This window comes from Flavobacterium sp. MR2016-29 (genome assembly GCF_015350695.1).
Lineage (GTDB): Bacteria > Bacteroidota > Bacteroidia > Flavobacteriales > Flavobacteriaceae > Flavobacterium.
On the sequence record NZ_JADKPU010000002.1, the window covers coordinates 288,357 to 346,027 of the forward strand.

Below are 57,671 nucleotides of genomic sequence, written 5' to 3' on the forward strand. Positions count from 1 at the left end.
CTCGTTTATCATAAGGATAAATTTTTACTTGTTTTACCAATGTTTCAGTTGCTTTTGGATCTGGATCTAGTGCTCTAAATCCGAAAAACATATTTACTGTTGTACAAGGAACTATAAAATATCCTGCTGGCTTGAAATCTTTCATTGTTGGCGGCACTAAAATATATTTTCCTCCTTTTCCTTTATCGGGCCCCATTTCTCCAATTACTGCCTGCTCACGTTGCCAGAAATCGCCAAGACCGCCTGCAGTATGTCCAGCTGGCATTTCAATAACCGTTGGTCCGTTTGCAGCAAGATCAATAAATGACATGATATAAGGCGTTGTAGCATTTCCTGTTAGAATTCCTAAACGGTCATTGTAAGTATTATAAAAAACAAGGTCATTACTGGTTGCATTAAATGTTTTGTAATGAATCTGCTGCCATTCGGCGAAAGCCACAATCGGAAGCCCCCATAAATAACATTGCGTTGCCTGTTGAAAATCCATTTCATCAAATAATGCCGGAATTGATTCTTTTGAAGGCAATTCACCATCCATCTTTATTGAAGTTCCAAACTCAGACGCTACAACTGTTGTAGTATCTGATGGAGATTTTTCATTTATGATAGTTTTTTTTTCACATCCGCTTATTACAATCAAGCACCAGGATGCCAAAATAATGAGAAAATTATTTTTCATAGTTTTTGTATTTGGATTAACTGGATAATACAATGACTCTTATTCGATAATAAATGTCAGGAAAACTTTTAAGAGCCTGGAAATACAAAAGCGACTACAGCTCTTAATCCCCAATCGGGTTTAATTTCATGAGGTCCAACAATTGGTATCAGGGGCATAACAGCAAACTGAACGACTTGATCTCCTAATTTGGTAACGGCTCCAATGGATGGATTTAAGGAAATTAAGGTTGTATTGGCTTCCCAGTTTTGAGTAATTTCGGCATTTACGCCTAAACTCGCCCCACTTTTGTAACTGTGCGAAAGAAAGATTTGTGTATAAAAACTATTAAAATCGGCACGGTCTTCATTGCCCGCAACTGACCAAATTTGATTGGCTATAAAACCAACAGAAAGTCCTTTACCCTGATGCATAACTAACATACTGGGTCCAACTCCAAATTTTTCTGTCCCTAAAAAATCATCTGTAGCTGTCGGAATCAAAAATGCAGGTCCGAACCCGAAAATAAGTCCTTTTGTTTTGGGTGCAAAAAATGCCGTTACAGTCGCGTCACTTAATCCAAATTGATGCGTATTTTCTCCTGTAATATCTCTTTGGTCTACAACCGGAAGAATATAACGTGTAATTAAATTAAGATTATCACTTAATTTAAAAGGAATTACGGGCTGTATATTTATCGTATATTTTGATCCGTTAAATGGTCCAATACCATAACTAAGATTGTTTTGTAATGGAACACTAATTAAACTTGCAACGGGATTTGCTAATTTATCTGCCAATTCTTGAGCACTTGCTCCGCCTTTTGGTTCATCCTGGGCAAAAGTGGCAAAATATGGCAAAAGAAAAATGGTGGTGCATAACAATTTTTTGAAAATATGAGATCTTATGCCTTTCATAATAATTCATTTAAAGATTCTTAATCATTTAAAACCAAAACGAAACAACTAAATGTAAAAAGTCGTTTCATTTTGATTTCTAACTAAATTCAAATTATTTATCTGCAAAAACTTTTTTCCAATCATCCTTAATACTGATTACATGATATTTGTATTTTGCAGCAGTATTTAATGACAGGTTGTCTTTTTCTTGGTAATTGTATTCTCTTATAGAATCATTATGATTTACAATTAATTGAAAAGAAGGATATTTACTTCCTTGAGAATATCTAAGCATTGCAAGGTCGCCTGCTCCGCCTTCGTTGCCACAGGCAAAAACAGGTCGTTGACCAATATGCAATTGAATGCCTATAGGTTTTCCTTCTTTATCATTAAATTGATCTAAAGCAGGCTCTCTTTTTATGGTATTTGCAACATCATCAAATTTGTATTTGAAGGAAGTTCCTACCACTTGCTCTTTTGGAATTCCGTAGAAATCTGCAGCTATTGCACGAACCAATTCAATAGTTCCGCCAGTAACAATAAAAGTTTTAAATCCGTTTGCACGCAGGTAATGCAGCAGTTCTAATTGTGGCTGATACCTTATTTGTTTCAGAGAAACGTTTTTGCCTGGATATTTCGCTCCAGCAAAAAACTCTTTGGCAGAAGCTTCAAACTGGTCTTCGGTCATGCCGGTATGAGTTGCTGCAACAAGTTCAATTAGTGCTTTGTCTCCGCCTTTTTCAAAAAATGCTTTATCTTTTTCAACAACTGCTTTAAAAGGCTGTTTTTTAGCCAAATCCGGATTTGCTTCTACCATTTTTTTTACTCTGTAAAAAGCAAATAGTTCCTGGACATATGGTTTTTCAGCCCATAATGTTCCGTCATTATCAAAAGTGGCAATTCTGTTTTCGATCGGAATAAAATCAGCACTTCCTTTTGTAGTTACTTTTTTTACATAAGAAAGAATATCACTTTTTAATGTTCCGTCGTTCCAGCTTGGCAGCGGATCATCACTATTTGCAACAACTGCTGTACTGTCTTTTGGGTTTACGGTTACAGCATTATCAGACTTTTTACATGAAGTAAGTAAAAATAAAAATAGGGACACTATATATATTTTTCTATACATGATGTTGATTTTTTTAAATAATAGAGCTTGAACTATAGGAACTCAAGCTCTATTTTGATATCTATTTTTTCTTTGAAGCTGACTGATTTATTGCTTTTTCCAATTTAATTTGATCAAGAGTTTCTTCCATAATAGTTACAGGAGAAAAACTTGGCGGTATTGAGCGAGGAGGATATTCTTTAAAAGTTGATGCAAATTTCATTACTTCTACATTCATTCCATATACACTACCTATATGGTTAATTATCCAATCCCAATAGGTATTAGAAGTAAAGTCTGCTCTTTCATAAGGATCAAGATATAAATTAAATATTTTTTGCAAACGCAGTTTTGTAAAAGGTTCTGCCCACAATCCCATAGTTCCCTGCATACGCTGCTCTGCAAAAACATATTTATAATCTCCTAAGCGCATGCCTACAAGTAACCCATCATCATCAGAATAAAAGAAACGGTCCCTTGCACTTGTTGGTGTTTTTCCCTCTAAAAATGCAGATTGATCATATCCGTCTAAATGTACTTTGTATGTGTTTCCATTGGCTTTATAACCTTTCAACATTTTATTTACAATATCAGGTTCTCCTGCTATAGACACTAAAGTTGGAAACCAATCATTGTGACTCATCATTTCAGTAGTTACCTGACCTGGCTTGATAACGCCTGGCCAACGTACCATACAAGGAACTCTAAATGCGCCTTCCCAGTTGGTGTTTTTTTCAGAACGGAAAGAAGTATAACCACCATCAGGCCATGTATTCATATGAGGACCGTTATCTGTAGAATACACTACTAATGTATTGTCTGCAATTCCTAAATCATCTAAAACTTTTAAAAGTTCTCCAACAGTTAAATCATGCTCGATCATACCATCCATATATTCACTGTCTCCGTGTGTGAATCTTCCACGATGTTCTGCTCGTACGTGTGTACGCAAGTGCATACGTGTACCATTCCACCAAACGAAGAAAGGTTTTCCAGCAGCATTTTGTCTTTTAATAAAATCAATAGCGGCGGCAACAGTTTCATCGTCTATAGTTTCCATTCTCTTTTTAGTAAGAGCTCCGGTATCTTCAATTTTTTGCTTCCCAATTTTTCCAAAACGTGGATCCGTAATTGTCGGATCATCAACATTTGTGGCGGTACATTTTAGTACACCTCTAGGTCCATATTGTTTTAAATATGCTGGATCTTTAGGATAATCTGGTAATTCTGGTTCTTCTTCTGCATTTAAGTGATACAGATTTCCAAAGAATTCATCAAAACCATTAACAGTTGGAAGACTCTCGTTACGATCTCCTAAGTGGTTTTTTCCAAATTGTCCTGTAGCATATCCTAACTGCTTAAGTACGCCTGCAATTGTTGGGTCTAATTGACTCATTCCCATTGGTGCTCCTGGGAAACCAACTTTAGTCAATCCGGTACGTATACCATGCTGTCCTGTTATTAAAGCGGCACGACCTGCTGTACAGCTTTGTTCTGCATAATAATCTAAAAACCGTATTCCTTCATTACCTACGCGATCAATATTAGGAGTCATATATCCCATTAATCCATCACTGTAGGCACTAACATTTGTAGTTCCAATGTCATCACCCCAAATTATCAAAATATTGGGTTTCTTTGTATTTTGAGCTTCCATTTGAAAACCTGTGAAGCACACTAATGCAAAAAGTAATATCGCATTTTTTAATCCACTTGTAAGTCTACTTTGTTTCATGGTAATAAAATTTGTTAATAATTCTTTGTATAAATGGCATTTATAAAATCGAATAGGAAAACTGATGTTTCAAATTTTACTGTATAAGTTGAGTATTTTTGAAACAGGAAAATTCTTAACATTTTTTTAAGTCTCTCAAAATTAGTTAATAAAAAATCTAACAACTGCATTTATAAGGCTTGACATTGTTTCATTTTATAAAATGAAACATCAAAAATGTTTTATTTTGCTCCATGATGTTGCATTTTATAAAATGCAACACTTAAAAATCATTTAATTAGGGATTTAGATATTTTTACCTGAATGGCAAAAAATATAAAGCGCAGAAAAACTCTTAAACTAAAATGTGGTTTTTTTAACCAATTTTGTAAAAAGCAGTTCTTTATTTTGCTAAAAGTTTATTTTTTGACTGTCGTGAATACTATTTTTGAAGAAGAAATTTATCTTTTACCTTAAATTATAAAGGAATTTAATGATTTAAAAAGGTACTTAAATGACTATATTTTTTAAAATAAGTCCAAAAAAAAAAGCCATTCGACGCATATCGAATGGCTTTTAAAATATCTCTAAAAGAATTATTCTATTTCAGAAACTCTCATGGTATTAACCATTCCTTTATCTTTAATTGGCATAGCTGCAAGGTTAATTAAGTAATCTCCTTTAACAGCATATCCTTTTTGAACTGCAATTTCATTAACATCAGTTACAGTATCATCTGTACTTTCATCTTTATCATAGAAGTATGATCTTACTCCCCATAATAAATTTAATTGTGTCAAGATTCTTCTGTTTGATGTAAATACTAAAATATGTGCTGCCGGTCTCCAAGCTGAAATTTGAAAAGCTGTATAACCGCTGTTTGTTAAAGTACAAATTGCTTTAGCTTTGATTTCATTTGCCAATAAAGCCGCTTGGTGACAAACCGTTTTAGTAACAAAACGTTTTGTTTTGATTTGAGGTGTATTTTGCGGTACTTGAATAAGTGGTGAATCTTCAACAGCTTCGCAAATTTGTGTCATTTTTTGAATAACTTGAACTGGATAATTTCCTGTAGCAGTTTCTCCAGACAACATTACTGCATCTGCTCCATCCATTACTGAGTTAGCAACGTCATTAACTTCTGCTCTTGTTGGAGTTAAACTTGTAATCATTGTTTCCATCATTTGAGTAGCAACGATAACCGGAATTCTAGCTGTTTTTGCTCTGCGGATCAAATCTTTTTGAACCAATGGTACTTCGTGTGCAGGAAGTTCAACTCCTAAATCTCCACGAGCAACCATTAAAGCGTCGCAATATGCTACAATTTTATCCATGTTCTCAAGAGCTTCTGGCATTTCAATTTTAGCAACAATCGGAATTTTATATTCTGAATGCTTCGCGATTAATTCTTGAAGATCTTGTAAATCGCGTGGTGTTTTCACGAATGAAAGAGCGATCCAGTCTACTTTTTGCTCAATAGCAAAAATAGCATCTGCAATATCTTTTTCAGTTAAAGCTGGCAAAGAAATTTTAGTGTTTGGAAGATTAACTCCTTTTTTAGATTTTAATTCTCCACCTTGAATAACTACCGCAGTAACTTCTGTCTTTTTATCAGTTGTAAGGATTTCAAAGATTAATTTACCATCGTCAAGCAAAATACGCTCACCTGGATTAACATCATTTGGAAAGTTTTGATATTTCATGAACACTTTTTGAGCTGTTCCAATAATATCTTCAGCAGTTGTAAAAGTAATAACATCACCATCATTTACTACTGTTCCTTCTTCCATTACCCCAACTCTAAGTTTTGGTCCCTGCAAATCACCCAGGATCGCAGTTGTGTAACCAAACTCTTCGTTAAGGCCTCTAATAATACTAATTTTATCTTTTACTCCTTCGTAATCAGCATGCGAAAAATTGATTCTAAACACGTTAACCCCTGCCTCGATCATATCTTTGATAATCTCTCTCGTACTACATGCAGGCCCAAGTGTAGCAACAATTTTGGTTTTTTTGTTTGTTTTTATCATTTCTTTTAAAAAATTAGATTGTTTTTTGATTTTATTTTATCAGTATCTACAGCATATATAGCCGCAATACTTTCTATAGTCTTTAATTGTTTTTGGATTTCTGAAAAATCTAAAGCCTCTTCGCTATTTTCTATTTTCAGGAAAAAATCTACTTTTTTGAATTCAGGAAGTAAATGAATTGTTGTTGAAACCTCACTTGTTTCATTAGAAAACAAATTCTGAAAATCATTTGTACTCACTGAAATGATCTCATTTTTATTCTGAATCAAATTCCATGAAACTGCTTTTTCGGAATCATAATAATAGAATCTTGAAAAATTTGCCTCTCCTTCCTTAGTTTGAGCATGGATCTCGTTTTTGCTCTTACTTAAGTTTATAGGAAGAATTTTATTGATAAAATAGGCCAGTCTATAATCTTCTAGTGAAGTATGAATTGCCATTAAATAATAATCAATCTCGTCAAATTCGTCTAAATCCAATCTATGAATAGCCATGTCATGAAAAATCAAGGTGTAAATATACTATTTCTAACGGAGCATCAATAGTTATGATGTGCTTGTTTTTGTTAATTTATAAACGAAAACGTTATAGCTTTAAGATAGTTACAGCTATTTTGTAGCTATTTCTTGTCTATTTTCTCCTGAAATGCAAAATAAGCTCTTTGTGATGCTTTTTCTTCTGCCTTCTTTTTTGAAGTTGCTCGCGCTCTTGCGATTACTTTATCGTCTATACTTAATTTAACACCAAATAAACGCTGACCGTCTATACCGTTATCTTCAAAAATATCGTAGTGAAAGATTCTCTTTTCTTTCTGACACCATTCGATAACCAAACTTTTATAGCTAATTACTTTTCCTTCTAATCGAGCAATATCGACATAAGGCGTAATAACTCTTTTTTGAATAAATCGCTCACAAGACGAATATCCTCTGTCTAAATAAATCGCTCCAATAAGTGATTCGAAAATATTACCATGAATATTTTCTCCAAAATGCTGAATTGGCACTTTGCTTTCTACAAAGCGAACTAAATTTAAATCTTTCCCCAATTCATTCAAATGCTCTCGACTGACAATTTTTGAGCGCATCTTGGTTAGATAACCTTCATCTCCGTTAGGTGCCTTATTAAATAGGTGTGCTGCAATTACAGCACTTAACATGGCATCTCCCAGAAATTCTAATCGTTCATAATTAATTGGATGTCCTGACTGATCTAATTTATTAGAAGATCTATGCGTAAAAGCTTTCTTATAAAAATCGATATTAACAGGCTGAAAACCAAGTATTTTCTGAATAGTGTCAAAAAAAATCCCGTCTTCTAGAGAACGGGATTTTGAAAATATTTTTTTGATAATATTCATATACAGAAATTAATCAACTAATTTTTTAAACAATACACATGCATTGTGTCCACCAAAACCAAACGTGTTACTCATGGCAACATTTACTACTCTCTCTTGAGGTTTGTTTAAAGTAAGGTTTAATGCTGGATCAATATTTTCATCTACAACCTTGTGATTAATCGTTGGAGGAACAATACTGTGCTGCATTGCCAATATAGAAGCAATTGCTTCGATAGCTCCAGCTGCACCAAGTAAATGCCCTGTCATTGATTTAGTAGAATTGATATTGATATTTTTTGCATGATCACCAAATACAGCGCTTATTGCTTTTAATTCGGCAACGTCTCCTAATGGAGTAGAAGTTCCGTGTGTGTTGATATGATCAACATCTTCCGGATTCATTCCAGCATCTCTTAATGTATTTTTCATTACAGCAATAACTCCAATTCCTTCTGGGTGTGGTGCTGTTAAGTGGTAAGCATCAGATGACATTCCGCCTCCGCCAATTTCGCAATAAATTTTTGCGCCTCTGGCTTTAGCATGTTCATAATCTTCTAGAACTAGAGCTCCTGCTCCTTCTCCTAATACGAAACCATCTCTGGTTGCATCAAAAGGTCTTGAAGCTGTTTCTGGACTTTCGTTTCTTGTAGACAAAGCGTGCATAGAGTTAAAACCTCCCATACCTGCAATCGTAATTGCAGCTTCTGAACCACCTGAAATAATAACATCACACATTCCTAAACGAATGTAGTTGAAAGCGTCAATTAATGCATTTGCAGATGATGCACATGCAGAAACAGTCGTATAATTTGGACCCATATACCCATTACGCATCGAAATGTGCGCAGGAGCAATATCGGCAATCATTTTAGGAATAAAAAACGGATTGAATTTTGGAGTTCCGTCACCTTTAGCGTAATAAATTACTTCTTCTTGAAACGTTTCTAAACCTCCAATTCCAGCTCCCCAGATAACACCAACTCTTGTTTTATCGATATTATCATTTGTAAGTCCAGCATCTTTGATAGCTTCATCACTGGCTGCAATTGCATATTGAGCAAATTTATCTAATCTTCGAGATTCCTTGCGATCCATGTAATCTTCAATATTGAAGTTTTTTACTTCGCAGGCAAATTTCGTTTTATGCTTCTCTGTATCATAATATGTTATAGGAGCCGCTCCGCTAACCCCATTCACAAGTGCATTCCAATAATCCTGGATATTATTCCCGATAGGAGTAAGTGCACCTAATCCTGTTACAACAACTCGCCTTAATGCCATAAATATGTTTTTTGTGCTTTAAACAAATAAAACCCACGCTTTCTTAACTGTATTGTTACTTAAGAGCCATGGGCATTACAATATAAATATATCTTTTTGATTGAAAATCAATCGAAATTTAAATTTTAAAAAAATAATAACACCCGACCTTTAAAAATTTCATTTTTTTAAAAAACAAACTCCAATTTTGGAATTTGGTCCCGAAACTTCGGGATTAAAATTTGGAATTTTTAAAATTCGGGTGCGGTATTATTATTTTTTAGCTTCCTCGATATAAGAAATAGCTTGACCTACAGTAGCAATGTTTTCTGCTTGATCGTCTGGAATTTGAATATCAAATTCTTTTTCGAATTCCATAATAAGCTCAACAGTGTCTAATGAGTCAGCTCCTAAATCATTAGTGAAGCTTGCTTCTGTTACAACTTCGTTTTCGTCAACACCTAATTTGTCTACGATAATCGCTTTTACTCTTGATGCAATGTCTGACATAATCTTTAATTTTAGAATTTAATTTGTTGGCAAAAATAAAAAACTTTATTTTAAAACCACGATTTAGTTTATAAATGTAACACTAATTTATAAAATTAATTTCAAGAAAGCCCTTTTAATACTATTTATTTTCGATTTTTATTCCGTTTTTTGCATTCTCAAAATAAATTCGATTATGAAAAAAATTATTGTTTTTGCCTCAGGATCAGGGACTAATGCTGAAAACATCATAAAATATTTTGCAAAAACTGAAAACGCGAAAGTTGTTTCTGTTTTTACGAATAATCCTTCTGCAAAAGTCATCGAAAGAGCAAAAAATCATCAAATTCCTGTCGAAATCTTCTCAAAAACCGAACTTTTAGAACGAAATGTATTACAAAAAATACAAGAAATCGACCCAGATCTGATAGTTCTTGCAGGTTTTTTATTGAAGTTTCCAGAAAATATAATCGAGAAATATCCTAACAAAATAATCAATATCCATCCGGCACTTTTGCCTAATTATGGAGGCAAGGGAATGTATGGAATGCACATACACAGAGCTATAGTTAATAATAAGGAGAAAGAAACCGGAATATCTATTCATTATGTAAATGAAAATTATGACGAAGGCGGGATTATTTTTCAGAAAAATATAGCCCTGACAGATGAGGATACGCCTGAAACGGTAGCCGAAAAGATTCACGAACTGGAGCAAAAGTATTTTCCAGAAATAATTCAGACTATCTTAGAACAATAAATTGTTTATATCGTTAGACTTCTTAGACATCTCATTAGAAAAATCTAAAAGTCTAAAAATCCAAATGATCTAAGAAGTCTAACAATCTAATAATCTAAGAAGTCTAAAAAAAATGACTCACGAAGTACATATATATACTGATGGCGCGGCAAAAGGAAATCCTGGAAACGGCGGTTACGGCGTCGTAATGGAATTGGTTGGAACACCACACAAAAAAGAATTCTATGAAGGTTTTCGCCTTACTACAAATAACAGAATGGAACTTTTAGCTGTGATTGTTGGTTTAGAGAAATTAAAAAACCCGAACATGAAAGTCCTTGTAATTTCTGATTCTAAATATGTCGTTGATTCCGTGGAAAAAAAATGGGTTTTGGGCTGGGAAAAAAAGAAATTTGCAGGAAGAAAAAATCCAGATTTATGGAAACGTTTTTTAATTGTCTACCGCAAACATCAAGTCGATTTTAAATGGATTAAAGGGCACAACAATCATCCGCAAAACGAACGCTGCGATCAGCTTGCCGTTATGGCTTCAATGCAGCCCAAACTTTCTGTTGATGAATATTACGAAACCATCGGCTCAAAAATGGATTAAAAAAATAACGTATCAAGCATATTCTCGATACGTTATTAAAATAATACTTTTAAAAAAATCTTATTCTTCTTTATCTAAATCTTTAGCGGTTCTAAATCCTGCTAATAAACCTACTCCAGCCATGATTAAAATAATTGACGGATAAACAGCACCGTCTTCTAAAGATGTATAAGTTGTAATCAGCAAGGCCAGAAAAATTCCAACACCGCTTCCTATTAATAAGAAAGCCAGATTGACTACAAACACTTTCCAGACCGAAACACCCTTTGTTGTTCCTTTTAAAAAGATACTGGCATCAACACCTTTTTCTATAAGTGCTAAACGTTCTCTGTTTCTAGTTGAATAAATAAGATAGACAATCCCGAAGATCATCAAAAAAAGACTAAGTGGTACTAAAATTTCTGGTCCCATAATTTTTGTGTTTTTATAATTGATTGATACTCCATATGACGACACCTTTTAAATTGAGGTTACAAGAAATTCGAAATAAATTCGAAATTTTAAATACCAAATCGCAAAAACTACTGATTATCAGTTAATTTTAAACTCTAAAATTCTTTTAGAAAATAGATCCTAAAATATTAGTCCCGTTTTTGTCATCTCGACGAAGGAGAGACCAAACTATCCCGAAGCTTCGGGACGCAAAGTAAACAGTTAATCGTTATCGAGTTTCGAGTGTGATCTCTCCTTCGTCGAGATGACAATAGTGTGGTAAAGCCTGCTTTACAAAGTTGGGATTTGAATTTTAAAAATTGAAATTTATTTTCAATTCATTGTAACCTAAACAAACAACCTGTCGTCCTATATAATATGAGTACAATAAGTGATCAACATTATATCGATAAAATCCTGCTGGGCGAAACCAATGCGTTTGCCGTGCTGGTAGATCGTTATAAGGATATGATTTTTACATTGGCACTCAAAATGATTAAAAACAGAGAAGAAGCTGAAGAAGTTGCACAAGACACTTTTATTAAAACATATAATTCTCTAAGCAAATTTAAAGGCGATTCTAAATTTTCGACTTGGATTTATAAGGTTGCCTATAATACCTGTTTAGACAGGTTGAAGAAAAACAAAAAGGAAGAAAATAATATTTCGATAGATGAGTTTTCGTCTCATCTAATTAAAACAATGGACAATGCATTAAGTGCATTAGAAGATAAAGAACGAAAACAGACGATTCAGAATTGTTTAAATTTATTGCCAAGTGATGAGAATTTCTTGCTGACTTTGTTTTATTTCGAAGATCAGAGTTTAGAAGAAATCGGTAAAATCATGAATATTAATGCTAATAATGTCAAGGTAAAATTATTTAGAAGCCGACAAAAATTAGCCGTAATTTTGAAAAAGCAATTAGAACCAGAAATAGTAGCGTGTTATGAAAGAGAGCGATAAAAATATAGAAAATCTTATTGATAAAATGATGGCAGAAAATACTTTGGAGTCGCCATCTTTTGACTTTACTTCAAAAGTAATGACTCAGGTTTTAGCCGCTGAAAAAAGTAAAATTAAAACATATAAACCTTTGATTTCTAAAACAACTTGGGTTCTGCTTTTTGGCGGTCTGATCGCTCTTGCTATCTATGCATCTCTTTTTTCTGGAAGCAATAATATGGAAATCGGAAAATTATATTCTAACAAATTCTCAGCCTTATTTTCAGGAATTCATTTTTCTAAAAATATAATGTACGCTATTTTGATTGTTCCTTTTATGATTTTAGTTCAGGTTGGAGTATTGAAGAATTATTTTGATAAGAAATTCGACTTTTAAATTCTGGTTTAGTATAACTATTCAATCCAAAACATTCATAGCATTTTTCAAAAATAATTATTGCTTTTTAAATACAAAAACCCTATTTTAATCCTTCAAAAGATTCAAATATAATTCTCTCATTTACAACAGTTTTAGTCCCGCAAACGATATTGTTTTTTTATGAAAATTTTGAGAACTTAAACCGTTGCAATATTGCAACTTATGAAGTATCTTTGCACCCTAATTCGAAATTCATAAAATGAATAAATTATTGATTGTTGGAACGGTTGCTTTCGACGCGATTGAAACTCCTTTCGGAAAAACAGATAAAATTTTAGGTGGTGCTGCAACGTACATTGGTTTATCAGCATCCTTTTTTAACTTGCAATCGGCCATCGTTTCTGTAGTTGGCGACGATTTTCCACAAGAACATTTAGATCTTTTAACTTCAAAAAATATTGATATTTCTGGTATCGAAATTGTAAAAGGAGGAAAAACCTTTTTCTGGAGCGGTTTATACCACAACGATTTAAATTCAAGAGATACTCTTGTAACGGAACTAAACGTTTTGGCAGATTTTCAGCCAAAAGTTCCTCAAAACTTCAAAGATGCTGATGTTGTGATGTTAGGAAACTTACATCCGTTAGTACAAAGCAGTGTTTTAGATCAAATGGAGAAAAAACCAAAATTAGTTGTTTTAGATACAATGAACTTTTGGATGGACTGCGCTCTTCCTGAATTATTAGACGTTATTAAACGTGTAGATGTTATTACAATCAATGACGAAGAAGCAAGACAACTTTCTGGTGAATATTCATTAGTTAAAGCAGCAAACAAAATTCAAGAAATGGGACCAAAATACGTGGTGATCAAAAAAGGAGAACACGGCGCACTTTTATTCCACAACAGAGAAGTATTTTTTGCACCAGCTTTACCATTAGAAGAGGTTTTTGACCCAACTGGAGCTGGAGATACATTTGCAGGCGGATTTTCAGGATTTATTGCGCAAAGCGAAAACATTTCGTTTGGCAATATGAAAAATGCAATAATTTACGGTTCGAACTTAGCTTCATTTTGTGTGGAGAAATTTGGAACTGAAAGGATGGAAACATTAAGCAAAGCAGAAGTAGCGATTCGATTACAGCAATTTAAGTCGTTAACTCAGTTTGACATAGAAATATAATGCCCAAAAGCCTCGATAAAACGGGGCTTTTTTATTACGTTAATACACACAACTTACAACAACACAAAATACAAAAACAATGAGCGACGCTTTAAAACACGAATGTGGTATAGCCTTAGTTAGACTTCTTAAACCGCTTGAATATTACAAAGAAAAATACGGAACTGCATTTTACGGGATACAAAAAATGTATCTTATGATGGAAAAACAGCACAACCGCGGTCAAGATGGCGCCGGATTTGCAAGCATCAAACTAGATGTTGAGCCAGGACAACGCTACATCAGTAGAGTTCGTTCGAATCACGCACAGCCAATTCAGGATGTTTTTAAACAAATCAATGATCGTATCAATGAAGAGTTGACTTCAAAGCCAGAAATTGCTGATGATGTAAATAAAATAAAATCAGAAATTCCATATGTTGGCGAATTGTTTTTAGGACACGTTCGTTACGGAACTTTTGGAAAAAACAGCATCGAAAGTGTACATCCATTTTTACGTCAAAGCAACTGGATGCATCGTAATTTGATTTTAGCTGGAAACTTTAACATGACAAATGTTAAAGAGCTTTTCGAAAATTTAGTTGAATTAGGACAGCATCCAAAAGAAATGGCTGACACTGTTACGGTAATGGAAAAAATTGGCCATTTCTTAGACAAAGAAGTAATGCAATTATACCAAGATTGCAAGACAGAAGGTTACTCAAAAAGAGAAGCTTCTCCTGTAATTGCAGACCGATTGGATATTGCGAAAATATTAGCACGTTCTGCCAAAAATTTAGATGGAGGTTACGCAATGGCCGGATTGTTAGGTCATGGTGATGCTTTCGTTTTTAGAGATCCTGCAGGAATTCGTCCGGCTTACTTCTACCAAGATGACGAAGTAGTTGTTGTGGCTTCAGAAAGACCTGTTATTCAAACTGTATTTAACGTACCTTTTGAAAGCGTGCAGGAAATCGAACCAGGAAATGCGTTGATCATTAAGAAAAGTGGTAAGGTTTCGATGGAACAAATATTGGAGCCAACTGTGAAGAAAGCTTGTTCTTTTGAAAGAATTTATTTCTCAAGAGGAAGTGATGCTGAAATTTATCAAGAACGTAAAAATTTAGGGAAATTAATTTTGCCTGCCGTTCTTGAATCAATTGACAGTGATACAGACAACACTGTTTTTTCTTATATCCCGAACACGGCTGAAACTTCATTTTATGGTTTAGTCGAAGCAGCCCAGGATTTTCTAAATCAAAGAAAAAACAATTATATCCTAGAAAACAGAAGCACACTTACTGCTGAAACGTTGCAAGAATTATTGGCGGTAAAAATCCGCACAGAGAAAGTTGCTATTAAAGATGCTAAACTTAGAACGTTTATTACGGAAGACAGCAGCCGTGATGATCTAGTGGCTCACGTTTATGATGTAACGTACGGAGTTATTAAACCAACCGATAATTTAGTTATTATTGACGATAGTATTGTTCGTGGTACTACTCTAAAAATGAGTATCATTAAGATGATGGATCGTTTAAAACCAAAACGCATCGTAATTGTTTCTTCGGCACCGCAAATTCGCTATCCTGATTGTTACGGAATTGACATGGCGAAATTAGAAGGTCTTGTTGCTTTTAGAGCAGCATTGGCTTTATTAAAAGAAAGAAACTTATACCATATAGTAGACGAAGTTTACGCAAAATGCAAAGCACAGGAAAATTATGTAGACAGCGATGTCGTAAATTATGTTACAGCAATTTATGATCAGTTTACGCCTGAGGAGATTTCAGATAAAATTGCTGAAATGTTAAGCTCTCCAGAAATCAATGCCGAAGTAAAAATCATTTTCCAAAAGGTAGAAGATTTACATATTGCATGTCCTAAAAATTTAGGTGACTGGTACTTTACAGGAGACTATCCAACTCCGGGTGGAAATCGAGTTGTAAACAGAGCATTTATGAATTTTTATGAAGGAAAAGACGCTCGAGCGTATTAATAAAATACTAACAAAAGGTTAATTTGTGCATTTCATCGGTTTTTTTTGCCGTTCATCCTGTTTGTTTGGTAAAAATGAAAAGCTATAATACTTTTGGGAAACCATAACATTAGTAGGTTAAGTTTATGGTAGATTTGGGGCAAAAAGGGTGGAAGAAATTCCACCTTTTTTATTGGAATAAACTCAAGTATTTCAATTCTAAATCATTATCCTCATTTTGTCGGATTTATTTGCCATTCATCTAAAAAGTTTTTTTCATAAAAATAGCTGCCATACATTTACTGAACCATAACATTAGTAGGTTAAGTTTATGGTAGATTTGGGGCAAAAAGGGTGGAAGAAATTCCACCTTTTTTATTGGAATAAACTCAGCTATTCATTTAAAAGATTACTGATACTTAATCGGATATATTTGCCATTCATCTAAAAAGTTTTTTTCATAGAAATAGCTGTCATACATTTACTGAACCATAACATAGTAGGTTAAGTTTATGGTAGATTTGGGGCAAAAAGGGTGGAAGAAATTCCACCTTTTTTATTTTTTTTAGAAGAGAAAAAAAGATATGAGAATATAGATTACAGAAATAGACTAAAGAGAAATAAAAAAATATAGACAAAAAAAGACGGATAATCTTTCGATCATCCGTCTTTTTTCTATATTCTATTTTCTTTGAATAGACTATTTGTCTAAAGCAAATCTTCTAGCAACTTCTGTCCAATTAATTACATTAAAAAAAGCTTCAATATAATCTGGTCTTCTGTTTTGGTAGTTTAAGTAGTAAGCATGCTCCCAAACATCCATTCCTAAGATTGGAGTTCCACCGTTTCCAGCAACTTCCGGCATTAATGGATTATCTTGATTTGGAGTACCTACAACTTCTAATTTTCCTCCTTTTTGAACTGTTAACCAAGCCCATCCTGAACCAAATTGTGTTGCACCAGCTTTAGCAAATTTTGCTTTAAATTCTTCAAATGACCCAAAAGAAGACTCAATAGCTGCTAATAAATCACCTGTTGGCAATCCACCGCCGTTCGGAGCCATTACAGTCCAAAATAAATTGTGGTTGTAAAATCCTCCACCATTGTTACGAACTGCAGCGTTTGATTTATCTAAGTTGATTAAAATATTTTCAATTGTTTTTCCTTCCAAATCTGTTCCAGCAATAGCTGCATTCAAGTTTGTTGTATAGGCATTATGATGTTTTGAATGGTGAATTTCCATTGTACGAGCATCAATATGTGGTTCTAATGCATCATATGCATAAGGTAATTGTGGTAATTCAAAAGCCATGATATTATGATTTTATGGTTTATAATAATTTATTCCAAATTTAAACATTTAACTTTGGAATAGAAAATAGTATTTCGTTATTATTCAATTTAATTAATTGATAATTTGATTTTTTAAGACTTAAATACTTGTAAATCTTTATTTTCCGTTAAAAGCAGTCATCGTATTTTCTAATCCGGCTGTTCCAAAAGATTTTATAATTTCACATGCAACCTCCAAACGTTCCGGCAATTTTGCTTTTTCTTCTTCATCCCAATCGCCTAAAACATAATCTACTTGCTGTCCTTTTTTAAACTGATCACTGATACCAAACCTAAAACGAGTGTATTCCTGCGTATTTAAAACCAGATTAATATTTTTCAATCCGTTGTGACCACCGTCGCTTCCTTTTGGCCTGATTCTGATCGTTCCAAATGACAAGTTTAAATCATCTGTAATTACTAGAATATTTTCTAAAGGAATATTTTCTTTATCCATCCAATATTTCACTGCCTTTCCGCTCAGGTTCATATAAGTATTTGGCTTTAAAAGAAAAAAGGTCCTTCCTTTAAATTTATATTCAGCTAAAGCACCAAGCTTTGCCGTTTCGAATGAAAGACTTTCTTTTTTAGCTAAAAAATCAAGAACCTTAAAACCTATATTATGTCTTGTATTTACGTATTCAGCGCCAATATTACCTAATCCTACTATCAAATATTTTTTCATATTGTCTATGTTCTCTTCTTTTTGTGTTGATGAAAACAGTTTTGTTATCCATTTTATCATAATGCAAAAATAAACTTAATTCGGAAATTAACTCTTTACGTTAATGATTTTCTCTGCTAAGTTTCTAGAAAAATTGCTAAATACCTAATTGTGTTTTTAAAAGTAAAAACCTACAAAAATACCTTAATCTATAAAAAGAAAAACCTATAGAGGCAAAACACAACAAGACTTAAAAAGAAATTTGCTAATTCAAAAAAGGGGTTAATTAAATATTTGAATCGCCCATAAATAAAGAATATACTATGAAAAATAAATTACTTCCATTACTTTTTGTATTAGCCAGTTACGGAGCTTATTCGCAAGTAGGCATAGGCACACTTAAGCCAAATGCTTCGACACAATTAGAAGTTGTTGCTTTAGATAAAGGAATATTAATTCCAAGAGTTTCTTTAACAGGAAGCACAGATACTACAACAATTACAAATGGAAATGTAAACAGCTTGCTGGTTTTTAATACAGAAACTATTTCAGATATTATTCCTGGCTACTACTATTGGTATGTTGATAAATGGTATAGAATTGCAGTTTCTGGAGAAGGATCAGGTATAGGAACAGCAGAAGGCAACGGAATTCCTGGTGATAAAGGAGAGCCAGGTTACCCAGGCAAAGATATTAACATTTATACGGACAAAACAGCCGAGATTGTTTATGTACAAAATTCAGATGGTACTTGGACACCCATAAATGGTAAGGATGGAAAAGATGGATTGCCAGGAATACAGGGTGCAACTGGAGCTACTGGTGCAACAGGGCCACAAGGAGAAATAGGGTTAACCGGTGAAACTGGAGCACAGGGACCAATTGGACTAACAGGACCACAAGGGCTACAAGGAATTGATGGCCCAATTGGTTTAACTGGACCAGCAGGACCACAAGGACCACAAGGGTTAACTGGAGCTACTGGCTCAACAGGATTACAAGGACCAATTGGACCAACTGGGCCTCAGGGGCCAATAGGTTTAACTGGGCCAGCAGGGCCACAAGGACCGCAAGGGTTAACTGGAGCTACCGGCTCAATAGGATTACAAGGACCAATTGGACCAACTGGGCCTCAGGGGCCAATAGGTTTAACTGGTCCAGCAGGACCACAAGGACCACAAGGATTAACTGGAGCTACTGGTTCAACAGGATTACAAGGGCCGATAGGACCAACTGGGCCGACCGGAGGTCAGGGACCAATTGGACTAACAGGAGCAACAGGACCTCAAGGTTTGACAGGAACGACAGGCGCACCTGGCCCAACAGGACCACAGGGCCCAATAGGGCCAACCGGACCAACGGGTTCACAAGGACCAATTGGATCAACTGGTCCACAAGGACCAGAAGGCCCACAAGGAGTACCTGGTCCCAAAGGTGATTCTACTCCGCAAACCATAATTAAGGGAGATTTAATTGCTGGTAGTCCTTCTATAACAGTAACAGGAAACGGTAAAGTGTTAGATGCAAATATTATTGTTGATGTTGTAAAAAAAGATCTTACTACTACAACACCTGATAATGGCGGAAAAGTATTTAAAATTATCTCAGGAGGAACTGGGGCAACACTTGTAGATACTCAAATAAACATGGTTCCTGCAGTAAACGCACCAGGAATGCTTACTACAAATAAATCTGGAATAATTGAATGGTCAGATATGCCATGGTTATTAGACGGTAATGGTGATCAAGATGGTGTTGACAGAATTAGATCATTTGGTACAAAATCTGCTTTTGATCTTCCGTTTATTACCAACAATACTGAAAAAATGAGGTTGACGACTTATGGTTTTCTTGGTATAAATACAATTAATCCACAAGCACCATTACACATACTAAAAGACGGATCAGATCTTGATAACAGAAGTATTCTGCGTATAACTAGTTATGATGACAAACCAAGTGCTGCTGCTCCTTCTCTTCTATTTGATAGACAAAGAGGTAATGTAGCTGCTGCAGATAATTTAGTAGCTGGTGATTTATTGGGTTCTATAAGTATGAGGGGAAAAACCAGTACAAGTGCCCTGACTTTCTTTTCAGCAATTACTAGTTATTATAAAGGTGACGGAACTACTGCCTTGAGCGATATTAGATTCAGCACATCAGGAATCTCTGATCAAGTAATAATTGATCAAACTGGTAATATTATTCCAAGAACAACTACTCAAAACTTAGGTTCTTTAAGTAAAAGATGGGGAACTGTCTACGCTGTTGATGGTACGATTCAAACATCAGATATTCGTTTGAAGAAGAATATTACACCTCTTAAATATGGTTTAGCTGATGTTCTTAAAATTGATCCTATTTCTTATAACTGGATAGAAGACAATACTGGAAAAGTAAAAATTGGAGTATCTGCACAACAAGTACAAACCATTTTACCTGAAGTAGTCGATGTGGCAAATGATGCCAATAAAACACTGGGCGTTAACTACGCTGAAATGGTTCCGGTTTTAATTAATGCCATTAAAGAACAGCAAACTCAGATAGAGGAGCTAAAAGCTTTGGTAAAACAATTGTCTAGTAAAAAATAATAAGATTATATTCTAAAAAGAAATAATTAAAAATAAAAATCCGATTGCGTCATGTAATCGGATTTTTTTATGAATACACAAGCGCACAAAGATTACGCAAAATTCACTAAAGCATTATGAAGATTATCCATCTTCAGCAATTTTATTCTCTAGCCTCTTTTAAAACCAGAAACTTAGCACCTAAGCAGCTTCAAAAAAAGTAAAGACAAAAAAAAGCACCAGTTTTGCAACTGATGCTTTTTGTATTGAGTTGAAAAAATTATTTTTTCTTTCCTTTTGCAGGAGCTTTTGCAGCTTTTGCAGCTTCTTGAGCAGCTTTCATAGCAGCACGAGAAATTCTTACTTGAGCAACAACAGTGTTGTCTGGGTGCATAACTTTGTATTCTGGAGCACCAACTTTAGTAACATATAATTTGTTACCCATTTCAAGTGGAGTAATATCAGCTTCAACAAAATCAGGAAGATCTTTAGGTAAAGCTTTTACTTTTAATTTACGAGTGTTCAAACGTAAAACACCACCTGCAAGAACACCTTTAGATGTACCAACAACTTTTACAGGAACTTCCATAGTGATTTCTTTGTCATCAAATAATTGAAAGAAGTCAATGTGTAAGATTTTGTCAGATACAGGGTGAACCTGAATATCTTGTAAAATTGCGTTGAATGATTTTCCTTTTCCAAGTTCGATCACAACTGTGTGAGCGTTTGGAGTGTAAACCAAGTTTTTGAATGCCGCAGCGTCCGCTGAGAAATGTACTGCCTGATTTCCTCCGTATAACACGCAAGGAACCGCTCCAGCATTACGTAAGGCTTTAGTTGACACTTTGCCCACGCTTTCTCTTTCTGATCCTTTAATTGTAATCGATTTCATTGTAAAAAAATATAGTTATTAATAAATATTCTTATTGGCTAAGCTTTAAGCAATACGCTTAAGGCTTTTAAAATGAGTAACAAAGCACGGCCTAAAGCCTAAGCATATTGCTTTCTACATTATAAATTTTCCACTAATGGAATTGTTGTGGTGCACCATGTGCATAACTTCAGCAAAAAGAGGTGCACAACTCACTACTCTAATTTTCTTTGATTCTTTCTTTAACGGAATAGAATCGGTAACAATCAACTCACTTAATTTTGAGTTTTCAATTTTTTCGTAAGCGTCACCTGATAAAATCGCATGCGTACAAATTGCTCTAACACTTAATGCTCCTTTTTCGATCATTAGGTCGGCAGCTTTTGCTAATGTACCCCCAGTATCGATCATGTCGTCTACTAATATTACGTTACGCCCTTTTACTTCACCAATTAGCTCCATAGTGTCGATAACGTTTGCTGCTTTTCTTTGTTTGTAACAGATTACTACATCTGATTCTAAAAACTTAGAGTAAGCATATGCTCTTTTTGAACCTCCCATATCCGGAGATGCAATAGTTAAATTGTCTAATTTTAAACTTTCTACGTATGGTAAAAAGATTGTAGAGGCAAATAAATGATCTACTGGTTTTTCGAAAAACCCCTGAATTTGATCTGCATGCAAATCCATTGTCATTACTCTTGTTGCTCCAGCAGCATCTAATAAATTAGCTACTAATTTAGCTCCAATCGGAACTCTTGGTTTGTCTTTTCTATCCTGTCTTGCCCAACCAAAATAAGGCATAACAGCTGTAATATGTCTTGCAGATGCGCGTTTTGCAGCATCGATCATCAGTAACAATTCCATCAAATTATCAGCAGTTGGAAAAGTCGAACACACGATAAAAACGCGTAATCCTCTAATTGACTCTTCGTAAGATGGCTGAAATTCTCCATCACTATACGTTGACATCGTTACTTTTCCTAACGGAATTCCGTATTGCTCTGCAATTTTTTCTGCAAGATAAACACTTTGTGAACAAGCAAAAATTTTAGCTTCTGGTTCTAGGTGCGACATTATAATTTGTTGTTTTGTAGTTAGTTGTGTGTGCTTCGTTTTAACGAGCTGCAAATTTAGAAAATTTATTGGACACTGAAAGGAAAAATTTAAGTATTTTTAGTAGAACATTTAATTTAATTTTTTACATTTGCACCGTGTTAAAGGAATAAGCACAGTTATGGCAACATAATTACTTATTCTATTGCGTTAAAATAATTGATTTATTCACTTATTTTTTCGTCTGCTAAGCCCGGATGGCGGAATTGGTAGACGCGCTGGTCTCAAACACCTGTGGGAAACCGTGCCGGTTCGACTCCGGCTCCGGGTACAAAAACCTCTTCATAACTGAAGAGGTTTTTTTGGTTTTATACTATTCCTGATTTAACCGCAAAGAGCGCAACGAAAAATGCGCAAAGGTTCGCAAAGATTTAAATAAGACTTTGCGAACCTTTGCGTAAAACCTAGCGTTCTTTGCGGTTAAGCTATCTCACAACTCGCCTCATGCAAAACAGGAAAATTGCACGAATTTGCTATAAAGCATAATTGATTTGCTTTTTGATGTAATTCTAAAGCCAATTTAATTTGATCAGAATTTGAGATTTTAACTTTAGGATATAATTTTACCTTAACAAAACGCCCGCTTCCATCTGCAAAAACTTCGAGTGTTGCTTCGGCGCTGTCTGAGTATTCAAGAACTTCTATTCCGTTTTGAGAACATACATATAAATATGACATCATGTGGCACGAGACCAAACTACTCAATAATAAATCTTCAGGATTATATAATGACGGATCGCCTTTGAAAGCTTTTGCTGCTGATACATTTAAAATTGGCTTTCCTTCGATTTTAACTTGATGACTTTTACTGCAAACTTTTAAAGACAGATCTTGTTCTTTTTTATTTGAAGTCCAATTTAATGCCGCCTTAAACAGATGCTTGAATCCCATACTTTATTTCTTTTTGCAATTAATTATTCTATTTCAAATCACTATTGTTATGGTCTTTGTTCTGAATCTATTTTGCCAATAAACCATTTAGCATTTATTTTTTTTAAAGTATACTTATAATTTACTCCAGATATAGGCAGATAAAACCTAACTTCAGAAGTAAAATCATCTTTTTGAGTAATTAGATATTTACTTTCTTCAATATTTGGGAAAACATCTTCAAGAGATTCCTGAGTAAAAAAGAAGCGGTCATAATCAAATCCATATGGCGGGCCATCATTTTCTGGATTTTTCTTAAAATATTCATCTCCATCAACGAATATTTGCTTTTCATTTTTCAGAAAATTATCCGTTAAAAAACCACTCTTTTTCAATTCGGTTATATATTTATCGACTTCGCTGAAATTTACAAAATAGTTTTGCGGCTCTTTATTTTCTTCTACATATGATCCACCTTCAATTGTATTAAACTTATATAATGCATCTAGATTTTTAATATACCATTTCATGAAGTTTTTGACTAGATCTACTTGTTCTTTATCTACAGAATTAGTTTGTAGCTCTTTATGAATGGAGTCAACTTTAATTATTGATTTATTATCTAATGGACTAGTTTCTTTATTTTGACAACTTTGAAGAAATAAAATTGAAAATAAGATGACGCTTATTTTTCTTTTCATATTAAGGTTTTCAGTTTTCTGATTATTTATCAAATGTAACAAAGAAAGAATTATTAAATAAAAAACCTCGAAAGCATGACTTTCGAGGTTTCTTAAAGAATTACTAAACTAATAAACAAATCCTAAAACTATTTCTTTACTGAGAATTTAAAAGTAGTTTTAGTTTTATAATTTTCTCCCGGGTTTAAAACCGTTGTTGGGAAGTTTTTCTGGTTTGGAGAATCCGGATAATGTTCTGTTTCTAAACAAAGTCCGGTTCTGTGTGCAAAAGTTCCTCCTCCGTTTGGCATTGGCAGAGTTCCGTCTAGGAAATTTCCAGAGTAAAACTGAATTCCAGGTTCATCGGTTGTCATTTCTAAAACCCTTCCGCTGGCAGCGTGATACACTTTTGCGATTATTGTTTTTCCTTTTTCAGGATTGTTCAACACCCAGCAGTGATCGTAACCTTTTCCTCTTTCTAATTGTTCGTTTTTAGCTTCGATGTCTTTTCCAATTAATTTTGGTTTTCTGAAATCGAAAGGCGTATTGTCAACATCTTCTAATTTTCCTGTCGGAATTAAAGTTGCATCTACCGGAACTAATTTATCTGCATTCAAAGTCAATTCATGATCTAAGATTGTTTTGGTAAAATCTCCAGATAAATTAAAGTAAGAATGCTGAGTCAGATTCACAACCGTTTTCTTATCAGTCGTTGCTTCGTAAAGAACATCTAACTGATTATCATTTGTCAATGTATACGTTACAAAAACTTTTAGATTTCCAGGATAACCTTCTTCCATATCTTTACTTAAGTATGATAATTTCAAAGAAGCTGTGTTTCCTGATTTCACCTCATCGGCTTTCCAAACCACATTAAAATATCCTTGCGGTCCACCGTGCAAAGCATTTGGTGCGTTATTGATTGCCAATTGATATTCTTTTCCATCTAAAGTAAATTTCCCTTTAGCAATTCGGTTGCCGTATCTTCCAATCAAAGCTCCAAAAAACGGATTTTCTTTTTCATATTGTGCCAAAGAATTAAATCCTATTACCACATTTTCAGAAACGCCGTCTTTATTAGGCACTTTTAAATCTGTAATTCTGCCACCAAAAGTGATGATGTCTACTTCCATCCCATTTTGGTTTTTCAATTTATAACTGTCTACTTTTTCTCCTTTAGCAGTTGTACCATAAGAAGATTTTTCAATCGTAACTGTAGCTTTTTCATCAGAAGAAACTGTTGTAGTATCCATTTTTTTATCGCTTTTACATTGAACTGAAACTGCAGCCAGACTTAACAGGCTTAAACCGAAAACGCAACGTTTTAATACATTCATAATTTGATAATTTTGTGGTTATTGTGAAATGTTAGATATTGAAAATAATCTGTCAGACGTTAAAAAATGCTATATTTTGACGCGGATTAGACAGATTCGTTTCACGAAGACGCGGATTTACACGGATTTTTTAATATTAAAATCCTTTCATCTGCGCTTTTGCGTTAGCAAATCTGTTTTATCAGCGTTTTATTTTCACAAAGTGATTTATTACCCAGCAAGCTAAAAGTAACAAAAACTTAGAACCTTAGCAACTTAGTATCTCAGACTACAATCCATGTTGAAACAAATGGTAATAGGCTTCGTTGGCATTGATTTTATCTTTGAAATCTCTCACCGTAGTTTTTTCGTCAATTACCAATAATTCGATTCCCGCGATATCGGCAAAATCTTCCATGTATTCTGTTGTTAATGACTGGCTGTAAACTGTATGATGCGCACCGCCAGCTAAAATCCAAACTGTTGCAGCGATATCAAGATTTGGTTTACAATCCCATAGAACTCTTGCAACTGGTAATTTTGGTAATTCTGCCATTGGTTTAATTGCTTCTACTTCATTTACAATTAAACGGAAACGAGTTCCCATGTCTACAAGCGAAACGTTGATTGCATCTCCAGCAGGCGAATTAAATACCAAACGAGCCGGATCTTCTTTTCCGCCAATTCCTAAAGGATGCACTTCGCAAGAAGGTTTTCCATCTGCAATAGATGGACAGATTTCCAACATGTGAGAACCTAAAACATACGATTTTTGAGGTGTGAAGTGGTAGGTGTAATCTTCCATGAAAGAAGTTCCGCCTTCCAAACCAATATTCATTACTTTTAAAGCTCTTACCATTGCAGCTGTTTTCCAGTCGCCTTCGCCACCAAAACCATAACCATCGGCCATTAATCTTTGTGTAGCAATTCCTGGTAATTGTTTCCAAGCTCCAAGGTTTTCAAATGTATCTGTAAAAGCACCAAAACCTCCTTCTTCAAGGAAAGCTCTTAATCCTAATTCGATTTTTGCAGCTTCAACAAGTGAACTTCTTTGCGCTCCGCCTTCTTTTAAAGAATCGGTTAAAGTATACGATTGTTCGTAAACAGCCAATAAATCATTTAGTTCTTTTTCTGTTACTTTCTCGATATGTTTGGTAACATCTGAAGAATCGTATCCGTTTACCGAAACTCCAAAACGAATTTGAGCTTCTACTTTATCGCCTTCTGTAACGGCAACTTCACGCATATTATCTCCAATACGAGCTACTTTTAGGTTTTGAAGTTCGTCCCATCCTAAAACGACTCTTGACCAGATTCCTAATTTTTTCTGCACTCTTTCGTCTTCCCAATGTCCTACAACCACTTTACGTTTTTTGCGCATTCTTGACATGATAAAACCAAACTCACGATCTCCGTGAGCAGATTGGTTCAAGTTCATAAAATCCATGTCGATGCTTCCCCACGGAATTTCAGCATTGTATTGTGTATGCAAATGGCATAATGGTTTTTTCAAAATACTCAAACCGCCAATCCACATTTTTGCTGGAGAGAAAGTGTGCATCCAAGCAATAATTCCGATACAGTTTTTAGCTGAATTTGCCGCCAAACATACATCTAAAATCTGCGAAGGCGATTTTACCACATCTTTGTAAACTACTTTTACAGGAATACTAGACGAAGCGTCTAATCCTTTTGCAATGATCTGAGAATGTTCTGCTACTTTTCTAAGTGTTTCTTCACCGTATAATTCTTGGCTTCCTACTACAAACCATACTTCTTTTTGAGAAATGTCTATCATTTTGTTATTTTGTTTCAAGTTTTCCTTGTTTCAGGTTTCAGGTTCTGAAATGCGGAAAATCTTATTGTTATGTTATTATTTTTATTTTGTTGTGTTTGTTTCGCGTTCCAAGTTTCACTTTCCAACAACTTGAAACTTGAAACAAGGAAAACCTGAAACAAAACTATTACTGTCCGTAGTACGAATCTTTTCCGTGTTTGCGGTTGTAATGTTTCTTTATTAAGGAATCTTTTAATCTTGGTGCGTTTGGGTTGATTTGTAAAGTCAGGTACGCCATTTCGGCAACTACTTCCAGAACTTTACTGTTGTAAACCGCTTTTGCTGCATTTTTACCCCATGCAAACGGACCGTGATTTCCAATTAAAATCATTTCTACTTCTTCATAAGAAAGATTTTTTTCTTTGAAACAATCCAAAATCTGAATTCCGGTATTGTGTTCGTAGTTGCCTTCAATAAGCGAATCTGCCATGGGCGGTGCGCACGGAATATCAGCTGTTAAATGATCGGCATGAGTTGTTCCGAAAATTGGAATATCCTGCTGTGCCTGCGCCCAAGCAACCGAATATGTTGCGTGCGTATGTGCAACGCCTCCAATATTTGGCCAGTTTTTGTACAAATAAGCATGCGTTTTAGTATCTGACGAGGGACGCATTGTTCCTTCGATTATGTTATTATCAAAATCGACAATTACAATATCTTCTGGTTTTAAATCTTCGTAAGGAACACCGCTTGGTTTAATGGCAAAAACACCATTTTCTCTGTCGACAGCGCTTACGTTTCCGAATGTGTAGACTACCAAATTCAATGCATTTAACTGCATATTTGCTTCATAACATTCTTGTTTTAAATCTTTATAAAGAGAGCTCATGCTGTGCTGTTTTAAGGTTTGGATCTGCGAAAGCGCTTAATTGATCGTAAGCAATCAGCAATTTGTTGTACGCTGCTACTTTGTCTAATTGAGGAAAATATTCTCCGTCAAAATCGCTTCCTATTTTTTGGCTTGCTTCGATTACGTTTCCATAAATTCCGGCTGCAACGGCTGCGTAGATTGCGGCACCTAAAGCTGGAGTCTGGTCTGAAGCTGCAATTTTAATTGGCTTGTTTAAAACATTGGCCAAAGTCTGCATGATAAAAGGCGATTTACGGGCAACACCACCGATTCCGATCACGCTGTCGATTTTTACTCCTTCTTCTTCAAAACGATCAACAATTTTCTTCGCACCAAAACAGATTGCATTTACTAAAGCTTTAAAAATATGAGGCGCTTTTGTTCCTAATGATAAATTTGAAATCGCGCTTTTTAATTCCTGATTCGCATCCGGAGTTCTTCTTCCATTAATCCAGTCTAAAGCAATTGGAAGACTTTCTGAAACTGGAATTTTCTCTGCTTCTTTTGTCAATTCAACAATTAATTTATCGCTGAATTCTTCTCTCAATTGTTCTTTTTGAGTTTCATTTAAAAGAGATGACGAACCTAATAAATGTTCCGTCGGCCACATTAATAATTCTTTATACCAAGCCAATAAATCTCCAAAAGCAGATTGTCCTGCTTCTAAACCAATAAATCCAGGAATTACAGAACCATCAACTTGTCCGCAGATGCCACGAACGGTTTTTGTTCCCACTTCATCATAAGAACCAACCAAAATATCACAGGTTGAAGTTCCCATAACGCGGACTAAAGTATTTTCTTCAATTTTAGCTCCAACCGCTCCAGAATGTGCATCAAAAGTTCCAACTGCTACAACTGTTTCTGTTGAAAGCCCTAAACGATCTGCCCATTCTTTGCTTAAATTTCCGGCAACTAAATCTGATGTATAGGTTTCATCATATAAATTACCGCGAAGCTGTGCTAAATATGGATGTAATTTTTCTAAGAATTCAACTGGAGGAAGTCCGTTCCAGTCTTCGTGCCACATTGCTTTATGTCCTGCGGCGCAACGGCTTCTTTTAAATGTTTTTAAATCTTTATCTTCTATTAACAAATATGTCATTAAATCGCAGTGTTCCATCCAAGTGTACGCTGCATTTCTAACCGCTTCGTCTTGTCTTGCAATGTGGAGGATTTTTGCCCAAAACCATTCCGATGAATAAATTCCTCCAACGTATTTGGTAACGTCTTCTCCGCCCCAGCTTACTGCCAGTTCGTTTATTTCGTTTGCTTCATTTATAGAAGTGTGATCTTTCCACAACACCATCATCGCATTTGGATTTTCTTCAAAACCTTTTGTCAATGCCAATGGGATTCCATCTTTTGTAACTGGAACCGGAGAAGATCCCGTTGTATCAATACAAATTCCTCGTACCAATTTTGAATCAACTTTGCTTTCTTTTACAACATTTTGAATCGTAATTTCTAATCCTTCGATATGATCCAAAGGATGTTGGCGAAATTGATTTATCGACGCGTCACAATATTGCTTGTTTTTCCATCTTTTGTAATGAGAAACATTCGATGCCAGCTCCTGTCCATTTTCAGTGTCAATCAGAACCGCGCGAACAGAATCTGTTCCGTAGTCCAATCCTATAACGTAATTTTTCATTCGATTCATTTTATAATAATGACAAATATAATTATAATTCATTTATAAGTGTACAACAAACACTTAATAAAAATTAGCTCTTGAATTTTTACAAATAATGTATCAAAACAAGCGTTTAAGGTCAAAACAGAAAACAAACGTTAGTTTTACATTTATTCTGTTGCGATTATTTCATCTTAATTTTCAAAACGGTAACCGCATACGCAGGAAAATCATATTGAACTTTATTGCCATTTACTTTAAATTCGCTTTCTTTTGGACTAATTTTAGTTGGAGATTCAAATGAATTCTCATCATTTATTCCATCGCCTTTTAAGATTATTGCCGTTCCTTTCGAATCTAATTTTGCTCCTTTTAAATCAATTGAAACATTTTGAGAAGTTCCTGATGTATTCACAATTTTCAGAATTACTTCTTTAGAATTTACATCTTTTACTGCAGATGCAAACAAATCATTCTGACCTGTTACCGCTTTTCCATCTTTCGTAATATTGATCAAATCAGTTCCTTTATTATTTGAAAATAACTTTTGAACATAATAATTTGGTGTTCCATAAGATTGCAAATTGTTAAACCAAATCATATCCGGAGTCCATTGCCAGCCTTCAACGTGTGCTAATAAAGGCGCATAAGAGGTTAATTGAACGACCTCTGCATTACGTTCCATTCCGGTCATAAAGGCTGCTTCAGAAAAAGCACATTCCCAGTTGTTTTTGTTTAATGGGCTTGCGATTCCAACACTTTGCGCTGCATATTCTCCAGCAAAAATCTTTGGTCCTTTTCGGTCGTAATTATCGTAACGCGTTACATTTTTACGAAACCATTCCGGATCTTTATAATAATGTTCGTCAACAATTTCAGCATTTAGCTTTTTAAGTGCTGCCATGCCATAATCGTAAAAATCTCCATCAGGGAAAGGCCCTGTTCCAGAAACAATTGTGATGTTTGGATATTTGGCTTTAATCGCTTTTTGAAACACTTTGAAACGCTCAATATAATCTGGCCCCCATTGTTCATTTCCAACTCCAATGAATTTTAAGTTGAATGGTTTTGGATGTCCCATAGCAGTTCTTACTTTCCCCCAAGCTGTCGTCGCATCACCATTTGCAAATTCAATTAAGTCTAAAGCATCCTGAACGTAAGGATCGATTTGATCCATCGGAACTAATTCTCCTGTATTGAACTGACAAGCCATTCCACAGCTTAAAATGGGAAGCGGAGAAGCGCCAATATCCTCAGAAAGTTGGAAATATTCGAAAAATCCCAAACCAAAACTTTGAAAATAATCTGGTGCAGGACGGTGTGAAAATTCCATGTTCCAACGGTTCACAGCAGTTTCTCTATCTTCAACATTTCCAACTGATTTTTTCCATTGATAACGTTCTGCCAAAGTTCTTCCCTCAACAATACAACCCCCTGGGAAACGTAAAAATCCTGGTTTTAAATCGTATAATAATTGCACTAAATCTTTACGAAGTCCGTTTTTTCTTCCTGCCCAAGTATCTTCTGGAAATAATGAAATATTGTCTAAGTCAATTACACCGTTTCCTTCAAAAGTAATTTTCAATTTTGCTTTGGCTTCAGTTGCTGAAGATGTTAACTGCGCACTGTAGTTTGACCAGTCGCCTGATGTTGGCACGACCGAAGTTTCGCCTAGAACTTTATTGTTTTTGTCAACAAACTGGAATTTAATTTTAGAAATATTTCCTGAAATTTTTGAAGCTTTTAAAGTCAGATTATACTTTAAATCTTTCTTGATTCCCATTCCTCTGAATCCATCATTAATCAATTCGTACCCCGAAGCATCATTAATGGTAATTCGGCAGTAATTATGATTTGTTCCTTTTTGAGAATACTGAATCACATTTGCAATTCCAGATTCGGTGTTTAATTTATGACGGTCGCTTTTAGGCTGATTCCATCCCATTAACGGAAATTGGAATTCGAAAGATCTGTTTTTGATCATTTCGGCATACAATCCGCCATCTGCAGCAAAATTGATATCTTCAAAAAACACTCCATACATTGTTGGCTGAATTTTAGTTACTGTTTTGGCAACATCAACTTGAAGATTATTTTTTTGTGCCGAGGCTAAAAAGCCGTTCAGCAATAAACCGCAAAGGGTAATTTTTGTAATTAAATTGGACTTCATTTTTATTTAAATTTTGTTTTATTTGGTATAGTTATGATGCAAATAAAACGGGTTTTTATTTTCTAAACTTTGAATTTATTTTTAACACATAGAAACATAGAATTTGTTTTCTTAAAAAGGCATTTCATTTATATAAACAAACATAGCTATGTGTGCAAATCTAGATTTGTTTGATTCTCTTTTTTTAATTTATGTTTCTATGTGTTAAAATTTTGTTTCTCGCAGATTTTGCAGATTAGGTAGATTTATTTTCTAATCTTTTCTAATCCTTAATTCAGAGAAAATCTTGATTCTTTCTTCTTGGCTCTATTCTCTTTATTCTATAATCTATTTTCTCAATTCTCATAATCTAACCAAACTTTCATTTTTCCTACACCTCGGTTTGACCAGCTGTAATATGGAATTGCTTTGAATTTTGAGTTCTCAATTACATTTACGCCTTGCAATAAATTGGCTTCTTTTTTTACTTGGAAAGTATCTCCGACGCTTACATTTACTTTATCAAAATTGTTTTTATTATCAATTTCTTCTACTGCGTAAACTATTGGTCCGTATTCTAATGAAACTTTATTTTTATTGGTTTCTACTTTTAAATTTGTTTCCACTTCCTGAACTTCCATTGGAAAATTGAGGTTGATTTTATCTCCTTTTTTCCAATTTCTTTTAATTGTGAAATAGCCATTTTCTGGTTGAATTTCCAATATTTCTCCATTCAAGTTAATAGTTGCTTTTTGAGTCGAAGCTTTTTTATAACTGTATAAATCGCCTGGCAAAACTTCATTTCTTGCCCAGCCCGGAACGCGAAGTTTAATTGTAAATTGACCTTCTTTTTTCGGATCAACAGAGATTACAACTTTTCCATTCCAAGGATATCCAGTTTGCTGCGAAATCTTCAAATCAGTTTTTCCTAAGGTGAAAGAAGCATTGTTTGAAGCATACAAATTCACATATAAAATATATTGAGATTTTGAATAAATAAGCCCCGGAATTGAAGGTACAAATCGAATTAAATTGGTTGGACAACACGAACAGTCAAACCAAGCCTGACGTGTGCAGGATCCTCTATTTGATTTAAAAATGCCATCAGATTCTAACGCATTTGGGTAGAAAAATTCTTTTCCGTCTAATGAAATTCCAGAAATTAATCCGTTGTACATTGTTCTTTCGATGACATCAAAATATTGCGATTTTCCGGTTAAATTGTGCAGTCTGTGATTCCAATACACATCTCCAATGGCAGCACAGGTTTCGTTATATGCGGTTAAATTTGGCAATTCGTAATTATTTCCAAAAGCTTCTCCATCGTGTCTTGATCCGATTCCGCCAGTGATGTACATTTTTTTATTGACCATATTGGTCCACAAATTATTTATGGCATCCGTATAACCTTTATCTTTTGTCATTGCGGCAATATCGGTCATTCCTGCATACATATAAACCGCTCTCACTGCGTGTCCTACAACTTCATTTTGCTGTACGACCGGAATATGATCCTGAGCATATTCGCCATATAATTTATGATTGTTAGGGTTTCCGCGATTGTCTAAATAGTATTTTGCCAGTTTCAAATAATCTTCTTTTCCTGTAATTTGATACAATTTGATCAAGCCTGTTTCTACAATTTGATGTCCCGGAACTCCTTTTACCTGATCTGGACCATCGCCAAAAGTTCTGACTAATAAGTCTGCATTTTTGATCGCGATATCCAAAAAATTTCTTTTTCCCGTAGCTTCATAATGTACAACAGCTGCTTCAATCAAATGTCCAGCATTGTAACATTCATGACTGATTTGTAAAGATTCCCAACGTTTTCCTTCAATAACAGGAACCCACGGCGCTGGTGGTTTCGCCGGATTTATAGTTCGCCAAGTCGTTAAATAGCCGTCTTTTTCCTGACCAATTTTTACAATGGCAATTAACGAATCTAAAACGCGATCCAGTTTAGGATTTGGTGCGCTGATTAAAGTATTCGAAGCGCCTTCGATAATTTTATAAACATCAGTATCATCAAAAGGCATTTGTCCTCTTACTGTTCCTGTTTTTTGTTTTCCGGCAATTAAAAAATTCTCAAAACGGCCTTCTTCATTGCATTTCTGAATGGCATATGCAATCGTAACTTCCTGTACTCTTTTGATAATCGGCAACCAAAAAGAATCTGTCAATTTTACATTTTGAATGTTGACCGGTTCAATTTCGTAACCCGCTTTTAGAGCAGAAGTTTTATCACTCGATTGCACTACATCATTTCTGGTTTCTTTGCAGGAAATCAAAATGAGCAGTGACATGAAAATCGTTAAAATTGGAAAATTATATTTTTTCATTGTATTGATTCTATTTTAAGATTGGCCATAAATTGGCATCCCATTGCATTTCTTTTACTATTAATCTTGGTGTTCCGTTGGTTTTCTTTTCGTAGGCATGGTAAAAAATATAATCTTTTCCATCAAATGTATAAGCACTGTTATGGCCAACGCCAAAGTAATTTTCGTCGCCCTGAACTACGATACTTCCTCCGCCTTCGCTTAATGGTTTTCCTTCCTTATCCACATAAGGTCCAGTTACATTTTTAGATCTACCAACTACTACTTTATAAGTGCTTTTTTCTCCGCGACAGCATAAATCCCAGGAAAGAAATTGATAGTAATAACCGTTTTTCTTAAAAATAAAAGGAGCTTCAAGCGCGCCATCTCCGGGATCAGAATCTGCTAATTCAAAAGTTCTTTTACGTTTCGAGATCGTGTGCCATTCCTGTGGCTGTGCAATTGATTTTAAATCCGGATTTAATTTTACCATTTTTAATCCTTCCCAAAAAGAACCAAAAGACAACCAAGGTGTATTGTTCTCATCGAAAATTAAATTAGGATCTATGGCGTTCCACATATCGCGATTGGGTTGTGACTGAATGACAATTCCCTGATCGACCCATTTGTAATTTTTATCTTTTGAATCTAAAGTTGTGTTTGTCGCTACGCCAATCGCCGATGTATTTTTAGCGAAAGCAGAAACCGAATAATACAGATAATAAGTATTGTTATGAAATGAAATATCTGGTGCCCAAATATGGTTTTTAAAGTCGGCTGCAACGCCATCTGCCCAAACGGGTTTTTCGGTAAAAACCTGTGGTTCCTTATTCCATTTTTTTAAATCTTTTGAACTGAAAACACTGATTCCTTTTCCGGTACAATACAAATAATAAGTGTCTTTTTGTTTGATGACAACGGGGTCGTGCACGACAATTTCTTGCGCAAACGACACTGAATTAATTAGCAATATTAGTACAGAAAGCGCTTGTTGTATGTTTTTTTTGTAAACCATATAAGTGATATAAGTAATTAAAGTTTTGAGCTGACTGAAAACTTTTTTAAATTATATAAGCAAAACTGAAACTGTGACTGAATACTAACTATTGAATTCCTTCAGAAGTCATAATAATTCTTTTCATCGTTCCATCTTTGTTATAATATAATTTATCGACACAAACAGATCTTCTAAAGCTTCCTCCATCTGGAATCGTGGCTCCGTTGTGATAAATGAAATACGACTGTCCTTTAAAATCTATAATCGATTGATGATTGGTGTTGCTGTTGCCGGCAATTTCATTCAAAATTCCTTTAAATTCCCACGGACCTGTAATTGATTTGCTCATTGCGTAGGCAATTTTTTCTGGAAACTCATACGCATACGACAAATAATACCAGCCTTTGTGTTTGTGAATCCAAGGTGCTTCTGTAAAATGCGGTAAATCAATCGTCTGAATTGGGCCGTCTAATTCAAGCATGTTTTCTTTTAATTTGGCATAATGACAAACAGTATTTCCCCAGATTAAATACGCCTGACCATCATCATCAATATAAACTGTTGGGTCAATATCATCCCAGCTTATTTTGGTGTGTGTGGTCATATCATTTGTAATCAAAGCTTTTCCTAATGCATCTTTAAAAGGTCCAGTCGGACTGTCAGAAACTGCAATTCCTATTGATTTTCCATGAATCGTTCCGTGTGAAACTGTTACATACCAGTAGAATTTTCCGTTTCTTTCAATTACCTGCGAAGCCCATGCATCTCCTTTTGCCCATGCAAAATCAGTTGTTTTTAATGGCACCGGATGCGATTCCCATTTTTTCATGTCTGAAGAAGAATACACCACCCATTCGTTCATCTTATAAAAATTAAAATCTTTTGCAGCTTCGTCATGACCGGCATATAAATACACTTTGTCTTTGTAAACCAACGCCGCAGGATCGCCTGTGTATTGATCTTTAATAATTGGATTATTAAATTTTGCTGGGTCAATCTGGCTTTGAACTTTTTGACAAAAGGCAAGCAAAACTAAAAGTGAGAGGCTTGTAATTGTATTTTTCATTGTGATTTATTTTAGAACATAGTTTCTGTGCGTTAAATGTTTTTTTACGCAGATTTTGCTGATTAAGCATATCTTTCTTTTAATCCTTTAATTGATGAATATTACTTAAACCAAAGAATAATCCATTTGAAAAAGGTCTGGAATTTGGAATTTAAAAATTGATATTTCTAATTGACTTTCTTTCCCCAAACTGGCAATCCAGAAGCCGTTAATCCTGAATAACTTAAAGTTACTTTTCTGGTTGCTAATTCCCAATCCCAAGCATCGGTAACATTGCATTTTACGCCATTAACAGTTAAGATTTTTTTTGTACTGTTATACGACCAAGTTCCTGTTGCGTCACCGCTTACTTTTTTATCAGCTGTTAAATAAATAGTGCCGGCTTTTTGAATTATTTTGTATTGATAATTCATTGTAATCTGTTCCCAAGTTCCTATGAAATTTGCTTCGGTAATTGTTGTTGTCGGAACTCCCGCATAACGTTCTGCTTCAACAACCGGCCAGCCATCTTCTGTCCATTGAATACCGCGAACATGTCCCATCATAACTGCGTTTGAAACATTAATTCCCGCCACACCTTCTGGCAAACGAGCCTGCGAAGCATAATACCATTGTTTTGTGTCTGGATTTTGAAAAACTGCACAATGCGAAATTCCAACCCAGCCCGTATGATTTTTAAATCCGTACGGATGTGTCAGCATTGGGTAACAATCTGCTCCAGTTGTTATGCTGCTGCCACTGATTGTCAAATAAGGGCCAAGAATATTTTTTGATCGCGCAACACGAGTATTATACGCAACTGATAATTCATCATAAGCCAAAAACAAATAATAATATTGAGTGTCTGGATTATAGATTATTTCTGGTCCTTCAAGGGCTTGCCAGCGGTTTGTACTTACGTTTCCTCGGCCTGCAATTCGAACTCCGTAATCTTCGATTGTTTTTAATTTATCTGGTTTTCCTGTGGCTGGATTTAGTTTTAAAGCTGCAATTCCAGAATGCCAAGAACCATAAATTAAATATTGATCGCCTTCTGGAGTCTGAATAAAACTAGGATCGATTGCGTTGAATTTAAAATAAGCATCCCAGTCATTTCCTCCATTTCGAACATAACTTTTTACTCCGTCAGGTTCAGAACAAACGACCATTCCTTTATCAACCCAATTATTTGAAGCCAAATCATCTGTTTCGGCCAAGCCAATAAAAGCGCGTTCTGACCAAGAAGTATTGGTATCTGTTCCCACAATCGGATTCGTTACGACAATACTATAATACATTCTGAATTTGTTTCCGACTTTTCGAACACATGGTGCCCAATATCCATAATTTGGATTTGCAATTGGAGGAAGAGCAGGCGACATTCTTGCTCTTTTATTATTCAATGAATCTTTTACCCAAGCCGGAGCCTGCGTCATCGAAGATCCCATAAATTCCCAATTGATTAAATCTTTAGATCTTCTGTAAAAAAAATGTCCATTGCCTTCTGTTGCATTTCCATACGAAGCATCGGTTTGGTACATATAATAATATTCTCCCGATTTTTCTACCGATGGATCATGCACGTTGGCTAAATTCCATTGCGTTCTGTTTCCCCAGCTTGAAATTGAAGTGTAATTATCTGCATAAGTCGGTCCCGGAAAAGCTGGCGTAACCACAGGAGGATCAACCACAACCGGAGGATCTGGATTTACAGGTGTCTCAGGATCATCTTTTGAACAACTGAACGCCATTACTACAACTAAAAAAACTCCGATGTATGAGCCAATTTTCAGAATGGAATTTGATTTTTTCATTTCGCTATATTTTATTTTCCTTCTAAAACAACTACTGAGAAAGGAGGAATCGTAATTTCAAGTTTTCCTTTTTTATTTTCGAAACCTTTAAAAACTGTCGGAACAATTTTATTTGGCGTTTCGAATGAATTGTAATCTTGTAATTTAGCCGATGTTAAAACAATACCTGTGAAGTTTTTAACGCCAAGATCTTTAACATCAATCTCTATTTTATTTTTGTTTTTTGCATCAACATTTACCAATGAAATATGAACTGCTCCACTTTTATCTTTTGAGGCTGAAGCCGAAACTGCAGGAAGTGTTTCTCCGTTAAAAGTATAATTTGGAGAATTAAAACTTACCGGCAATAATTGCGCATCTTGATGAACACTGTACATTTTCATTACATGGTAAGTTGGCGTAGTAATCATTTTAGCTTTGTCTGTAAGAATTACTGCTTGCAAAACATTTACGCACTGCGCCAAATTTGCCATACGAACTCTGTCTGCATGATTGTTGAAAATATTAAGAGTAGCTCCAGCTAAAACAGCATCTCTCATGGTGTTTTGTTGGTACAAAAATCCAGGATTTGTTCCTTTTTCTACTTCGTACCAGCCGCCCCATTCGTCAACCATCATGGCAACTTTTTTATTAGGATCGTATTTGTCCATGATGGCGCTGTGTTTGGTAACGAGTTCTTCCATTATTAAAGCTGATTTCATAGTTTTGAAATAACCTTCTTCTGTAAAATTAACTGCGTCGCCTTTTTTACCCCAGTCAATTACAGCATAATGATGAACCCCAACACCGCCTAACATATTTAGCGGAATATTTTTCATTAAAACTTCTGTCCAATTATAATCGGCACTGTTTGATCCTGAAGCGATACGCGTAATACCTCCAGTATTTTCCCAATCCGACATGAAAGTGGCAAATTTTCTATATTCTCCAGCATAATATTCTGCTGTCATATTTCCTCCACAACCCCAAGCTTCATTTCCAATTCCCCAGAATTTTACTTTCCAAGGTTCTATTCTTCCATTCTTTTTACGCAAGTCACTCATCGGACTTTTACCGCTGAAGTTGGTATATTGAACCCAATCTGATAATTCCTGAACTGTTCCGCTCCCAACATTTCCAGACAAATAAGGTTCTGCACCAAGAAGCTCGCACATGTTCAAGAAATCATGCGTTCCAAAACTATTGTCTTCCGTTACACCGCCCCACCATTTGTTTACAATAGTTGGTCTTTGTTCTTTTGGTCCAATTCCGTCTTTCCAGTGATACGTATCGGCAAAACAGCCGCCTGGCCATCTTAAATTTGGAATTTTTAATTCTTTTAAAGCCGTAATAATATCATTTCTAACTCCGTTTGTGTTTGGTATTTTAGAAGTATCTCCCACAAAAAAACCACCATAAATACAGCGTCCTAAATGTTCAGCAAAATGCCCGTAGATATTTTTATTGATGATTGGAGCGTCTGCATTATTTTTGATGCTAACAACTGTAGTTTCATTTTGAGCGAAACTAACCTGATTACAAAGAGTAATAAGAAATGTAATTAAAAGTGCTTTTTTCATAATGTGTTTATGTTATAATATCATGTGAAGATTCTTAAGCCTTCAAATGATATCTTGTATTCTACTAATTTATAATAAAGTCTCCGTTTTCAGTCAGTTAAAATGGAGACTGAAAACGGAGACTGAAAACTTTTTTAATAACTACTGTTCTGAACTGTTCCTGGATTATTGTCCATTTCCAATTGTGGAATTGGAAAAAATTCTCTTCCTGGCGCATAGGAGTTAAACTCAACATCTCTTGATTTTAACCACGCCAGTTTTGCAGCATCCTGCAGCCATCCCCAACGACGAATATCATCAAAACGGTGTCCTTCAAGAGGAAATTCTAAAAATCTCTCGTGACCAATTTGCTCTCTCATTGTGGTTTGTGTCAATCCTGGTTTTGCCGTTGCTAAATCAGGCAGACCCACTCTGTCTCTTACTTTTTGAATGTAAGTATAGGCTCCCGGAGTATCTCCTGTTTCATTTAAACATTCTGCATACATTAACAAAATGTCTGCATAGCGCAATAAACGCTCGTTAATACCTGAACGCCAATCGTATTCATCTGCAAATTGACCATCGGAATTTTGGTATTTTCTACAAAATATATCATTTAAGTCGGCAGGGCTTGTTGCGTAAAAAGTCGCAAAATCTTTACCGTATAATTGCATACCGCCTGGTTTGTTGTAGAAAATCGTAGCATCTAAACGAGGATCAACAGCTCCAGTTTTTGTTTTTTCCTGCTGAAATTCATTAAACAATGTCCAAGAAGGCTGTACATCTGTCCATCCAAAAGCTCTTGGCGCATAAGTAATGGCACGAGCTGATGTTTTTCCCCATCCAGAAGCGGGAGCACCGCCCCAACCTAAATCAACACCGCCTGCATCTCTGCTGAATTGTACTTCAAAAAGAGACTCAGAATTGTTTTCATTTGCAGTTGTAAAATTATCACGGTAGTTTGATACTAAAGCATAAACTCCTAAATCTATAACTTGCTTAAACGCAGTTTTTGCATTAGCGAAATCTTTAGTAAACAAATAGGCTTTTCCTAAATATCCTAAAGCAGCACCTTTTGTAGCACGGCCTTTTTGACCTTTATCTATGCCTGTAATTCCGTCGTATGAAGTTGGCAACAAATCTGCAGCAGCTTTGAAATCGGCAATAACTTGCGCCCATCCTTCAGCTTCTGTTTTCTGCGGATAATAAACCGCAATATCTGTTGGCAACGGAACATTTTTGAACATGTTTACTGCATGAAACAAATACAATCCTCTTAAAAAATAAGCCTGTCCTAAAATTCTGTTTTTAAGCGCTGCGTCTTCAAATTGAATATTTGGCACATTGGCCAGAACTTGATTGGCACGATAAATTCCTTGGTAATAGGTTTCGTAAGCCCATCCATAAATTGCAGGATCTGTTGGGTTTGAATTAAAACGTCCGACATTATACATTGCACCCCAAGGGCTGTTGCTTCGTGTATCATCTGCTTTTAAATCTAAAAGCAATGGCGTGCTTCTCATGTACGTTCCGTCTGTCAATAAACTTCCATACGCAGCGTTTACACCTTCAATAGCATCTTGATCTGTTTTCCAAAATGAACCCGCAGTTTCTACGTTTGGGTCAACTTGAAGTAAATCTTCATTTTCAACACAGCTTGTCGTTACAACTGCAAGAGAAAAGAAAACGGTTATATAATTAAATATTTTATATTTCATTGTGATTCGTTTTTAATTGTTAGGCTAGTTTAAAAATTCACTTCAACACCCAAAGAAATTGTTCTCGGATTTGGGAATGATCCAGCGTCATACCCTCTAGAAAATAATCCGTCATTGTAATTAAAATCTGGATCGTAACCTTTGTATTTGCTAATGATTAATAAGTTTTGACCATTAACATACAATTTCGCTTTCTGAATAAACAAATCTTTTGGTAACGGAATTTCGTATCCAATTTCCATCGTTTGTAATTTGATGTAATCGCCGCTTTCAATAAATCTGTCAGAATCTCTTGCGTTGCCATTTGGATCTCCAATTATTGGTCGCGGTACATTTGTATTGGTATTTGTCGGAGTCCAATAATTCAAAGCATCAACATGGCTGTTTCCATATTGTTCAGTCATTAAATTGCGGTACAATCCGTTAAATACTTTGTTGCCGCCTGAACCTTGCCAAAACATTGAGAAATCCCAATTTTTATAATTTGCACTAAAATTAAATCCGTAACTGTATTTTGGAATTGCAACTCCCATATACGTTCTGTCTGCATCTGTAATGGCACCATCACCATTAATATCTTTAAACTTAACATCTCCAACTCCCGCATTTGTCTGTGTTGGCGATGAAGCTAAATCAGCTGCATTTTGAAAAATTCCTGCAGTTTGATAAGCATAAATTTCTCCTATAGATCTTCCTACTTCTGTTTTTGAAGCTGCTCCATAAATTGGATTTCCGTTCAAACCAATCTGAAGAACCTCATTTTTCAATGTTCCTAAATTCGCTGAAATACTGTATTTGAATTCGTGGTGATTGTTGTTATATGTTGTTGTAAACTCTAATCCATTGTTTTTTACTGCTCCCGCATTAGTTGTAATACTTGCCGGAAATGCTCCAGTTGAGTAAGGAAGCGGAACTCCAATTAATAAATCGGTTGATTTTTTTTGATAATATTCTGCCGTTAACTGCAAGTCATTATTAAAAAATCCAAGTTCGATCGCAACGTTAGAAGTTGCTGTTTTTTCCCAGTGTACATTTGGATCTATAGCACTTACCACAGTTGTTCCAGGTGCAAGTGTATTATTGAAATTGTATCCTGCAAAGGCATTAATTGTTGGAGAATAGGCGTAAACTCCAATAGTGTTGTTTCCTAATTCTCCGTAACCTCCTCTTATTTTAATGGTATTGAACCAATCTGGTAATTTTAAAAACTTTTCATTGCTCAATTTCCAAGCTCCAGAAAAAGAGTAGAAGTTTCCTGTATTGTTATCTTCGCTGAAAAGTGATGTTTTATCTTGTCTGAAATTTCCAGTAATAAAATAACGATCATCATAAGAATAATTCAAACGGCTCAAGTAAGAAACGTTTGTAACTGTATTTTTATATTCTCCTGCGCTTGTAGCATCAGCATATTGAATTTGGCTGATTTCGCCGGGTGTATATCCAACTCCTCTTGACCAATGTCTGTAGTAATCATTTCGCTCTTGAATCCATCCTGCCAAAGCATCGATTTTATGCTTTCCAAGTGAAAATTCATACGTTAGTAAATTGTTTACGAAAGTTCTTGACTGATTTCCGTTATCAACATCTAAAGAAGCCTCATCATTTGTAGTAATATAATACCATCCTAAATCACTCGGCGGAATAAATTTTCTGTTTTGAAAATCTAATCTGTCAAAGCTTAAATCTATTTTATACTTTAAGCCTTTAACAATTTCTAGTTCTCCCCAGATATCTCCAATAAAACGATTTCTTTTTCCGTTGTTGGTAATCAAATTATTGTACCCGATAACGTTCATCGAAATAGCTCTTTGAGTCAAATTATCTGTACCGCCATATCCTCCAAGTCTGTTCGGATCATAAACCGGCATAGTTGGCACCGCACCTAATAAATCAACAATTGCAGATTGTCCTGCATTGTATTCATTAAAGTTTTCTTTGTCAGATTGTGTATATCCAATTTTTGAACCGTATTTGAATTTTCCTTTTTTTCCATATAAATTTAAACTCGTAGAAAATCTTTCGTAGTCTTGAGGCGAATTTAAATAACTGGTATTTTTAAAATAATCCACATTCATATTGTACCCTAAGCTTTCAGCACCGCCGTTAAAAGTAAGCGACTGGTTCTGTACAATTCCGGTTTGAAAAGCTTCATTCTGCCAATTTGTATTTACATTGTTGATATAAGAAGGACTTGTAGGATCATTTCCTGGTGCAATTCCCAAACCTGCATTTAATTCTGCGGCAGTAGTAATTTTTTGATATCCAACTCGGTCTGTCAAATCCCATTTTCTGGCTCCATTTTGAAAACCTACAAGCGATTTGTATTTAATATCTAATTTACCGCTTTTTCCTTTTTTAGTCGTAATAATTACGACGCCATTTGCTCCCTGAACACCATAAATCGCTGCTGAAGAGGCATCTTTTAAAACCTGCATCGACTCGATATCTCCAGGTGCAAAATCGTTCGGGTTTGCTACAATCATTCCATCAATAACAAAAAGAGGATTGTTGTTTGTAAATGAATTTATACCTCTAATTTTCACGTTTACAAATCCTCCAGGCTCTCCAGATGATTGTACTGTAACTCCCGCAACCTGGCCCTGAAGCATTTTTGCCGGATCATAGGTTACTGTTTTTTTAGCAGCTTCCATATCTACGACACCGATTGAACCTGTAAGATCAGATTTCTTTTGTGTACCGTAACCTACAACAACTACTTCATTTAATTTATTAGTGTCTTCACTTAATGAAATGCTTATTTTTGATTGATCTCCTACTGCGATTTCTTGGTTCTGAAATCCGATAAATGAAAAGACTAAAATATCATTTGGTGATGCTTTAATCGAATACTCTCCGTCAAATCCAGTTACGGCAACTGTTTTGGTTCCTTTAATCATAATATTTACTCCCGGCAAAGGCAAGTTGTCTTGTGCCGAAGTAACTACTCCGCCAATCACTTTGCCTTGAGCCGACATTTGATTAGCAGAAAATAGCAACATTAGTAAGGCTAAAAGCCATTCTTTTTTTGGCAATAAATAATTGCAATAAAAAATTAATTGTTGGTTTGTTATCATAGTGGTTTAAATAGGTTAGTTAGTGTTACAATTATAAGTGTTAATTTTACATTTGTAAATTTAACTAAAAAAAAAGGTGAAAAACAAATTAATATCATAAAAAAAGTGCTGAAAAAAAATACATATCGTAAATTAAGTGTGAAATACACATTAATAAATTGATGTTTTTTTCAAAAAAAAGATTTTTTTGGAGTGTTAATTGTGTAAAAATTACACTTTTGGTCAAAAACCAGCTTTTTAATCAAAAAAATAAGTTTGAGGAAAAAAGTATAAACAGACTGTTTTATAGTTATTTGAAAAGTCAAAATTTGTTATTTTGTAAAAAAAATCCTGTTTAGAATTGTTTTTTTACGGCTCAAATGAATCATTTTTTGAAAAAAAAGAAGATTTTTTACAACGAAAACGTTTGAAAAAGATAAATTGTAATCAAATTTGAAGTTCTCGATCCCATTTTTTAACTTTTCTTTAGTTATAAAATTATTAAGTGTGAAATCTACATTAATAAATTATGAAACCTATTAGGAAGTTTATATATTTACCAATAAAAAATTGAATATGCTAAACAGTTATAGCTCCGCTGATAAAGCTTTATTAGCAGTAGATTGCATTATTTTTGGGTTTGACCATCAAGGTTTGAAAATCCTTTTAATCAAAAGAGATTTTGAACCTGAAAAGGGAAAATGGTCTTTGATTGGAGGTTTCCTAAAACGAGATGAAGTCTTGGACAATGCTGCCATTCGAATTTTAAATACATATACAGGTTTAAACGACATTTATATGGAGCAGTTATATGCTTACAGTGAAATTGATCGTGATCCAGTAGAAAGAACCATTTCGGTTTCCTATTATGCCTTGATTAATATCGAAAATCATAATGCTGAACTAATCAAAAATTACCATGCACAATGGTTTAGCATTACCGATGCGCCAAACTTAATTTTTGATCATAACGAAATGGTGCAGCATGCAATAAGAAGATTACGCTATAGAACTTCAATAAAACCAATTGGGTTTGAATTGCTTCCTGAAAAATTTACAATGCGTCAGTTATTAGAATTGTACGAGGCAATTTTGAGCAAAGAATTAGACAAACGAAACTTTATAAGCAAAATAAATTCGTTAGAAATCTTAAATAAACTTGACGAAAAAGACATGCAGTCTTCTAGAAAAGGATCTTATTTGTACACTTTTAATAAAGAAAAATACGAAGAAAAATTACTGAATGATTTTGTACTGAATTTATAAAAAAATTAACCACGGGGTTGAACTGCTTAAACCCGTGGGCTAAAATTATTTTAAATAGAATTTCGCATAATCAAAGAAGATTTGTTTTCAATTTGTTCATTCTTTCCTTTCAACACCATTTCTGCCAAAATTTTTCCCATCATTTCAAAGTGAGTAGAAATGGTTGTAATACCGTTTGCTACTACTTTTTTTAATGGGGTTTCATTATATGATATGATTCCGAAATCAGCTCCTAATTTAAAATTTTGATTTCGAGCGGTTTCGATTACGCGAACCAAATCGCGATCATTTGGAATAATGTACATGTCGCCTAAAGTTATTTCTCTGTTTGTAAATTCGGTAATAATTTCGTGTTCAAAATTATATTCGTTACAAAATTCTTCAAAGCCTAATTTCATACCGAGAGGTTCTCTAAAACCTGGAAAAATCAAAATCAGTTTTTTATATTTATTCAGTCGCACTTTTCCTTTTACCAATCCTTCAAAAATATCTTTTTTATGATTTTGATAAATCGCAGGATACGATTTTAAATCAGGATTTGTCTGATCTAATATAATTACATCATTTACTGGTAGGGTTTTTATCAAATTAACTATATCGTTTAAGTTAGTTGGCATGATGATGTATTTGGTGTAATTTCCGTTGCTGTCATTTATTAGCTTTTGAAAAACCTGAACATTAAAATGATGAAAGAAAATATCGACCTGAACATTTTTTCCAATGTTTTTTAAAAACGAATTATAGATGTCTTCTTTAAAAATATTCAACTCGTCAAAAAGTAAAAAAATCTTCTGTTTGATACTGATTTCAACGCTTTTCACATAATATCCTTTACCCGGAATGGCATAAATTATTCCTCTTTTTTTAAGTTCATCGTATCCAAGCAATACAGTATCGCGCGATAAAGAAAAAGCCAGACAAACTTTATTTACAGATGGAAGACGATCACCTTTTACCAATTTTTCTTCTTCAATTGCTTTTTCAATTGAAAGAATTATCTGCTTATATTTTGGCAAACCGATATTGTTTTGGATTGAAATGATATTCATGAAAATTGATTTTTTTGGCAATATACAAAAAACTGGTAGGTACTGGTATGGAAACTTAAAGAATGTTTCTATTTTTGAATTTCACTTTTGGTAAAAATAGTATGAAAATAAAACATATATCGCATTTACAAGACCAATCTAATTGCAAATTATTTGGTTTGTTGTCTGATAACGAAGAAATTCATTCTTTCGAATTAACAAATAAAAACGGAATAAAAGTTCAGATTATCAATTATGGAGCGACAGTAACTTCGCTAAAAATTCCGTCCACAAACGGAAAACTGATCGATGTTGTTTTAGGTTTTGATACTTTAGAATCTTACTTACAATCTTATAATTTGCCAAGTCCTCCTTATTTTGGAACCACAATTGGACGTTACGCAGGAAGAATCAATAAAGGAACTTTTACTTTAAACGGCAAAACATTTCAACTGGCAGGAAACAACAACGGAAATACTTTGCACGGCGGCAATGTTGGTTTTGGGAAAAAAGTTTGGAATGTAACGGATCTAGCCGGCGGCGACAATCCATCGATAACTTTTGGACTTTTGAGTGAAAATTTAGACGAAAATTTTCCCGGAGAATTACACGTTTATCTAACGTATACTTTGACAGACGAAAACGAATTAAAACTAGAATATAAAGCAACAACAACTGAAGATACCGTTATCAATTTAACACATCACAGTTATTTTAACCTCAACGGTCACGGTTCGTCTGTTTTAGATCAAGAAATGGTAATTGTTTCTGATAAAATATTAGAAACGGATTCAGATAATATTCCTACCGGAAAATTCACAGATCTTACCGGGCATAATTTCGATTTTAGAAAACCTAAAAACTGTCCGTCTTCAATAGACAATTCATTTGTTATTGAGCCTTCCAAAGAAATTATTGCACAATTATTCAGTTCAGAAACTAATTTAAAAATGAGCGTTTACACAGATCAGCCAAGCGTTCATATTTATGTAGGCGGAAATTGTTTTGATACTCTAAAAGGAAAAGAAAACGCAAATTATAATAAAACAAGCGGCATTTGTTTTGAAACACAAAATTTTCCAGATGCTCCAAATCAGCCGCATTTTCCAAATTCGGTTTTGAAAAAAGGCGAAGAATATCAGCAGACAACGGTTTATAAATTTGAAAATATAAAATAGAATTTATGAAAAAAGTAAATAGCATATTCTTTCTTTTTGCTCTTGCTGTTTTGGTTTCGTGCAGTACTACAAAAGATACTCCGGACTCAAAATCAGACGAAAAAGGTTTTGCAAAAGGAGCTGATGTGGGCTGGCTGCCACAAATGGAAGCAACTGGCTATAAATTTTATGATAGCGACGGTTCTCCAAAAGATTGTCTTCAATTATTAAAAGACCGTGGTATAAACACCATTCGCTTAAGAGTTTGGGTAAACCCGAATAACGATAAAGCGAGCGGTCACTGCAGTCCCGAAGAAACAGTTGTTATGGCGGTTCGAGCTAAAAAAATGGGAATGCGTATTATGATAGATTTTCATTACAGCGACTCTTGGGCCGATCCGGCTAAACAAAAAAAACCTGCAGCTTGGGAAAAACACTCTTTTCCTGAATTGCTGAACGATGTTTACAATCACACTTTCGACGTTTTAACACTTTTGAAAAAAGCTGGAGTTACGCCAGAATGGGTTCAGGTTGGCAACGAAATTCCGGGCGGTATGCTTTGGCCGGAAGGAAGCACCGATAATTTTAGTCAGCTCGCACAATTGCTTAATAAAGGTTATGACGCGACAAAAGCGATTGACCCAAAAATAAAAGTTGTGGTTCATTTGGATGAAGGAAATAAGAGCGAAAAATTTAGATGGTTTTTTGATAAAGCAACGGCAAATAATGTAAAATACGACGTAATTGGTTTGTCCTATTATCCGTACTGGATTAAAACCGATTACCAAAGTACCATTTTAGATTTAGAAAATAATTTAAAAGACATGGCTTCGCGATACAATAAAGAAGTTATGGTTGTAGAAGTTGGCGGTGATTATACTTTAGTGCAAAACACAAAAGAAATGCTCGAAGCTACGATAAAAGCAGTAAAAAGTGTTCCGAATAATAAAGGTTTAGGCGTAATATATTGGGAACCGGAAGGCGAAAAAAGCTGGAGCGGTTATCAATTAAGCGCTTGGCTTTCTGACGGAAAACCTTCACCGGCATTGGATGCTTTTAAAGAATAAATAACAATTAAATTTTACGGTTAAGATTAATGTTTTAATGGTGAAAGAAAAAAAAAGAAAATGAAACTTATTTTTAAATCCATATTCTTCTTATTTCTCCTGAACTTTTCGTTTGGAAGAGCGCAGGCACAATCGCGTACAAAAGTAAATTTTGGTGCCGATTGGGAATTTAAAAGAGAAGAAACTCCAGCTCAAGATTGGGAAAAAGTTACAATTCCGCATACCGCGCGACTTGAGAAATTAGTAGTTATAAAACAATTTCAAGGCATTTCTTGGTATCAGAAAAAATTCAGAACAAACATTTCAAAAGATCAAAAAGCCTTTATTTATTTTGAAGGCGTAATGCAGGAAGCAGATGTTTGGATTAATGATAAAAAAGTAACAAACCATAAAGGCGGTTATTTACCCTTTACGGTTGACGTTACGCCGTATTTGAATGCCAATAATGAAAATATTATTAAAGTAAAAGTCAATAATGAAGACAATCCGGATTTCTTGCCTGGAAAACCTTTAAAAGACTTAGACTTTAATTATTATGGCGGAATTTACAGAAATGTGTATTTAATTACAACATCAAAATTATACATTACAGATGCTGTAAATGCTAATAAAGTGGCCAGCGGAGGAATTTATGTGAACTTTAAAACCATAAACAAAAATGAAGCTTCAGGAACGATTCAGGTTCATTTAAAAAATGAATTTGAAGCAGAACAAAATGCCAGTTTAAAATTTATATTAACCGATAATAAAGGCAAGAAAACAGCATATAAATCAAATAATTTTTCGGTTAAACCGGATTCAGATTTGGTTTTAACTCAAAATATTTCGGTTGCAAATCCAAAATTATGGTCGATTTATAGTCCAAATTTATATCAATTGGAAGTTCAAATTCTTTCGAATAATAAAGTCGTTGATTCTTATTCAGAAAAAATCGGAATTAGAAAATCAGAATTAAAAGCTGATGGTTATTATTTAAACGACGAAAAAATATACATTACAGGAACAAACGAGCATCAGGAATATCCGTATTTGGGATATGCCATTTCTGATGAAGCGCAATATCGCGATGCTGTAAAAATTAAAAATGCAGGTTTTGATTTTGTTCGTATGTCGCATTATCCGCATGCAGAAGCTTTTCTAAATGCCTGCGACGAATTGGGAATTTTAGTTATGAACAGCTTAACGGGCTGGCAGTTTTTTGGCGGCGAAACTTTTCAAAAAAGTGCTTATCAGGACATTCGCGATATGGCGAGAAGAGATCGAAATCATCCGAGTATTGTTTTTTGGGAAGCTTCATTGAATGAAACAGACATGTCTGCTGCATTTATGGCAACAGCAACCAAAACCTTAAAAGAAGAATTGCCTTTTGATCACAACTACAGCGCCAGCTGGATTGATAACGAAAATTACGATTTGTTTATTCCAGCGCGCCAGCACGCAAAAGCACCCGATTATTGGACAAAATACAACAAAGGAAATCGTAAAATTTTCATTGCAGAATATGGCGATTGGGAATACTATGCGCAAAACGCAGGTTTCAATCAAACCGAATTTGCCAATTTAAAAGAAGAGGAAAGAACTTCAAGACAATTAAGAAGCGCTGGCGAAAAAAGACTTTTACAGCAAGCATACAATTTTCAAGAAGCTTCTAATTCTAATAGAAAAGGAAACCAAACTATTGGAGAAGCAAACTGGGTTATGTTCGATTACAACCGTGGTTACAGTCCGGATTTAGAAAGTTCTGGAATCAGTGATATTTTCAGAATTCCAAAATTTGCTTATTACTTTTATCAGAGTCAGAGAGATGCCAGTGTAATTTTAGATAAAAAATTAGTATCTGGACCAACAGTAAATATTGCCAATTTCTGGACACCAGAATCGCCGTTAAACATTACAGTTTACAGCAATTGCGATGAAGTCGCTTTATACTTAAATGATATTTTAGTTGCTAAAGAAAAACCAGCTTTACATACAAACAGCGACAAATTAGAACATGCACCTTTTATTTTTAAAGTACCCGTATTTAAAGCGGGAACATTGCGCGCAGAAGGTTTTATTAACGGTAAAAAAGTGGTTTCAAATAGTGTAAAAACGCCAGAAACAGCTTCGAAAATCGAGTTGAATTATGACCTTTCTTCAAAACAAATTAATTCAGAATTTCCGGATATGGTTTTTGTTTATGCTAAAATTACTGATGCAAAAGGAACGGTTATTCCAACAGCAACAAACGAGGTAACTTTCGTTTTAAGCGAAGGAAATGCTGAAATTATTGGTCAAAATCCAGTAAAGGCAGAAGCCGGAATTGCAACGATTGTTCTTAAAACTAAAGATTTAAAAAAGAAAATAATTTTAAAAGCAACTTCAGAAAAATTAAAAGACAACACTATTACAATTACAAAATAATGAATGACATTTTAATACAAAACACCACAGCCTTTTTTGAGAAATCTTTTGGATCTTCTCCTCAAAAAATTGTGCTTTCTCCAGGTAGAATCAACATTATTGGAGAACATATTGATTACAACGACGGTTACGTTTTGCCCGCTGCAATTGACAAAGTAATTTGTTTTGCTTTTGAGAAAAACAATACCACAGAATCTAAAATAATCGCCATTGATTTAAACGAAGAATTTGAAATCGATTTGACTCAAAAAATCGAATTGAATGATGCCGTATGGACAAATTATATTCGTGGCGTTATTAAACAATTACAAGATAACGGATTTTCTTTTGAAGGTTTCAATTGTGTTTTCAGCAGTAATATTCCGGTTGGTTCTGGATTATCTTCTTCAGCAGCTTTAGAATGCGGCATGCTTTTCGGGATAAAAGAACTTTTCGATTTAAAAATTGAAAAAGTTGACATTGCCCTATTAGGACAAAAAGCAGAGCACTGGGTTGGAATTAACTGTGGTATTATGGATCAATTTTCAAGCGTACACGGACTTGAAAATAAAGTAATAAAACTGGATTGCAACACCTTGGATTTTGAATATCACAATGCCGATTTCAAAGATTATTCTTTGATTTTATTTGACAGCAACGTAAAACATTCGCTTTTTACATCTGAATATAATACGAGAAGAATTGAATGTGAACAAGGTTTGGCAATCATCAAAAACCATTTTTCAGAAGTTAAAAGTTTCAGAGATTGTACTGAAGAACAGCTTTTAAGTATTCAGGATCAATTTACTCCAACAGTTTTTAAAAGAGTTCATTTTGTTGTAAAAGAAATTAACCGCGTAATAAAAGCATGCGAAGCTTTAGACAACGGAAACATCGAACTTTTAGGACAATTGCTTTTCGAAACACATTACGGTTTATCGAAAGAATATGAAGTGAGCTGCGAAGAGTTAGATATGCTTGTAGATACCGCAAAAGCTGACGATGCTATAATTGGTTCACGCTTAATGGGCGGGGGTTTTGGCGGATGCACTATAAATTTAATAAAAAAAGGTAATGAAAATGAGGTAAAAAGTAAGTTTTCAAATCTTTATTTAGATACATTTGGAATTGAATTAAAATTCTATGATGTAAAAATCTCAAATGGAACAACACTACTTTAATACCACAACAAATTACAATGAAAAATTTTGACATTAACGAAGATCCGCACAGGCGCTTCAACCCTTTAATTAACGAATGGGTTTTGGTTTCACCTCATCGTTCAAAACGTCCTTGGCAAGGGCAAAATGAAACCATAACAACAGAAACATTGCCAAAGTACGACCCAACCTGTTACTTATGTCCAGGAAACGTTCGTGCAAACGGAATGAATAATCCAAAATACGAAAGCAGCTTTGTTTTTGAAAATGATTTTGCTGCAATGAAGCAAGACGAAATTATTTTTGAAGAAGATATTAAACATACTTTCTTTAAAGCAAAACCAGAACAAGGAATTTCGAGAGTGGTTTGTTTTTCGCCACGACACGATCTTACTTTACCTGAAATGGAACTTGATGGTATTGAAAACATTATTAGAACTTGGCAAAAAGAATATACCGATTTAGGGAATATCAAATATATTAATCACGTTCAGATTTTTGAAAATAAAGGAAGCGTGATGGGCTGCAGCAACCCGCATCCGCACGGACAAATCTGGGCGCAGTCGTCATTGCCAACACAAGTTGAAAAAACACAAAACAGCCTAAAAGCTTATTTTGACAAAAACAAAAGAACTCTTCTTGAAGATTATCTTCAGGCTGAATTAAGATCAGGAGAACGCATTGTAATCGAAAACGATCATTTTGTGGCATTAGTTCCGTTCTGGGCAATCTGGCCTTACGAAACTATGATTTTGAGCAAAAGAGCTTTTGGTAAAATCACTGATTTAACACCAGAAGAAACAAAATCATTTGCTAAGATTTTAAAACAGCTTACAACAAAATACGATAATTTATTCAGCACTTCTTTTCCCTACTCATCTGGAATTCACCAAGCTCCAACAGATGGATTAGAACATCCTGAATGGCATTTTCATATGCATTTTTACCCGCCTTTATTGAGATCCGCCACGGTTAAAAAATTTATGGTCGGTTATGAAATGTTAGGCGAATCGCAGCGTGATATTACACCTGAGAAAAGTGCCGAAATTTTAAGACAGCAATCAGAAGTGCATTACAAAAGCATTTAAAAATATGCTGGATAAAAAAGCAGATATTAAGACAAAAGTAAAATTTAACATAACAAACTGCTTATAAATGTAAAAAACACATTTGTTGATGGTGCAGATATAGAATTTTATTTTACTTTTGGCTTTCGTTCTTATTTTCATAAAAAAATAACAGAATAAAAACAGATATCATATTTTAATCCAGATAAAACAATAAAAAAACCAGGTTAGGAATTGTCTTAAAAAATGATTTCAAAACCAAATAAACAAACAATCACCTTTAAAATACTACTAACAATGAACCAGAACCTCGCTTTCGCAGATTATGCGGTTTTTATTATTTATTTCATCGTAGTTTCGGTCTACGGTTATACTGTTTATCGAAAACGTAAACAAGACGAGCAAGATGCTAAAGCTTACTTTTTGGCTGAAGGAAATTTAACTTGGTGGGCTATTGGAGCTTCTTTGATTGCTTCAAATATTTCTGCTGAACAATTTATCGGAATGAGCGGTGAAGGTTTCTTTTTAGGAATCGCTGTTGCTGCTTACGAATGGCTTGCTGCTGTTGCCTTAATTATTGTAGCGGTTTGGTTTATTCCTGTATATCTTAAAAATAAGATTTACACAATGCCTCAATTCTTAAAAACACGTTACAACGAATCTACTGCTTTGATTATGGCAGTTTTCTGGTTGTTTCTGTATGTTTTTGTAAATTTAACTTCTATCCTTTATTTAGGAGCTGTTGCTATTAACGGACTTGCAGGCGGTGAATATCTTCACGTGATCATGATCGGATTGGCAATATTTGCTTTGTTTATCTCTTTAGGAGGAATGAAGGTTGTTGCTTATACAGACGTTATTCAAGTTGCCGTTTTAATTATAGGAGGTTTAGTAACTTCATACATTGCCTTAACAACTGTTGGACAATATTTTGGAGTAGGCGAAAATGCAATTGCTGGTTTCAAAGTTTTAATGAGAGAGGCTCCTGAGCATTTCAAAATGATTATCCCGAAACCAACTGCAAATTCATCTCAGCTTGAAATCGACAAATATTTGACTTTCCCAGGTTTGATGTCTTACCTTGCCGGTATCTGGATCATCAACTTAAACTATTGGGGATGTAACCAATACATCACGCAAAGAGCTCTTGGTGCCGATTTACAAACGGCTCGTACAGGTATTTTATTTGCTGGAATGTTAAAATTATTAATGCCATTAATCGTAATGCTGCCTGGTATTGCTGCTTTTGTTCTATATGAAAATGGACATTTACCACAATTAGTTGGAGGAAAAGATGGAGCGTACTCCGCAGTATTAACTTTCTTGCCAACAGGTTTAAAAGGACTTTCTGTAGCGGCTTTGACTGCTGCAATTGTAGCTTCATTAGCTGGAAAAGTAAACAGTATCTCGACTATTTATACTTTAGATATTCATAAAAAATACATTCAAAAAGAAGCTGGCGAAAAACAACAAGTAAACATTGGTAGAATTGCTGTTTTTGCTGCAATGCTTTTAGCTGTTTTATTTACATGGAATGACATCTTAGGAATTGGCGGTGTTGGTGGATTTACCTACATTCAAAAATACACTGGATTTATCAGCCCTGGAGTTTTTGCAATGTTTTTCCTTGGTATGTTCTGGAAAAGAACGACCGGAACTGCCGCTATTGTAGGGGTGATTTTAGGATTTGTATTGTCAGTATTATTCAACGAATATGCTCCAATGTTGTTCGGAAACGAAACATTGTTATATACTGCTTATCCAAACGGAAAAGGTGCTTTCGAAATTCCTTTCCACATTTGTATGGGATTATCATTCTTCTTTACAATGCTGGCTATGATCGGAATCAGTTTTGCAGGACCAAAAGTAAATCCTAAAGCGTTCGAAATAGACGCTGAAATGTTTAAAGTAAAACCACAAACTACAGTTTTAATCGTAATTACATTATTGATTATTGTGGCATTGTACGTTAAATTCTGGTAGTATAATTTTTTACTATATTATTTTTTGAAGACAAAAAGAGGATATCAATTTGATATCCTCTTTTTATTTTTAATAATCTATATTACCTTAAAAATAACGTATTTGAAAATCCTTCTAAACATCTAATTCATTATAATTTAAATATGAATTAAATCAAATCCATAATTATAATTAATTTTATTTTTCCCCTTTTCATTTTCAATCCATGCTTTTTCTTTATGACTAATGTCTTTAATTTGACTTGCATTACAATTTTTAAATTTCACCACGACTTCTTCTAATGATTCTAATTCAATTTCATTAAATAATTCAGAATTAAAGTTTTTAGTAGGAGAAGAAATAAATTTCTCTCCAGTATAGTCACCATAAAATTCAGTTTGCAAATCAACAATTTTTTTATTTGTCATATAATCAAATATTCCGTTAAATCTTACAGGAACAGGTCCATAATTATGAGCCATATACCTAGTTCCACTTATTGAATATCCCGATTTTTTATAATTTAAAAAGTCTGCGTAGAACAATAATTTGTTCATCATAGTTACAGTTGGTAAAAGTTTTTCTGTAAAATAAACAACCATTTCCGATAATTTTTGAATATTTGGTTTTCTATAACCTGAAAAAACATCCGGAAGCATATTTTGAAAGAGCATGCTGACGAACTTGTTTTCATCATTTGTTTCTGATTCTAGTTCTATAGCAGCATCTATTTTTACTAATATTTTACTTTTTTCAAAGTCTTCTAAATCTGTACTTCTTAAAACTAAATCTTTAAAAACAATAGAGTTATTAGAAATAGTTTGAATTAGATTAGCATTTGCCATACTTGGAACCTCTCCTTTTTCATAGTTCCTATAGCTATTTGCTCCAAATCCCAGTATTTGAGACATTTTATTTGCAGATAATCCATACTTTTCCCTAATACTTAGAATTTCATCTGCAAAGAGAATATTATGTTTATCTCTATATTGATTATAAACTTGATTTAGATTTAACTCGTCTATTTCTGTTGTCGTAAATGATTCCTGACTATCTTCACAATAATAACTCAAATGAAAATATTCAAACTCTTCTTTACGGAAAACCACACTTTTTTTATTGGTTTGTAAGGTCATTTCTTTACCTGTAATTGGACTTTTCATAATTCTTCTATTTGATTTTATATGGAAATTTTATAGGATGATCTGCTTTATGAAATGAAATACAGATCGCATTATTGGTACTTTTGGACAAAGTAAGCTTGATGTAAACGTCTTGGGTTTTTATTATTTTTCCGAAAATCCACAATTCTTTTCCATTAAATTGTGTTTCAGGTAGAGGACCTTCACTATAATCCTCAACTTCTAATTGAGCAATTATTTCTTTTCTCGAGTTGGCTGTGATTCCAATATCTGCTAAATCTTGTATACTATTTTTAGCTCTATCTATAAAAAATATATCCCATGTCTTTATTATTTGCTTAAGTTCCTGTAAAAAAGATATGACACTTGCTTTATGAGACATACTAATGATTTTAATAATCACTGCAAAATTACTTGTTTAAAACCAAAAAAGCAACTTTAAAGTTTAATTTATCCATTAAATCAACAATTACGCCACCTTAAAGTTAAGCGTTGTTTATGTTATTTTGAATAGAGAAAGATATAAAAACTGAAAATCATTATTTAAAAAATTCAAATAAACCACAAAAAAAGTCCTGATCACTCAGGACTGACTTTGTTCTTTCTGCATATTCAATAAATACGCCATATTCTTGATCACGTGATCATGTTTTTTGACAAACGGATTTTCTTCATTCCAAACATAACCTGCTAAAACGGAACAAATTTTTTCTTTGACATCTGGATTTTCAGGCTGATGGAAAAACAAAGTCTGAAGGTTTCCAGTGTACCATTCTTTCACGTAAGTGGTAAAAACAGCAATTCCTCTTTTCATATAATCGGTAAATTCAGTTTCCCAATCTACTTCAATTCCCTGCGCTTCCTTAATGTATAATTTCGCTGCAAGCATTCCAGATTCTGTCGCAAAAGCAACTCCAGAAGAAAAAACCGGATCTAGAAATTCAGAACTGTTTCCAGTCAAAGCAAAACCATCTCCGTACATTCTTTTAACGGCTCTTGAATAATTTTCGAGTTTTACCGGTTCAAATAAAAATTCCGTTCCTTTAAATCTTTTGATATAATAATCAGACTTCTGAATTGCATTTTTCAAAGCTTCCGCATTGTCTTTATTTTCAGAAAGCGAATTGATAAAATCCGTTGGCCCTACAACACCTAAACTTGTATTTCCATTAGAAAACGGAATTACCCATAACCAAACTTCCGTTTCCAGAATATCGAATGAAATCTGCGTTCCTTCCTCGCCTTCCGGGCGATTAATATCTTTTACATGTGTAAAAATCGAAGAATGAGGATCAAGTTTCGACGGCGTATCCAA

General features: G+C 34.4%; 46 protein-coding genes and 1 tRNA gene (2 of these 47 cut by a window edge). 15 read left to right on the plus strand and 32 right to left on the minus strand.

From position 1 onward, the window contains the following. From IR010_RS07155 to IR010_RS07195, 9 genes are all read right to left on the minus strand, one after another. Positions 1 to 679: the 5' end (the start) of a DUF1254 domain-containing protein gene (locus IR010_RS07155; protein WP_228515118.1), read on the minus strand. Its footprint begins 812 nt before the window's first position; the window shows 679 of its 1,491 coding nt (coding positions 1–679); it begins with the start codon at positions 677 to 679; its stop codon lies off the left edge, out of view. Positions 680 to 747: 68 nt separating this feature from the next. Then, on the minus strand, positions 748 to 1,575 hold the full coding sequence (locus tag IR010_RS07160) for a hypothetical protein (protein WP_228515119.1): 828 nt from the start codon (positions 1,573 to 1,575) through the stop codon (positions 748 to 750). A 94-nt stretch (positions 1,576 to 1,669) separates the two neighbouring features. Continuing rightward, complete coding sequence (locus tag IR010_RS07165) at positions 1,670 to 2,686, minus strand: HAD family hydrolase (protein ID WP_194602785.1); 1,017 nt, start codon at positions 2,684 to 2,686, stop codon at positions 1,670 to 1,672. A gap of 61 nt (positions 2,687 to 2,747) precedes the next feature. Further along, positions 2,748 to 4,400 (minus strand): arylsulfatase, encoded by a 1,653-nt coding sequence (locus IR010_RS07170; RefSeq protein WP_029271480.1) that lies wholly within the window; start codon positions 4,398 to 4,400, stop codon positions 2,748 to 2,750. A gap of 575 nt (positions 4,401 to 4,975) precedes the next feature. After that, on the minus strand, positions 4,976 to 6,406 hold the full coding sequence (gene pyk / locus IR010_RS07175; protein WP_194568287.1) for a pyruvate kinase: 1,431 nt from the start codon (positions 6,404 to 6,406) through the stop codon (positions 4,976 to 4,978). An 8-nt stretch (positions 6,407 to 6,414) separates the two neighbouring features. Continuing rightward, positions 6,415 to 6,903 carry an IPExxxVDY family protein gene (locus tag IR010_RS07180; RefSeq protein WP_029271478.1) on the minus strand — a complete coding sequence of 163 codons (489 nt, stop codon included), beginning with the start codon at positions 6,901 to 6,903 and terminating at the stop codon, positions 6,415 to 6,417. Positions 6,904 to 7,028: 125 nt separating this feature from the next. Then, positions 7,029 to 7,769: a ribonuclease III gene (gene rnc, locus IR010_RS07185; protein WP_029271477.1), complete on the minus strand. Its 741-nt coding sequence runs from the start codon at positions 7,767 to 7,769 to the stop codon at positions 7,029 to 7,031. Positions 7,770 to 7,778: 9 nt separating this feature from the next. After that, entirely contained in the window at positions 7,779 to 9,032 is a 1,254-nt protein-coding gene (fabF, locus tag IR010_RS07190) for a beta-ketoacyl-ACP synthase II (RefSeq protein WP_029271476.1), read from the minus strand. Positions 9,033 to 9,284: 252 nt separating this feature from the next. Further along, a complete protein-coding gene (locus IR010_RS07195; protein WP_007137004.1) occupies positions 9,285 to 9,521 on the minus strand; it encodes an acyl carrier protein in 237 nt (78 codons plus the stop codon). 175 nt (positions 9,522 to 9,696) lie between these two features. Here IR010_RS07195 and purN point away from each other — a divergent pair, with 175 nt between their 5' ends. Together purN and rnhA are read left to right on the plus strand one after the other, a co-directional pair. After that, positions 9,697 to 10,260 carry a phosphoribosylglycinamide formyltransferase gene (gene purN, locus IR010_RS07200; protein ID WP_029271475.1) on the plus strand — a complete coding sequence of 188 codons (564 nt, stop codon included), beginning with the start codon at positions 9,697 to 9,699 and terminating at the stop codon, positions 10,258 to 10,260. A gap of 112 nt (positions 10,261 to 10,372) precedes the next feature. After that, the gene (rnhA, locus tag IR010_RS07205) at positions 10,373 to 10,852 is read left to right on the plus strand and encodes a ribonuclease HI (protein ID WP_194567731.1); all 480 of its coding nucleotides are present in this window, start codon (positions 10,373 to 10,375) and stop codon (positions 10,850 to 10,852) included. Positions 10,853 to 10,912: 60 nt separating this feature from the next. On the opposite strand, the gene IR010_RS07210 is transcribed toward rnhA, so the two are convergent. Beyond that, positions 10,913 to 11,263, minus strand: coding sequence for a DUF6249 domain-containing protein (locus IR010_RS07210; protein ID WP_029271473.1), 351 nt, complete (start codon positions 11,261 to 11,263; stop codon positions 10,913 to 10,915). 399 nt (positions 11,264 to 11,662) lie between these two features. Between IR010_RS07210 and IR010_RS07215 the strand changes: the two genes are divergently transcribed. The 4 genes from IR010_RS07215 (at position 11,663) to IR010_RS07230 (ending at position 15,769) form a co-directional block, all read left to right on the plus strand. Continuing rightward, complete coding sequence (locus tag IR010_RS07215) at positions 11,663 to 12,250, plus strand: RNA polymerase sigma factor (RefSeq protein WP_194567729.1); 588 nt, start codon at positions 11,663 to 11,665, stop codon at positions 12,248 to 12,250. Then, the gene (locus IR010_RS07220) at positions 12,234 to 12,626 is read left to right on the plus strand and encodes a hypothetical protein (RefSeq protein ID WP_194602788.1); all 393 of its coding nucleotides are present in this window, start codon (positions 12,234 to 12,236) and stop codon (positions 12,624 to 12,626) included. Before IR010_RS07215 ends, IR010_RS07220 begins: the two co-directional genes overlap by 17 nt. Positions 12,627 to 12,867: 241 nt before the next feature. Continuing rightward, complete coding sequence (locus IR010_RS07225; protein WP_194567726.1) at positions 12,868 to 13,791, plus strand: PfkB family carbohydrate kinase; 924 nt, start codon at positions 12,868 to 12,870, stop codon at positions 13,789 to 13,791. A 79-nt stretch (positions 13,792 to 13,870) separates the two neighbouring features. Beyond that, entirely contained in the window at positions 13,871 to 15,769 is a 1,899-nt protein-coding gene (locus tag IR010_RS07230) for an amidophosphoribosyltransferase (protein ID WP_029271469.1), read from the plus strand. Between the two features lie 679 nt (positions 15,770 to 16,448). On the opposite strand, the gene IR010_RS07235 is transcribed toward IR010_RS07230, so the two are convergent. Together IR010_RS07235 and pth are read right to left on the minus strand one after the other, a co-directional pair. Further along, positions 16,449 to 17,060, minus strand: a complete 612-nt coding sequence (locus IR010_RS07235) for a superoxide dismutase (protein ID WP_029271468.1) — start codon at positions 17,058 to 17,060, stop codon at positions 16,449 to 16,451. Positions 17,061 to 17,198: 138 nt separating this feature from the next. Beyond that, positions 17,199 to 17,825, minus strand: coding sequence for an aminoacyl-tRNA hydrolase (gene pth, locus IR010_RS07240; protein WP_194567725.1), 627 nt, complete (start codon positions 17,823 to 17,825; stop codon positions 17,199 to 17,201). Positions 17,826 to 18,067: 242 nt separating this feature from the next. Between pth and IR010_RS20245 the strand changes: the two genes are divergently transcribed. Next, entirely contained in the window at positions 18,068 to 20,335 is a 2,268-nt protein-coding gene (locus IR010_RS20245; protein ID WP_194602791.1) for a tail fiber domain-containing protein, read from the plus strand. Between the two features lie 259 nt (positions 20,336 to 20,594). On the opposite strand, the gene IR010_RS07250 is transcribed toward IR010_RS20245, so the two are convergent. Both IR010_RS07250 and IR010_RS07255 read right to left on the minus strand, forming a co-directional pair. After that, entirely contained in the window at positions 20,595 to 21,206 is a 612-nt protein-coding gene (locus IR010_RS07250) for a 50S ribosomal protein L25/general stress protein Ctc (protein ID WP_029271465.1), read from the minus strand. 114 nt (positions 21,207 to 21,320) lie between these two features. Beyond that, complete coding sequence (locus IR010_RS07255; protein WP_029271464.1) at positions 21,321 to 22,262, minus strand: ribose-phosphate pyrophosphokinase; 942 nt, start codon at positions 22,260 to 22,262, stop codon at positions 21,321 to 21,323. A gap of 230 nt (positions 22,263 to 22,492) precedes the next feature. Between IR010_RS07255 and IR010_RS07260 the strand changes: the two genes are divergently transcribed. Next, positions 22,493 to 22,572: transfer RNA gene (locus tag IR010_RS07260), tRNA-Leu, on the plus strand. A 149-nt stretch (positions 22,573 to 22,721) separates the two neighbouring features. Here IR010_RS07260 and IR010_RS07265 read toward each other — a convergent pair. From IR010_RS07265 to IR010_RS07330, 14 genes are all read right to left on the minus strand, one after another. After that, a complete protein-coding gene (locus tag IR010_RS07265) occupies positions 22,722 to 23,192 on the minus strand; it encodes an OsmC family protein (protein WP_194602793.1) in 471 nt (156 codons plus the stop codon). Positions 23,193 to 23,239: 47 nt separating this feature from the next. Then, complete coding sequence (locus IR010_RS07270) at positions 23,240 to 23,872, minus strand: hypothetical protein (protein WP_194602796.1); 633 nt, start codon at positions 23,870 to 23,872, stop codon at positions 23,240 to 23,242. A gap of 128 nt (positions 23,873 to 24,000) precedes the next feature. Further along, on the minus strand, positions 24,001 to 25,188 hold the full coding sequence (locus IR010_RS07275; RefSeq protein ID WP_194602799.1) for an aldose epimerase family protein: 1,188 nt from the start codon (positions 25,186 to 25,188) through the stop codon (positions 24,001 to 24,003). A 268-nt stretch (positions 25,189 to 25,456) separates the two neighbouring features. Continuing rightward, entirely contained in the window at positions 25,457 to 26,965 is a 1,509-nt protein-coding gene (gene araA, locus IR010_RS07280; RefSeq protein ID WP_194602802.1) for an L-arabinose isomerase, read from the minus strand. Positions 26,966 to 27,131: 166 nt separating this feature from the next. Next, the gene (locus IR010_RS07285; protein ID WP_194567713.1) at positions 27,132 to 27,833 is read right to left on the minus strand and encodes an L-ribulose-5-phosphate 4-epimerase; all 702 of its coding nucleotides are present in this window, start codon (positions 27,831 to 27,833) and stop codon (positions 27,132 to 27,134) included. Beyond that, positions 27,817 to 29,508 (minus strand): ribulokinase, encoded by a 1,692-nt coding sequence (locus IR010_RS07290; RefSeq protein WP_194602805.1) that lies wholly within the window; start codon positions 29,506 to 29,508, stop codon positions 27,817 to 27,819. The genes IR010_RS07285 and IR010_RS07290 overlap by 17 nt, the downstream gene beginning before the upstream one ends. Before the next feature lie 166 nt (positions 29,509 to 29,674). Beyond that, positions 29,675 to 31,660, minus strand: coding sequence for an alpha-L-arabinofuranosidase C-terminal domain-containing protein (locus IR010_RS07295; RefSeq protein ID WP_194602808.1), 1,986 nt, complete (start codon positions 31,658 to 31,660; stop codon positions 29,675 to 29,677). A 335-nt stretch (positions 31,661 to 31,995) separates the two neighbouring features. After that, positions 31,996 to 33,981 carry a glycoside hydrolase family 127 protein gene (locus IR010_RS07300; RefSeq protein WP_194602811.1) on the minus strand — a complete coding sequence of 662 codons (1,986 nt, stop codon included), beginning with the start codon at positions 33,979 to 33,981 and terminating at the stop codon, positions 31,996 to 31,998. A gap of 10 nt (positions 33,982 to 33,991) precedes the next feature. Then, positions 33,992 to 34,975: an arabinan endo-1,5-alpha-L-arabinosidase gene (locus IR010_RS07305; protein ID WP_194602814.1), complete on the minus strand. Its 984-nt coding sequence runs from the start codon at positions 34,973 to 34,975 to the stop codon at positions 33,992 to 33,994. Between the two features lie 88 nt (positions 34,976 to 35,063). Beyond that, entirely contained in the window at positions 35,064 to 36,023 is a 960-nt protein-coding gene (locus IR010_RS07310; protein ID WP_194567703.1) for a glycoside hydrolase family 43 protein, read from the minus strand. A gap of 167 nt (positions 36,024 to 36,190) precedes the next feature. After that, positions 36,191 to 37,816, minus strand: coding sequence for an arabinan endo-1,5-alpha-L-arabinosidase (locus IR010_RS07315; protein ID WP_194602817.1), 1,626 nt, complete (start codon positions 37,814 to 37,816; stop codon positions 36,191 to 36,193). 11 nt (positions 37,817 to 37,827) lie between these two features. Then, on the minus strand, positions 37,828 to 39,375 hold the full coding sequence (locus IR010_RS07320; RefSeq protein WP_194602819.1) for an alpha-N-arabinofuranosidase: 1,548 nt from the start codon (positions 39,373 to 39,375) through the stop codon (positions 37,828 to 37,830). Between the two features lie 134 nt (positions 39,376 to 39,509). After that, on the minus strand, positions 39,510 to 41,072 hold the full coding sequence (locus IR010_RS07325) for a RagB/SusD family nutrient uptake outer membrane protein (protein WP_194567699.1): 1,563 nt from the start codon (positions 41,070 to 41,072) through the stop codon (positions 39,510 to 39,512). A 29-nt stretch (positions 41,073 to 41,101) separates the two neighbouring features. Continuing rightward, positions 41,102 to 44,146: a SusC/RagA family TonB-linked outer membrane protein gene (locus tag IR010_RS07330; RefSeq protein WP_194602823.1), complete on the minus strand. Its 3,045-nt coding sequence runs from the start codon at positions 44,144 to 44,146 to the stop codon at positions 41,102 to 41,104. A gap of 555 nt (positions 44,147 to 44,701) precedes the next feature. On the opposite strand from IR010_RS07330, the gene IR010_RS07335 reads away from it, so the two are divergent. Beyond that, positions 44,702 to 45,391 carry an NUDIX hydrolase gene (locus IR010_RS07335; RefSeq protein ID WP_029271449.1) on the plus strand — a complete coding sequence of 230 codons (690 nt, stop codon included), beginning with the start codon at positions 44,702 to 44,704 and terminating at the stop codon, positions 45,389 to 45,391. A gap of 50 nt (positions 45,392 to 45,441) precedes the next feature. Here the strand turns inward: IR010_RS07335 and IR010_RS07340 are convergent, their stop codons facing one another. Further along, positions 45,442 to 46,440, minus strand: a complete 999-nt coding sequence (locus tag IR010_RS07340; RefSeq protein ID WP_029271448.1) for a GntR family transcriptional regulator — start codon at positions 46,438 to 46,440, stop codon at positions 45,442 to 45,444. A gap of 101 nt (positions 46,441 to 46,541) precedes the next feature. On the opposite strand from IR010_RS07340, the gene IR010_RS07345 reads away from it, so the two are divergent. The 6 genes from IR010_RS07345 (at position 46,542) to IR010_RS07370 (ending at position 55,235) form a co-directional block, all read left to right on the plus strand. Continuing rightward, positions 46,542 to 47,597 carry an aldose epimerase family protein gene (locus IR010_RS07345; protein WP_194602826.1) on the plus strand — a complete coding sequence of 352 codons (1,056 nt, stop codon included), beginning with the start codon at positions 46,542 to 46,544 and terminating at the stop codon, positions 47,595 to 47,597. Positions 47,598 to 47,602: 5 nt separating this feature from the next. Next, complete coding sequence (locus tag IR010_RS07350; RefSeq protein WP_029271446.1) at positions 47,603 to 48,643, plus strand: arabinogalactan endo-beta-1,4-galactanase; 1,041 nt, start codon at positions 47,603 to 47,605, stop codon at positions 48,641 to 48,643. Between the two features lie 60 nt (positions 48,644 to 48,703). Continuing rightward, complete coding sequence (locus tag IR010_RS07355; RefSeq protein WP_194602829.1) at positions 48,704 to 51,046, plus strand: glycoside hydrolase family 2 TIM barrel-domain containing protein; 2,343 nt, start codon at positions 48,704 to 48,706, stop codon at positions 51,044 to 51,046. After that, complete coding sequence (galK, locus tag IR010_RS07360) at positions 51,046 to 52,206, plus strand: galactokinase (protein ID WP_194602832.1); 1,161 nt, start codon at positions 51,046 to 51,048, stop codon at positions 52,204 to 52,206. Before IR010_RS07355 ends, galK begins: the two co-directional genes overlap by 1 nt. A gap of 17 nt (positions 52,207 to 52,223) precedes the next feature. Continuing rightward, positions 52,224 to 53,273 (plus strand): UDP-glucose--hexose-1-phosphate uridylyltransferase, encoded by a 1,050-nt coding sequence (locus tag IR010_RS07365; RefSeq protein WP_029271443.1) that lies wholly within the window; start codon positions 52,224 to 52,226, stop codon positions 53,271 to 53,273. A 276-nt stretch (positions 53,274 to 53,549) separates the two neighbouring features. Further along, positions 53,550 to 55,235, plus strand: coding sequence for a sodium/sugar symporter (locus IR010_RS07370; protein WP_029271442.1), 1,686 nt, complete (start codon positions 53,550 to 53,552; stop codon positions 55,233 to 55,235). Positions 55,236 to 55,372: 137 nt separating this feature from the next. Here IR010_RS07370 and IR010_RS07375 read toward each other — a convergent pair whose 3' ends face one another. The 3 genes from IR010_RS07375 to IR010_RS07385 all read right to left on the minus strand — a co-directional run. Further along, positions 55,373 to 56,377 carry a type II TA system antitoxin MqsA family protein gene (locus IR010_RS07375; RefSeq protein ID WP_194602835.1) on the minus strand — a complete coding sequence of 335 codons (1,005 nt, stop codon included), beginning with the start codon at positions 56,375 to 56,377 and terminating at the stop codon, positions 55,373 to 55,375. Positions 56,378 to 56,384: 7 nt separating this feature from the next. After that, entirely contained in the window at positions 56,385 to 56,738 is a 354-nt protein-coding gene (locus tag IR010_RS07380) for a type II toxin-antitoxin system MqsR family toxin (RefSeq protein WP_194567689.1), read from the minus strand. Positions 56,739 to 56,939: 201 nt separating this feature from the next. Beyond that, a protein-coding gene (locus IR010_RS07385; protein ID WP_194567681.1) for an NAD(P)/FAD-dependent oxidoreductase crosses the window boundary here: on the minus strand, positions 56,940 to 57,671 show its 3' portion. The gene runs 519 nt beyond the window's last position; only the last 732 of its 1,251 coding nucleotides appear in the window; the start codon falls outside the window, past its right edge; it ends in the stop codon at positions 56,940 to 56,942.

Excerpts from the sequence above, each read along its gene's own strand:
- IR010_RS07160 (WP_228515119.1), bottom strand. The coding sequence starts at position 1,575 with ATGAAAGGCATAAGATCTCATATTTTCAAAAAATTGTTATGCACCACC.
- IR010_RS07165 (WP_194602785.1), bottom strand. The coding sequence starts at position 2,686 with ATGTATAGAAAAATATATATAGTGTCCCTATTTTTATTTTTACTTACT.
- IR010_RS07170 (WP_029271480.1), bottom strand. The coding sequence starts at position 4,400 with ATGAAACAAAGTAGACTTACAAGTGGATTAAAAAATGCGATATTACTT.
- IR010_RS07180 (WP_029271478.1), bottom strand. The coding sequence starts at position 6,903 with ATGGCTATTCATAGATTGGATTTAGACGAATTTGACGAGATTGATTAT.
- rnc (WP_029271477.1), bottom strand. The coding sequence starts at position 7,769 with ATGAATATTATCAAAAAAATATTTTCAAAATCCCGTTCTCTAGAAGAC.
- fabF (WP_029271476.1), bottom strand. The coding sequence starts at position 9,032 with ATGGCATTAAGGCGAGTTGTTGTAACAGGATTAGGTGCACTTACTCCT.
- IR010_RS07195 (WP_007137004.1), bottom strand. The coding sequence starts at position 9,521 with ATGTCAGACATTGCATCAAGAGTAAAAGCGATTATCGTAGACAAATTA.
- purN (WP_029271475.1), top strand. The coding sequence starts at position 9,697 with ATGAAAAAAATTATTGTTTTTGCCTCAGGATCAGGGACTAATGCTGAA.
- rnhA (WP_194567731.1), top strand. The coding sequence starts at position 10,373 with ATGACTCACGAAGTACATATATATACTGATGGCGCGGCAAAAGGAAAT.
- IR010_RS07210 (WP_029271473.1), bottom strand. The coding sequence starts at position 11,263 with ATGGGACCAGAAATTTTAGTACCACTTAGTCTTTTTTTGATGATCTTC.
- IR010_RS07215 (WP_194567729.1), top strand. The coding sequence starts at position 11,663 with ATGAGTACAATAAGTGATCAACATTATATCGATAAAATCCTGCTGGGC.
- IR010_RS07220 (WP_194602788.1), top strand. The coding sequence starts at position 12,234 with ATGAAAGAGAGCGATAAAAATATAGAAAATCTTATTGATAAAATGATG.
- IR010_RS07225 (WP_194567726.1), top strand. The coding sequence starts at position 12,868 with ATGAATAAATTATTGATTGTTGGAACGGTTGCTTTCGACGCGATTGAA.
- IR010_RS07230 (WP_029271469.1), top strand. The coding sequence starts at position 13,871 with ATGAGCGACGCTTTAAAACACGAATGTGGTATAGCCTTAGTTAGACTT.
- IR010_RS07235 (WP_029271468.1), bottom strand. The coding sequence starts at position 17,060 with ATGGCTTTTGAATTACCACAATTACCTTATGCATATGATGCATTAGAA.
- pth (WP_194567725.1), bottom strand. The coding sequence starts at position 17,825 with ATGATAAAATGGATAACAAAACTGTTTTCATCAACACAAAAAGAAGAG.
- IR010_RS20245 (WP_194602791.1), top strand. The coding sequence starts at position 18,068 with ATGAAAAATAAATTACTTCCATTACTTTTTGTATTAGCCAGTTACGGA.
- IR010_RS07250 (WP_029271465.1), bottom strand. The coding sequence starts at position 21,206 with ATGAAATCGATTACAATTAAAGGATCAGAAAGAGAAAGCGTGGGCAAA.
- IR010_RS07255 (WP_029271464.1), bottom strand. The coding sequence starts at position 22,262 with ATGTCGCACCTAGAACCAGAAGCTAAAATTTTTGCTTGTTCACAAAGT.
- IR010_RS07265 (WP_194602793.1), bottom strand. The coding sequence starts at position 23,192 with ATGGGATTCAAGCATCTGTTTAAGGCGGCATTAAATTGGACTTCAAAT.
- IR010_RS07270 (WP_194602796.1), bottom strand. The coding sequence starts at position 23,872 with ATGAAAAGAAAAATAAGCGTCATCTTATTTTCAATTTTATTTCTTCAA.
- IR010_RS07275 (WP_194602799.1), bottom strand. The coding sequence starts at position 25,188 with ATGAATGTATTAAAACGTTGCGTTTTCGGTTTAAGCCTGTTAAGTCTG.
- araA (WP_194602802.1), bottom strand. The coding sequence starts at position 26,965 with ATGATAGACATTTCTCAAAAAGAAGTATGGTTTGTAGTAGGAAGCCAA.
- IR010_RS07285 (WP_194567713.1), bottom strand. The coding sequence starts at position 27,833 with ATGAGCTCTCTTTATAAAGATTTAAAACAAGAATGTTATGAAGCAAAT.
- IR010_RS07290 (WP_194602805.1), bottom strand. The coding sequence starts at position 29,508 with ATGAAAAATTACGTTATAGGATTGGACTACGGAACAGATTCTGTTCGC.
- IR010_RS07295 (WP_194602808.1), bottom strand. The coding sequence starts at position 31,660 with ATGAAGTCCAATTTAATTACAAAAATTACCCTTTGCGGTTTATTGCTG.
- IR010_RS07300 (WP_194602811.1), bottom strand. The coding sequence starts at position 33,981 with ATGAAAAAATATAATTTTCCAATTTTAACGATTTTCATGTCACTGCTC.
- IR010_RS07305 (WP_194602814.1), bottom strand. The coding sequence starts at position 34,975 with ATGGTTTACAAAAAAAACATACAACAAGCGCTTTCTGTACTAATATTG.
- IR010_RS07310 (WP_194567703.1), bottom strand. The coding sequence starts at position 36,023 with ATGAAAAATACAATTACAAGCCTCTCACTTTTAGTTTTGCTTGCCTTT.
- IR010_RS07315 (WP_194602817.1), bottom strand. The coding sequence starts at position 37,816 with ATGAAAAAATCAAATTCCATTCTGAAAATTGGCTCATACATCGGAGTT.
- IR010_RS07320 (WP_194602819.1), bottom strand. The coding sequence starts at position 39,375 with ATGAAAAAAGCACTTTTAATTACATTTCTTATTACTCTTTGTAATCAG.
- IR010_RS07325 (WP_194567699.1), bottom strand. The coding sequence starts at position 41,072 with ATGAAATATAAAATATTTAATTATATAACCGTTTTCTTTTCTCTTGCA.
- IR010_RS07330 (WP_194602823.1), bottom strand. The coding sequence starts at position 44,146 with ATGATAACAAACCAACAATTAATTTTTTATTGCAATTATTTATTGCCA.
- IR010_RS07335 (WP_029271449.1), top strand. The coding sequence starts at position 44,702 with ATGCTAAACAGTTATAGCTCCGCTGATAAAGCTTTATTAGCAGTAGAT.
- IR010_RS07340 (WP_029271448.1), bottom strand. The coding sequence starts at position 46,440 with ATGAATATCATTTCAATCCAAAACAATATCGGTTTGCCAAAATATAAG.
- IR010_RS07345 (WP_194602826.1), top strand. The coding sequence starts at position 46,542 with ATGAAAATAAAACATATATCGCATTTACAAGACCAATCTAATTGCAAA.
- IR010_RS07350 (WP_029271446.1), top strand. The coding sequence starts at position 47,603 with ATGAAAAAAGTAAATAGCATATTCTTTCTTTTTGCTCTTGCTGTTTTG.
- IR010_RS07355 (WP_194602829.1), top strand. The coding sequence starts at position 48,704 with ATGAAACTTATTTTTAAATCCATATTCTTCTTATTTCTCCTGAACTTT.
- galK (WP_194602832.1), top strand. The coding sequence starts at position 51,046 with ATGAATGACATTTTAATACAAAACACCACAGCCTTTTTTGAGAAATCT.
- IR010_RS07365 (WP_029271443.1), top strand. The coding sequence starts at position 52,224 with ATGAAAAATTTTGACATTAACGAAGATCCGCACAGGCGCTTCAACCCT.
- IR010_RS07370 (WP_029271442.1), top strand. The coding sequence starts at position 53,550 with ATGAACCAGAACCTCGCTTTCGCAGATTATGCGGTTTTTATTATTTAT.
- IR010_RS07375 (WP_194602835.1), bottom strand. The coding sequence starts at position 56,377 with ATGAAAAGTCCAATTACAGGTAAAGAAATGACCTTACAAACCAATAAA.
- IR010_RS07380 (WP_194567689.1), bottom strand. The coding sequence starts at position 56,738 with ATGTCTCATAAAGCAAGTGTCATATCTTTTTTACAGGAACTTAAGCAA.